The organism is Sphingobacterium phlebotomi (genome assembly GCF_008180195.1).
Lineage (GTDB): Bacteria > Bacteroidota > Bacteroidia > Sphingobacteriales > Sphingobacteriaceae > Sphingobacterium > Sphingobacterium phlebotomi.
The window spans coordinates 1-57671 of record NZ_VTAV01000007.1; the positions used below are offsets into that span (position 1 = coordinate 1).

Here is a 57671-nt window from a genome sequence, read left to right on the forward strand (position 1 = left end):
ATTAAATCTAACGTTTTTGATGAAAACACTCCTTAAGTTTTTAAAATATCGTGTCCACTTTTTGCTGACGATTTACAAAGGCACTTACGTATCCATTTGGCGGAATATTTAAGCATATTGGTCTTCATCATAATGACAAGTTTATGAAACGTGAATTGATTGTAAAATATATAGTCGGCGAGGCCGATCAGCGGGAGCGTTCAGAGGTTGAACGCTGGATAACCGAAGACAGGAACAACAGAGTTGAGTTCGAAAAGATGAAAAAAATATGGGACATAGGTGAGGGGGCTGAGCAGGTTCCTGATGTGGATATCGACAACGCATGGTCAAACTTTGTGCGGATGCGTGATGGCCGCACAAAGCATATCCGCTGGAATAGGTGGGCTGTGGCTGCTGCGATGCTGGTGTTCTGCGCATTGGGCTTTTGGGTGATGCAGGCCTCATTAGGAGATCAACAGACGCTGAAAACAGAAATGCAAGTACAACATGCGGTCTTGCCCGATGGAAGTACGGTACATCTCAATACACATGCAGAAATGAGTTATGAAAAAGGATGGTTGGGTAAATATAGGCATGTGCAGCTTCGTAAAGGTGAAGGTTTTTTTGATGTCAAAAAAGATCCGGAACACCCCTTTGTGATCCAAACGGGCAGAAGCAAAATTACGGTCTTGGGCACAAGCTTTCACGTCCGCCGGGAGGGTGTGTTTACGGAGGTCATTGTGGCAAGTGGTTCGGTAAAAGTAACACATGACGAACAGGAGATCGTCTTAAAGCCAAACCAAATGGTGCTATTGTCGGATACCTCTACCAAAGAAATGCGCGTAGATACGGTTCCAGATCAACTGTACCGTTATTATGTGCGTCAGGAATTTATTTTTGAGAATACCGACTTGAAACGTGTTTTTGAAGTCTTAGGGAAGGCTTATGGACAAAAGTTCGTAATCGATGATCCCCAGACGCGAAAACTACCTTATACCGCCACCTTTGAGCAGCAAAGCTTACAGGAGATATTGGAGGCTATTTTCAAAACCTTTGATTTGAAGATGGTAAAAAAGGATAATATATATCATATAAATTGATCATAATGTGCAGGCTAAATAATTTTATAAAAACGCTAAAAATAATACTATACATCATTCGTAGATCTAAACTCAAAGTATTGATTGTACCCGTTTTATGTATGTTTTTCCTATCTGTACAGGGGCAAAATCATCTTTCTAGACACATTGAGATGCCGAAATTTGAAGACGCGAAGCTGAGGGTGATCTTTGATGAATTAAAGAAACAGGAATCGGTGCTCTTCTCGTTCAATAGTAATTTGGTTGATTTAGATAAGCCGATTAATACGACTCCTTTTCGAGGACTGATGGTTGATTATTTGGAGGTATTGCTTGGTGAGAAATACACGTTCAAGGAAACCAATTCACATATTATCATTACCTATGCACCACAGCGATTGAATGTACATACGATCGATATCGATACCCTGAAAAATAACCGGGCGAAGATAACGGGATATGTGATGGATGTGCAAACAAATAAACCCATAGATTTTGTGACGGTATACGATCGGACGACATTCCAGGCAGCTTCCTTAACGCGTAAAAACGGTTATTTTGAATTGGATTTAAAGAACTTAGGGAATACGGTGACGGTTGCGCTGAGTAAGGAAAACTATCGGGATACCATGCTTGTTTTGTTGCTTCCTGTAAATGTAACGAATCCGGATCCAAACAGAAAGGTCGGCTACCACCAAACATTAGACTCGACCAAAACGATTGCTAACTCGGGATTCGGACGGTTTTTTACGAGTTCAAGACAGCGTATCCAAAGCATGAATGTTGGTGGTTTCTTTGTGTATAGCCCCTTTCAGATTTCGATGACCCCGGGATTGAGTACGCATGGTCTTTTCAATTCACAGGTGGTGAATAAGTTTTCGTTGAATATCATCGGTGGTTATACAGCAGGGGTAGACGGCACGGAGTGGGCAGGTGTTTTTAACGTGAACCAGTTTGATATGCGCGGATTGCAAGCAGCCGGGGTAACAAACGTAGTAGGAGGGGATGTGCGTGGCGTGCAGATGGCAGGGGCAGCAAATGTTGGTCTAAATACGGCCAAAGGGGTACAGATAGCTGGTGTATGGAACACAATAGATACGTTAATTGCTGGTGCGCAAATAGCCGGTGGGGCAAACCTGGCGACGGATGCCAAGCGAAGCTTGCAGATTGCCGGTGTGTTGAATAAATCAACAAACGAGGTGGGGAACCAAATCGCGGGCGGGATCAACATGGCAAAAAAAGTACATGGTGTACAACTTGGGGTTGTCAATATAGCGGATAGCAGTGACTATCCGATCGGCGTATTCAATTGGATTAAAAATGGTACAAGGCAGTTTTCATTGGGATTTGACGAAAGCCAGTTTGCTTCGCTAAATTTCAGGAGCGGAGGTAAGGTGTTATATGCTGTTTTAGGGGCAGGAATTTATGTCGACAATAAAGATTTGCAATATGGTTTTGAAACCGGCTTAGGAGGTTTTCTCGTGAAAAAGAAATCGTTTTCTTTATCTGCAGAGCTTGTCCATCGGATCCAGTTTGACAAAAACTGGAAATATAGTGAGGCAAACCGAAGTTCTTTACGGATTATTCCGGCAGTACATTTAACTAAATCGTTACAGCTATACGCAGCACCATCGCTGACCTATGCGGAAGCTATACACAAAGTGGATGGGGCGAACGGCGTATCCTGGAAGTTCTGGGGTGCAGATGCTTCGCGAAATACGTTACATGGTGGAGGAACTGTAGGCTTGTCGTATGTATTCTGAGTAAATTGTCTTGATAAGATAGGTATTTAAAGAAACATTGTTGCATTTGTAGTTTTTTATTTATTACATTTGCAGCAATCAAATACCATATCTATCAAACATGTCAGACCAAAAATGCTTTATCAGGTATACTTTCCTACTCTGGACGCTTTGCGTAGCTGCCATATCAGCGAATGCCCAACAAGCAGAAATAAAACTAAGGGGAACCGTTTATGAAATCCAACAGGATAACCTACGTCCACTTGGCGCGGCATCCGTGAAAGTGTTTCCGTACAGTTTACAGACACATGCCAATGAACAGGGAGAATTTCAGCTAGACGATATTCCAACGGGAGTTGTTAGGATTGTGGTTAGCCATGTAGGCATGGCCGATCTGGACACGACCATAACGCTGGTACGAGATCAGGAACTTCGTTTCATGATGCGTCCAAATTCGTACAGGCTTCGCGAAGTAAATGTTACTGGGCAAAGTGCATACATTAACGGTTCGTCCAGCACCCATATCGGCCGTAATGCCATCGATCATTTGCAGGCCAACAGTCTATCAGATGTCATGTCACTCGTACCGGGTGGCTTAGTTGTTAATCCCAATCTGAATGAACCCAAACAGATCAATATTAGAAACGTAGCTAATGCTACCTCCAATACGAACGCATTTGGTACCTCCATTGTGCTGAACGGTGCGCCCGTATCCAATAATGCAAACTTGCAGACCCTTACGCCGGTGCACGGTGCAGCATCGATGGCTGGAGGTACGCCGCCCGCGGGTGGTTTCGATACGCGTAATATTCCATTGTACAATATTGAATCGGTAGAGGTTATCCGAGGCATACCGAGCGTGAAGTATGGCGATATGACGTCGGGGGCGGTAATCGTCAATCAAAAGGCCGGCGTACATCCGCTAACGGTAGAAGGTAGCACAAATCCCAATCTATACGGCATCAACCTGTCCAAGGGATTTTCACTCAACGACAAGCAGGACGCCCTGAGTATCGGGGCGGATTATGTACGCAACACGCATGATCCGGTACAGTCTTATCTTTTCTACGAACGTACATCCCTAAATGCGCTTTACAGTTCAAGTTGGATAAAGAATAAGCTACGTACCCACTATGGCTTGGTGGTTTTCCAGGGGGGCGAAACAAGAAGGCAAAACCCAAATGACGAAACGCGTCAGCTTAGGTCGTCAGCAAAAGAGTTGGGCTGGGTGTTAAATAGTTCAGGTACATATCGACCGCAATCATCCTCCTGGTGGCGGGAGTTTTCCTATTCGGGTAGGATCGGTGTGACAGACAAGGATGGGTACAACCAGCAGCGTTACACCGCTGCCAACGCAGCCTATGGCATGTCAATACAGGACGGAGCTGTATTATCAAACACGGCGGGAGGCAGGCTTTTTGACGAAGAGGGAAGGGAAATTACGCGTATCCTGTCGGGCGACGAAAATCGATACGCACTTTATCTACCTAGCACTTATTTAGGTATGCACCGGATCGAGGGTAAAGAATTCAATGCTTTTTTCTCGGCAAACACCACATTTTTTCATCGGATTGGCGGTTCTCATCATACTTGGTTAGCAGGAGGGGATTTTAAGGCAGACCGGAACTCTGGCGCAGGAAGAATCTTTGCGGATAGTCTACCTCCATACCGAAACCTGGGCTATGTCAATTCCTCTTTCCGTAATTGGGCGTTTGATAATATTCCTGCCATATACCAACTTGGCGCCTTCGTCGAAGACAACGTGGTATACCGAATCGGAAAGCACAACGTTAACTTGATCGCAGGTCTTCGCTACGACCACTTTTCCGGTGTCGGTGACCGTCTCTCGCCCCGTATTAACTTTTCTGTCGACATTGTTCCCAATACAGCTGTACTTCGATTAGGATATGGCTCGCTGGCCAAAGCACCGAGTTTGTTATATGCGCACCCTGAACCAGCCTATTTTGACTATATAAACATCAATGAAATGGCCAGCGGACGTGAAGACGCTTTATTCATGACGACAACGAGCGTATTCGATACCAAGAATAACGATCTAAAAATAGCGACGAATACCAAAATGGAAGCTGGTGTGGATCTGCGGCTGGGGAAATCACAACTGCACGTCACGTTATTTCAGGAAAAGCTGCGAAATGCGTACGGCATTGGGCCTACAATCAATACATTTCGACCGGTAAAATACATTCAATATGAGCGTGTTCAAGCAGATGACCCCACGTTAAGGATTGCTTCGTCCAATCCTGTGTTGGCGTCCTTCAATCAACCACATAGTAATAACCAACTCGACAAATGGGGGCTGGAGTTTGACTTGAATTTGGGCAGGATAGATGCGATAAGGACCGCATTTCAACTGTATGGTGCCCACATCCGACAGAAATCATATTCTTCAGATTATTTTTTCTACGATGAGCAAAGCAGTGCTGGGGCGACCGAACGGACCCATATCGGTCTATACGAGCCGGGAATGACGACCGCCTATGAAAAATCCACGGTGACCACGCTAAAAGTTACCCATAATATTCCGAGTATTGGATTTGTCGTGACGCTCACGACCGACGCTATCTGGAACGAATCGGATTGGACGGTTTATGGGAACGATTCGATTCCTGTTAAGTACATCAGCAAACAAGATGGTCAGGTACACGATTTTGATTTCAAAAACAGAGAGGATGTGACGGAAAAAGAATTTCAGGAGATTCTCCGTCCGGTATCACGCCCCTACGAGATTGTAGAAAGCTTTCCTGCTATGTTCAATTTCAATATAAATATAAGCAAAGAGATCAAAGACTTTTTGAAAATATCGTTTTTTGCCAACAACATGTTCCGGTCTTACCCCGTCGCACAGTCCGACCGGATCGGTACGGTATACTATACACGAAATATGTCCAACCCTACACGGAATAGTCCCGGCCTTCCTTTCTTTTTTGGATTTAGGGTCGGTGCTAAATTTTAGAAAATTTAATAAGAGTATATATGAAATTAGAAAAATATATCGTCGGCAGTTTGTTCGTTAGTCTTTTGGCGTTCTGCGCCATCTTTCAGGGCTGCCAGAAAATAAATGATGCACGCGAAATAGAAGATATGCAGTATGCCTCATTAAACATAGAAGCTATTCCGGTTATTGAAGAGGTTACATCGACGGAAGGCCTGCGATTGGTTTTGCAAAATTATCCGGAGGGTATCCGTATAGAGCGTACCATGCAGGCTGGAGTCAACTATATCGACAACATTGTGCCTGGCGTGTACAGCATTACCATCAGTGGAACGGTAGAGAGTGAACAAGGGAATTTTTTCCTGAACGGAAGTGTAAACAATGTAATGATTCTTCGGGATAACGAGATTTTGCAGATCGAAGTCGACGGTGCCACCGTGGGTCCTTTCGCCTTCAGCGAGATCTTTTACTCGGGGACGGATCCTTTTTACTTTCGAGACCAGTTTTACGAAATTACCAACAATTCGGATGAAACAACTTATGCCGATGGGTTGTACTTTGCTCGGATCATGCCGATAGCGGCTACAACCAGTATGCCCATTTGGCCGGAAGAAGACGGTAACCGATACCTATACACCGATCGTGTGTGGCGTGTTCCGGGCAACGGGACACAGTATTCACTCCAACCGGGAGAATCCTTTATCATTGCACAGTTTGCTGCAAACCATCGCTTGCCACAGTACAGCCCAAATTCGCCCATTGACTGCTCAAAATGTGAATTTGAGTTTAATATGAATAATCCTAATTTTCCCGATCAGCCGGCAAGCGATATGCAACATATATTTTTTAATGGAAATGCCGCTATGGGTTCATCTCCACAATACCTGACCTCTGTATTTGGAAGCGCGTTGGTCATATTTCGTGTTCCAGAAGGAGAGACATATGACCCCGTTGGAAATCGGGATTTACAGACCCGCGATCTGTCCACGACCTCGCCCACCTTGTACGCCAAAATACCGCGTAGCTATGTCGTTGATGCGGTGGAAGCGGTACAAAATGAGGCGATGGGTACTGCAAAACGTATACCCACTGTATTGGATGCGGGGATTACCTATGTCGATGCCACCTACAACGCATTGGGTGTCCGGCGGAAAAAGGTAGGAAATAGAAATGACGGATCGCCTATTTTGATGGATACCAACAACAGTACAGATGATTTTGAGCGTAAGGTTGTTCCGCAGTTTAGGTACCACGGACAAGGCATCCCGGATTGGTCACCTGCAAATTAATCTCTGATTGAAATAGAATTAAGCGAAATGAAAATGCACAAAAATATCTCTTTATACTTATTGACATTACTTTCTGTAGGCTATGCCAACCAGTTGCTGGCGCAGCAGCAGACTGTAAATAATATATTCCAATGGGAAGTGGATCGGCAATTCGGCAATTGGCGTCATACGGGCAATGCCGCTGGGCTATTAGTCGACCAGCCGGCCCACCTCTCTGCGCTACAGGCAGGGTACAGTAGCGAGGTCGGCGACTTTAAGAGACCACAGGAAGCACGAAGAAGTTCGCAAGCTGATGTAAGTACACTTGGCAATATCTACCTTGGTGATCTATACATACAAGGGCACTTCGGTTACGCCAGACACGATCGCCGCAATGCAGAATACAATGCATCTATGATCGATCCGTTTCGCGGAATGCCCTATCTTGTCGCAGATACCAATGCCAGTAACTGGGTTAACGAGCATTACCGCCTTGGTTTCGAGTTGGCCTTCCCGGTCAAAGATAACAGGATGCAGTTTGGGTTGGCGATGGATTACCGTTCTTCCAGTGGGGCTAAGCAACGTGATGTTCGTGCGTTGAATAGGTTCTATGCTCTTCATGTCAGCCCGGGAGTAGTTTATCAGATTGCTCCACAGCACCGGATAGGAGCCAATCTATCTTATCGCAATCATAAGGAAGAAGCTACGAACAGGAGTGTAAACAATGAAATTGACCAAGGATATTTCTCGCTATATGGTCTCGGACATTCGGTTGCTCGACTGGGTTATGAAAATCTGACCACGAGTCGTCAGACAAACTATGAAGCGGATAGGATAGGGGCCGGATTACAATATGGATTTGAAGGGGCTTGGTCTGTTCTGCTCTCCGGAAACTATGAAGTTGGTGCCGAGGACGTGCATATTGGTTTTATGGATACTCGGCCGGAGGGAACACTTTTGCAGGATGATTGGACCTTAATACTGGCGCTACGCCGTTCGCGAAAACATTGGAAGCATATTATAGATGCGAAAGGCTATTGGTCAAATGCTAAGGGCTCGGAATATATCAACGAATTCGTTCCGGGTCTCGATAGTGACGGCTATAGCAATAGATATAGTAGCGTACGATCTACTTATGATCGATCCAGTATTGGTGCAAGCTATGAGCTGATTAAAATGGATGGCAAACAATACAGCTATCGCGCCAAGGGAAAACTAGCGTATGGAAAGGCAGAGGATCGATACCTGATACCAACCTCTACGTTTGCATTCGAAGAAATGCTGTACGGGGCAAGTTTTGAAAAAGCTTTTTCACTGGGAAGGACGGCGAGATCTCTTGTTTCCGTTGGTGTATCGATGGATTATAGACAAAGTCTAAACGCGGATTATTATTATGGTGGATCGCTCCCTAATTCCCTTCCGGTGACCGATCTAATGGTGCGGGAAACAAATTATTTCGCATCGGATTTCCTGACCATTGGCGTACCAATTGTTTATTCGTTCGAACTCTCCTCGGCACGGGAAAGTAGTCTGTTTATCAAAACGAATGGTTTCTATCAGCGTGCAGATCAAGCGTTTTTTGATCGCCGTAAGGGCTTAAGCGTCAGTTTGGGAGCTACCTTTTAGCGTCATAATTAAATTCAATTCAATAACTTTAACAACATACCTACTGCTAATGACTAAGATCAAATCTTTTCCGCTTATATTGTTGAGCTTCGTGATGCTCCTCTCTTGCAAAATGCAACGGCCCAGCTCCCAAAAATCCAGTGTTCAGCTTGCCGACGAATACAAACTTGCTGACTCCATTCTGCAGGTTGGCCTGGATAATGAGGCGCTTTTTACACTTCTCGGAGACATCAAACCCATGAGCAGTTTGGTTTCTTTTTCTTTCCCCATTGCAAATACCGATTCTACAAAGCTTTTGGAAGAAAATATACTGGAAACAGATTCTGCACAGGCGTATCTTGCAGAGATTGCTCGTATACAGCGCGTGGTCAGTTCCATAGACCTAGACGGGTTGGATGTGGTGTTTGTACCTTACGCTGCGGCTTATGGCAAGACCCGTTCGCTACAGGTCAGTGTCGTTCGTACGGCTTTGCTGGACAGTCTATTGTACGCGAAGCAGACATTCTTTGGACAGTTTGGAATAACACCGGGAGCCAGCCCAGTAATGGTTGTCACGGCAAACGAGTACGGAAAAAAATATGACCGTTTGCGCGGCTACGGCCATCTGTTCGGTTATCCGGATTATGCGGTAGACTTTTTCGTCAAGGCGTTCCATACCGCAGATACTGATGGTAAACATGTCGAACGGGATTTCTTCCGGATGCCCACATTTAAGTCGGAAGAGGGGAATTTTGTTTATGCCGTACCTAAAGGCCATCGTACCAACGAGGTGGATTCCTTGATTTACAAACGTGCTACAAATCTCTTAGAGGAATACAAGCGTTGGCGTCCCCGCTATCTCAGACCGGATAGTACGTTACGTTCCCAAGAACTGATCCGAGATTTTATAAAGAAGCAGAATTAACAGGTTCAGCCGAACATTTTTCTTAGGAATGTTGTTCTTTTAAATAAAAGATATACAGGATGAGCACAGTTATAAAAACAGATACGATGAAAAAAATCAGTTTGGCAACAGGCGTAATACTAACAGGTATATTGTTAATGGCCTGTAATGGACGATCAGGATCATCATCTACGGATACGACCGACTCCCTCTCACAGCCTACCGAAGATAATGGTGTTCCGCTGAATAATCTGGAAAGAAGTAGAGACACGGATACCATTGATCAGCAAATCGAAAATAATTCGGGTGTTCCTTTAGATAATTTGAATCGTGATAACAGCAATGATACGACGATTAATCGCCCGAATTTGGATTGAATAACTTCCTGCTAACAGGTCTGAAAGACCAGGATAGAATTGTCAAGACCAATAATAATGTTGGTCCGAATAACGCTGCCATGTCATCTCCAATGCAAAGGTGGGAGATGATCGCGCCTGACATCAAGAAGAAAAATCCGGCATAAGCCCATTCTTTGAGTAAGGGGAATTTTGGAAGTAGGACAGTGACTACACCAAGTAATTTCCAAATACCGACAATGGTGAGAAAATACACAGGATAACCTAATTCCAAACTGGTCTTTTGGACTTCTTCCTCCATGTTGACTAATTGCACGATAGCGGTGGACGTCATGCCTAGCGCTAGCCATATCGTCGCAATCCAATAGATTATTTTATTCCGTTTGTTCATAATGATGGTTGTTTTAAGATTTCCTGTAGACGATCGTGTGCCATACTTAAGCCTTGTGCAAATGGCATCTGGAGTAGTTGATCTCGGAATGCAACAGTTTTGAAAATAATTTGCATAGTCAGTTTGCTCGTATCATCGCTTAACGCCTCAAAATCAAGAAACTCTAACTGCACAGGGAAATCCGTGTTTTCCATTTTAAATGTCCGGGTGATTTTTTGATCGGGGATAAATTCCAAAATGACACCGCTGGCACTGAATACAACATTCCCGTCATAAGAAGTTTCGAATTGCCAGCTGCCATGTTTTGTGTTTTCCAATTTTATGACGTTAGTACCCATCCACTGTGCGACAATGTCCGGATCTTCATACGCTTTAAAGAGCAAGGCTAAAGGTAAATTGAATTCTCTGGTGATGAAGAGTTCCTGTTTACCCTCTTCGGCTTGTACTTGTGTTTTTAACTCCATGTTATTTAGTTTTATAGTTTTTCATTAGTGCCTCTAATTTGTTGAAACGATCGTCCCACATTTTGCGGAAAGGTTCAATAAAATCCGCTATTTCTTTCATCTTTGAACCGTTTAAATGATAGATGATTTCTCGACCGTTTTGTTGGGGCTGTAAAAGCTCACATTCTGTAAGAATTTGGATGTGTTTTGAAACTGTAGGTCTAGCGGAATCAAAATTTGACGCGATAGCACCCGCCGTCATAGATTGTGTTGCTACCAAGACAAGAATCGCTCTTCTCGTCGGGTCAGCAATCGCCTGGAATACATCTCGTCTTAAATTCATTATGAAGCTATTTGGCTACAAATATAATCGTAGTCATTTGACTACGCAAATTTTTTTAGAAAAATATAAACCGCAAACAAAACTTTATTTATCTTGCGTTTAGCTCGATTAGACAAATTAAGAAGGTATTAGCAATGCGTGTTTTTAATTCCGACAACAAATTTTGTGCGTTTCTGCGAGGTGTGAACGTAAAAGGCACGAATATGAAAATGGCAGAAGTTTGTTCTGTGTTCGTAGGAGCGGGGATGAAAGATGTTTCCTCGGTCTTAGCTTCGGGGAATATCCTGTTTTCCTCGGAAAAGAAAGTAGAGGAAATAAAAGAAATACTGGAAAAATCGATGTCAGAACATTTCTCCTACGAAGCGTTTCTATTCGTGAAAAGCCAGAAGGAAATAGAGACTATTTTTGCTGAAAATCCTTTTGAAACAGATCCGAGATATCATGTTTATAGTTTTGTTGGTGTAGATGGTATAGAGAAAATACTGCTGTTGGAATTTGAAAAATCAGGAAAAGCATCAGGAGAAGAAGCACAGCTTATCGGTCGTAATTTCTACTGGAGAGTTCCAAAAGGAAACACCCTCGATTCCGAATTTGGGAATATATTGGGAAGGAAGAACTTAAAAAATTCCTTCACTTCGCGTAACATCAACACTTTTGAGAAAGTGTTAAAGAAAATATAAACGAAGGGTATAACTAGGAACAGAATCACGTTTATTTGAGATTATGAACAAAGACTTAATACTTCGAGAAAAACTTGCACTCACACGCACGGTTTTGGCCAATCAATCGACATTGTTGGCATTCATACGGACATCAATGTATTTTTTGGTAGCAGGAATAAGCGTCAATAATTTAACGACCATTACACATGCCTACCTTATTGAAATTGTGTTTATTATTATTTCGGTAATTTTATTGTTCGTTGGAATTTTCAATTTTTTCTCTCAAAAGAAAAATATCATAAAAAGCGAAAAGCATATTGGTGATTATAAAATGGAATATCTAAACAAAGAATAAATAAAAATTCCAACTAGATATGAAACTCTCTTCAGAAGCAGAAAACACCTTGGCTCAAATCAATACTGAAACTAAACTGGGAGAACTACGAAAGATTGCGGGTAAGATTAAAAAAGACCACGAGCTGGCTTTGGAACTTTGGTCAACGGGGCAGTTTTTACCCCGACAGTTGGCAATTTTGATTATGGACAAAAAACAGCTTTCGCAAAAACTCATTGACAACTTAGATAACGACATTCAGCAACACAATGAAAATGAAAAACTTCAATTAATGGATTGGCTAATGGCAAACCAGCTTTCTAAAGACAAAAAGACTATTTCATTAATGGAAACTTGGGAAAACAGCCAATCTTCACTACAAAGGCGAGTTTTTTGGTATTATCAAGCTCGTTTACGTTGGGTTGGACAAACACCACCGCCAAACAGTAAAGAATTACTTTCTAAAATTGAAACACGCATTGAAAGAGAAGTGCCAGAGGTACAATGGGCAATGAATTTTACAGTGGCCCAAATCGGAATTTTTGAAGAAAAATACCGTTCGAGATGCGTAACACTTGGAGAATCAAATGTGCTTTCAAAGTATTGGGCTACTTCCCTTATATCGTTGTTCCCGTTGTCAAATACATTTTGATAGTGCAGGGCATAAATCAGTTCTATCAAGGCTACTTTGCTACCTGTCCATTTCAGCTTCTTTTGGGTTTTCGATTTATCTTTTTGGAATTTGTTATACAACTGGTCTTCGATGTAAACCTGTATCAAATCATTGGCTATTATCTTGGCGACCTTGTAATCATGTGAGGTGGAAAAGGACTGGTCAGACTGGAAATAATAAGTGTCCAACCATAGCTTAATATCGTGGTTGCCCCGTAAAAACATTTTCTCGTCAAGGAACGAGTTATTGCTACGGTAGTACTTGTAAAAATCGAGGTTGTTGTCAAAGAACCTCTTTAGCTTTTTCAGTTCTTTTTTGAGGTATTTCCTTATGGGCTTTGCTCTGTAGGGCTTCTTTGTCTCGATTTTATAAATGGCGTTGTAGTAAATGAGTTTTGCTAAAATAGCAGGTTTCTGATATTTGAAAAAACGGATTTCTTCATTCACATTCTTAAACCCTCTTTTCAAGACATATTCCTTTACTTCGGACAAGCATTGTACAATTACGTGTATAACAGCCTCTATTCGTTGTACAGAGCAATCAGCATCTATTCCAGTTTCGGTGATTGAGGTTTCCAGTTTAGAAAGTGTTTCATTGTAAAATTTATCCATCCAATTATTTTAATTGCTATTTTATTAGAAATGCCTAAATCTGTTGTGTTTAGGCATTATCGAATTCCTCGTTTATAATTTTAGAGAGATGACAGGGCTACCCATCATCTACACGCTATTTTTTTAATAAAGAATAGCTAAACACTGCCTTTCTGCAATTCAAAGATGGTGATTTCTGGAAGTATACCCACACGACCGGGATATCCAAGAAATCCAAAACCAGCATTAACATATAGCTGCTTGTTTCCCTCCGAATAAAGCCCTGCCCATTCTTTGTAAATGTATTGCACAGGACTCCATTGGAAGTGTTCGCTCCGCACACCAAACTGCATTCCATGTGTATGTCCGGCAAACATTGCATCAACATCCGTATCTAATACCTGTTCACGCCAATGCGATGGGTCGTGTGACAGGAGTAGTTTTACTGCTTCTTCCTCGGTTCCGAGCAATGCCTTTTGAATATTCCCTCTATTCGAAAAGTTCCTCGTACCCCAGTTTTCTACTCCCACGATGGAAATAGTTTCGTTATCCACTTTGACCTTGCGGTTCTCGTTGCGAAGCAAATCCCATCCCATGACCTTATGTGTGCCAACGAGGTTTTTGAGGTTTCGGTGCTTTTCGGGAGAATCCCCGTAACCGAAATGGTAATCGCCATAGTCATGGTTTCCGAGTACCGAGAATACCCCTAAATCGGCTTTCAACTTGGAAAACAAATCTTGATAGTCCCACATCTCCGAAGCAAGGTGATTGACCAAGTCGCCCGTAAAAAAAATCATATCCGGTTTTTCCCCCATCAATAACTCTATCCCACCTGATACCGCTTTTTTATTGTAAAACGAACCCGAATGCACATCCGAAATCTGTGCAATGGTCATACCATGAAAGGTTTGTGGAAGATTAGGCAGGTACAGCTTTTGCCGACGAATCCTATAATCGTATGCACCCGAAATTACACCCCACGATAGCCCAAAGAACGGCAACGAAGCCACGACCAATCCCGACTTGAGCAAAAATCGGAACGTGTGATTACATGCCTCTGCTTGTCTCCGATAAGTTGGGGAGAGGGAGTTTCTTTTTCTTTTTTTGGAAAGAGAAAACGGGAAATCCACACGCCTCCACGCCTAATGTCGTCAGTAACCAAGACCAGTCCATAGCTAAATTTACACATGGTCGTAATGATAAATGTAATCACAATACCGGAACGGTAAGCAAACGGAAAATCGGAGCGAAGCGCTGTGAATAACCCGATTAGGAGCATGATGCTATACCCCCACCACAGCCATCCAAACCATATTTTCTTCGCAAAGGGGATGCTCGACCCACGCAATGCGAAGAAAACATAAAAGTCCAAAGCGACAATAAGTATGGCATAGAAAAGAAGCATACGGTATATTTATTTGCCTAATTTTTGTTGAACCTGTGCAGGGTAGCGTTCGCCTACAATTTTAATTGTCGCCAATGCTGCATTTATTTTGCTCAACTCGTCATTGGTTAATGAAACATTTGTCGCACCAATGTTTTCTTGTAAGCGGTGTAATTTTGATGTTCCCGGAATTGGAACGATGAAAAGTTTTTGAGCCAATAACCAACCTAATGCAATTTGTGCAGGTGTAGCGTTTTTTTCTTTCGCAATGGAAACAACCAAATCAACTAATGCTTGGTTGGCTTCCCTATTTTCTTTGCTGAAACGTGGCGACATATTTCTTGCATCGGTTTTATCCAATTCCACATCTGCGTTTATTGTTCCTGTCAAAAATCCTTTGCCCAATGGACTAAAAGGCACAAAACCAATACCTAATTCTTCCAATGTCGGAATAATTTTATCTTCGGGCTCACGATAAAACATTGAGTATTCGCTTTGCAAAGCGGTTACAGGCAAAACGGCGTTTGCTTTGCGAATGGTTTCTGCATTTACTTCACACAAACCAAAATGTTTTACTTTTCCCTCTTTTATCAGGTCTTTTACAGCACCTGCAACGTCTTCAATAGGAACATTCGGGTCGAACCTGTGCTGATAAAACAAATCAATTACGTCTGTCCGCAACCTTTTCAAAGACGCTTCGGCAACGGCTTTTATGTTTTCGGGACTACTGTCTAATCCCAATCTCCCATCCCCGTCTTTGAAACCGAATTTTGTAGCAATCACAACTTCATTACGCAATGGTTCAAGTGCTTCGCCTACCAAGAGTTCGTTTTCTCCATAACCTTGCGCCGTGTCAAAGAAAGTGACTCCGTGTTCAACTGCCGAACGTATTAACTTTATGCTGTCTTCCTTTGTAGGTGCATTCGGAAAACTTAATCCCATACACCCAAAACCCAATACAGATACTTCCAATCCGCTGTTTCCTAATTTTCTTTTGTTCATCTTTTTTGATTTTAAAATTTGTTAGTACAAAATTGGCTCAATAAAAAATGAAACCATTTGCCATTTGGCAAAAAGTGATTTTAGCGGATATTCTTTCTTATTCTGCTTAAAGATGATTGCGTAATGCCCAAATAGGAAGCGATGTATGACAAAGGCACACGATTTACCAATGTTGGAAACTTCTCGATAAAGTCAAGGTAGCGTTCTGTTCCGTCCTGCGAAACCAATTCGCTTCTTCTTGCAATTTTTTCGCCGTGATGTTTAGTGATTATTTTTTGAATAATGCTATCCCAACCAATAATCGTTGCGGAAAGGTCTTTCCAATTTTGTTTTGAAAAAACAACCAATTTGCAATCGGTAATGGCAGACAGATATTCGGAAGGCGTAAAAACTTCATCAACTGTGTTTCCCGATAAAATCAAATGGTTTTCCTCAATAAAATAGCGTGTAATTTCTTCACCTTTGTTGTTGTAATAAAAAACACGAATAACACCGTCCGTAAGAAACCCAACCTGTCTAACTGTTTTTCCCGCTTCCCAATAATATTCGTCTTTTTTGAGTTCTATTTCTGTCGCCTTGCTTGTAATCAAGTCTATCTGCTGTTTGTTCAAATTACCGAACTGCAACAGGTAATTTATAAATTCTTCCATAGTACAAAATTATTAAATGGTTTGGTATGACGATTTGCCAAATGACAAAATCCGCGTGCTTTCATTTGTTGCAGGAATAAATGAGTGAGTGCCACCAAAGACGAAATGTTAAGTTGCAACATAGCTAATTCCGATTGCAAAAGTAATGTTGCAAACTCGCCACCGGAGCCGATTCCGGCATTATTGATAAGCATTTCTATTTCTAATCGGCGTTTTTGCGTTTCGTCAAAAATCTTTTGTATGGCATCTGCTTTAGATAGATCTGCCGAAATATATTCCACCGCAACTTGATGTTGCCTGGCTAGCTGTTCAGCCAATACCTTTAGTTTCGATTCGTTTCTTGCTACCAATACGAGGTTGTGCTTTCTTTCTGCTAAGCGGTTTGCAAGAGCTTCTCCGATTCCGCCCGAAGCTCCTGTTAGTAATGTTACTTTCATTTTTTGTTCTTTTAAGTTCACAATGCAAAGTTGAGATTGTCTGCAAACTTAAAAGTGTTCAAAAGTCTGATAGTTGTGTTCAGATGTCTGTTGTTGGGTTATTGGCCTTTGTCAAGTTCTAAAATTGCCCATAACGCCAACCCGATGTTAGGCACAGCTTTGCTTTTATGCTTTGTCAACATTAGCTTTCAGGAGATCATCGGTTTTAATAACTTGAATTTTAGAGCTCGTTGGCGTCATGTCAGCCCATAACCAATTGTAATATTGTATTACGGTAGGCGCATTCAAATGTGGCCGGTCTGCGGTCGTGTGTCCATCTTCTATTACCGTTATATGATAATCTTTGCTAACTGCTGATTTTATAGTTGAGTCAACGCAAAAATCTGTAGCGCAACCTGTGACAAATAGTTCTGTTACACTGCACTTTGTAAGGAGAGCTTGCAGGTCTGTATTGTAGAACGCATCATTTGCTGTTTTAGAAATAATTATATCGTTTGAATGTTTTGTTAACTCTGGTAATACTTCCCAGTCTTCGGTGTCAGGTAAGAAACTATTCTCTTTGGTTCCGTCATGTTGTATGAAAATAACTTTGTCATTATTGGTTCTGAAATAATTCGACAAAGTATTTATTCTGTCAATTACGCCCAATGTGTCATGGCGCAAAGTATATGGCCTAAAACTGCCGATTTGCATGTCTATTATTAACAATGCTTTCATATCAAGTTAGTTTGTTATGTGAAGACCGGTCTGCCATAAAGTTGTGCCTAACTTACGTATTAATTTAAGGTTGCCGTTTCTAAACGCTTGTAAGTATCTGTTTCTTAACGAATATCGTTATGTGTAAAACTACATAAATCCCAGATGAATACTGTAGAGATACTAACAATTTATTGGATGCCTTGTTGTAAACCACAATATGACATGCTTATTCAGATAGCAAGATAGCACAATAAATTTTTGTGGTCAACTTACCGTACACCAGAATACCTCGCATTCCACTGTTTATTATCATTTAGTGCAAATCGCATGATGTTACTCCTTGGAATTTAATTGTAAGAGGGTCGTTATACTTATTCCTGCAAACAATTAATTTTCAGGCTTTAACAATATTCCTTACCTTTATCCCTATTGGAACAAAGCCCAAACCAAGCCATGTTAACCGGCGCTGTCAAATGGTTCGATAATAACAAGGGATTCGGTGTTCTCGCATTACCGTTGGGAGAAGAGCTGTTTGTCCATATACGTGCATTCAAACCGCCTCCAAATGAAAGCATAAAATCTGGTCAGGTGATCGCCTGCGACAAAAAGCACGATCCGAAGCGAGACAGCTACTATGCACACAATTGCCACGTCCTAAGCCATTCGGATGACTGGAAAGCTGTCCTTTCCCTATTGGGAAAAGACGATACGGTGCAACTCGAAGGGAAACAACGGAAAGGACAGCAGCATAGCCTTATGGAATTGGCTGCCAACCAACTCCTGAAGGGAAAAGACGAGGATAGCATATTTAAGATGGTTACTTCCGATCTCGACCGGAGGTTAGCGTCGTCGCTTTTTATACCTTATGCCGAATTTCTTGAGAAGGTCTTTGTGCGGGCTTTAGCTAAGGAATCGTCGGACCGCTTGCTTTCACGAGTGTTCGGATACTTTGGAGAACGTATTACGCCTGATATCCTTTTCAGGGTATGGAAAGCATCCAAATTCCGATATATCGGTTATGATAAGCCGGGGGGCTATGAGATACCGGAAGAAGTGCTCAATGTGAATGCCACGGAGATCGGTTATGAAGAACTGGCGAGGATCAGGGAGCACAGTTTCGGATAGCTACCCAAAAATTATTTTTACTGAACCGACTTTCTCCCGTACTTTCCTCCATATCTGTTCTGTATTGAAATTATTGGAAGCGATTTGCTCAAATGCCCATTTCAAAAGCGGTGCTTCAAAGTCATGTGGAGCAATATATTTCTTTTTATCCTCACTAATCTTGTTGACATATCCCAATGGAGCAGTACCCATATACCGCCCCTCTTTTTTTGCCCTGCGCATTCCGTGAAAAACGTTCAATGCATATCTGTCGTTCTCAACTTCCGGTGAAGCAAGATAGAACGCAAGCATGATTTTGTTTTCGGGAATGGTAAGGTCTCCGTTCCTTTCTTTTTCAAGATTCGCAAAACTCTTTCGGGTTGAGAACATTCCGAAAGGCTTAATCGGAGAATGTTGGATAAGCGATAACATATTTGAGGTTTTGAAGGCTTTGGAAGACATGGACGAAAACCAAAAAGAACCGTTCCTAATATAGTGCGACAACGGGCATCATAGTTTATCCGAGGGGGATATATACGACCTAATAAGCGACTTTGAAAATGACTATATCGGCGAATACGAGGACGAAGGATTAGACTACTTTCTTTCATGAGTTGAGACGAAAAAAAGTAGCAGAGAAACCTAAGATTGTAATTAATAAACTTTGCTTTACTTACCGATAAAGACAGGCTTTAATTTTTTAAATTTGTAGTATTGAAGCAACCGTTGGTTGAAAAGTATGATATAGCAGACCTAGATGTTTCAGGATATGAATTTACATCAAGCCTTGAAAGAGGACGAAAAGAAATCAGAATTGAAATTTCCAGATACCAATCGGAGTTTTCTACTGATGGTTGGGGAAGACGAATTGAGAACCCTCTAAACGAAGCACAAAATGATACCACTTGTATTTGAACACACCAAACCCGGATTTGGACACATTCTAAAATACTTTTTATTTGAACTTTGCATCATAATTAAAATGAAAATATTATGAGCAAACAAAAAGTATGGTTTATTACAGGAGCATCCAAAGGAATGGGGCTTGAGGTGGCAAAGATTGTTTTAGCAAATGGTGGCAAAGTAATTGCAACTTCCAGAAATTTGGATGAGCAAATAGCAAACATCGGCGAAGCGTCAGAAACTTTTCTTCCATTGAAAGTGGATATTACCAGTGAAACTGAAGTGAAATTAGCTATCGAAAAGGGTATTGAAACATTTGGACAAATCGATGTGGTTCTAAATAATGCAGGTTATAACCTGCTGGGCAATATGGAGGAGCTGAGTGATGCTGAGTTCCGTCAAACAATGGATGTGAATGTGTTTGGGATGACTAACGTTATAAGGCACATATTGCCTCATCTTCGCAAAAATAAATCTGGGCATATCATGAATACCTCCTCAATGATGGGCTATATGAGTTATCCTGCTAATGGGAGCTATAGTGCATCAAAGTTTGCCGTCATCGGATTATCCGAAGCACTTGCACAGGAGGTGGCTCCTTTTGGTATACATGTTACCATTCTTGTCCCCGGAACATTCCGCACAAGTTTTATGAGCGATAGCAGTCTGGCAGTGGCAAAAAATAAAATCGACGACTATAACCTGAAACAACAGGTAGAACTTTTCAGAAGTTATGATGGTAAGCAACCGGGTAACCCTGCAAAATTAGCTGAGGTTCTATACGAAATCAGCAATCTTCCAGAACCACCATTACACTTGCCTTTGGGAACGGACAGTTATCAATCCATCGTTGAACAGCGAAAAAAGGAAGCGATTGAACTGGAAAAATGGAAAGAGTTATCTTTTTCCACTGATTTTAAATAAAACGAAGGATGAAAAAAGCTACTCCATATAAGATTAATTCTATTTCTGAACTGCATCGTTTGTTTAGTTTGAAAAAACCGGATCATCCATTGATAAGTGTTATCGATTTTAAATTGCTCAAATTTGGAGATAGCGAAATTTGGAAAAGCTTTTATTATGATTTCTATTGCGTTGCCTGTAAAAAAGGTTCTTCCAGGAAGTTCAAATACGGGCAACGCAATTATGATTTTGACGAAGGTATAATGGGCTTCACGAAACCAGGACAGATATTTTCAGTTACAAACGTCTCAGATGATCCTGTATCCGGTTTTATGTTAGTCTTTAAACCAGAGCTGATTCGCCATTATAGATTGGGTAAGGTAATCGGTAGCTACAATTTTTTTTCTTATTCCACGGCTGAGGCTTTACATCTTTCGGAAAAAGAGGATGAAATAATTATATCCCTCCTTCAGCAAATGCAGAATGAGTTAAGAAATAACATCGATCAATACAGTCAGGATCTTATTGTCTCACATATAGAGCTGCTTCTTAACTATGCGAAGCGTTTTCACAACAGACAGTTTCTCACACGAAATTCCGAGAACAATGATCTACTAACGGAAATAGAGGAATTATTGACCGATTATCTAGATAATAAATCAGCTGTCTCTGGACTGCCGACTGTTCAACACATATCGAATGAACTCAATATGTCGCCCGATTATCTAAGTGATATGTTGCGAAACCTCACTGGTCAAAATGCGCAAACATATATCCATGGGTTTGTCATTGATAAGGCCAAAGAATTACTTTCTACCACAAATTTTAGCGTCAGCGAAATAGCATACCAATTAGGTTTTGAATATTCGCAATCATTCAGCAAGTTATTTAAAAAGAAAACCAATAAAACAGCTTTGCAATATAGGGCATCATTTAATTGAGTAATAAGTATTTCTTACCGCCGCAAATGCATTTTAGTTTAGAATAAGAACCCCAAAAAAATAGTTGATTCCCTTTCAAATTAGAATGCCACTACAGGACATTTTCGTGGGTGCTTTTAGGAATTTACACTGATCAATTTTCGTTATTCAGAGATTTAATTTTAGCAAAAAAAGCATAATGAATAAAGGTAAAAAAATATCAAAAGGCCTTTTATGGACTTCCTATATCATAAAAAGCATATTGTTTGTAATGTTCTTGACGGGAGCACTCAACTATCTTTTACTATCGGAAAGGACTGTTAGTAGTATTGTTGAAATGGGCTATCCAAAAACTTCAATACCTTATTTGGGAATCGCTCTACTCTTTGCTAACATTTTATATTTAATTCCTAAAACAACATTTGTTGGAGCATTATTTCTTACGGCTTATCTAGGAGGTGCAGTCGCTACTCACGTAATCCACGACGACCCAATCTTAAATATCCTGTCACCTGTAATTTTTGGTGTTTTTGTTTGGTTCAGTATTTGGTTAGGAAATGAAAAATTCGAATTTAAAGCCTCGTTTATGAAGCAAAGCCGTTTGTTCAAAAAAACAATTTTATTTTAAACCATTCAGTTTAATTCATTATCTTTGCACCATTATGCCGCGACAAAAAGAATTCAATTACGAAGAAAAGCTGACCGTAGCCAAGGATATTTTCTGGAAAAACGGATATAATGCCACGTCAATGAATGATTTGGAAAACGCGATGAAAATCAACAGGAGCAGTATGTATCTTACCTACGGCAACAAACACGAATTGTTTATAAAAGCATTAAATCAATACATCCAAAACAAGAGCAAGCAATACAATGAAGCAGTAAAAAAAGGAAGCAATCCGTTGGAGGCAGTGAAAAATATTATCAATTCTGTTTTTGAATCTGCCATTACCGAAACCAACTGTCTTTTTACCAATTCGATTTATGAACTTGGTCTTGCAGATAAAGAAGTGGGTGAAATTCTAAAAAAAGAAACACTATCCGCAGTAGAGCAAATAGAAACCTTGTTGAATAAAGCGAAAGAAAATGGAAGCCTGAAAACCGATAAATCAACCCGGGCATTGGCACATTTTATTGTTTCGGGATTGGCTTCGATTTATTACAATCAGATATTATTTTCTGACAACAAATTAACCAAACAATCAGCCGAAATATTATTTCAATCTATCATCAAATAATTTTTTTGCCCTATATTAAAACGAACAGTTTAAAATAATAATAGACAATATGAAAAGAAGAAGAAAACAAATTAGAAACAGGTGGATTCCTAATTTCACATTAGGAATAATTAGTTTATTCATAATAAATAGTTGCAATCAGGCAGAATCAAATAAAATGGATAAAACCGATAATAGAACAGGACAAGAAATTTCTGAAACCTTTCAGGAATTGGGTTTCTTTGGTGAAATTAAGCAAGAGAAATGGAACGATTTTGTTCAGGCAGTTCAAAATAATGTAAGCCATTCAAGACAAGAATCAGGAAATTTAGCTTTTAGTCTGTATCAGTCAGCAGACGGTAAATATGAGGCATTTTGGTTTGAACGTTTTGAAAACAAACAGGCCCATAATTTTCACAAAGAACAGGACTATTTCAAAAATGCAATTAGTGCAATTCAACAATCTTTGGCGGGAGAAGCGAACTCCATTGAATTGAAAGAAGTGAATGAAATCCCTGCACAAGAAGCTGTAATCCCTCAAAATCCCGAATTAACACACAATGTAATCGTCCTGTTTGATGTCAAACCCGACAAGCGACAAAGTTTTATCAACGCGATGCAGGAAGTTACATTTCCATCAAGAAACGCAACGGGTAATTTAGAGTTTAATCTGTATCGATATGCCAGTGAACCCAATAAATTTGTGTTGATTGAAAGTTGGCAGGATGCCGATAATCACAAGGCTCATTTGGAGCAGGAATATTCAAAAAAGCTTAATCAATTACTGGAAGATGTCTTTGCATCAAATCCGATGGGCACCCGCTGGCTTGTGAAAGATATTTCGATTAACAAATAAAATCTGACGTATATATTTTTTTAAGTCATTTTAAAACGATTGGTTTAATTAATATTTAATAGTTCAATAATAAAAATAGAAAAATGAAGAAAATCAAATTAAATAATGGTGTTGAAATGCCATTGTTAGGTTTAGGTGTATTTCAGGTAAACGACCTTGAGGTATGCGAAAGAACGGTTGTAGAAGCCATTGAATCGGGTTATCGCCTTATAGACACGGCAGCTTTCTATCTGAACGAACCAGCGGTGGGTAATGCCATCAAAAAAAGTGGCGTGCCAAGAGAAGAACTGTTTATCACCACCAAACTTTGGGTGTCTGGTACAGGTTACGAAAAAACCAAGAAAGCCTTTGAAGATTCACTTCAGAAACTGCAATTGGAGTATTTGGATTTATATCTGATTCATCAGGCATTTGGCGATTATTATGGTTCGTGGCGTGCTATGGAAGACTTATACAAAGAAGGTAAAATAAGAGCCATCGGTGTCAGTAACTTTTTCCCTGACAGGATCATTGATTTGGTTGCACATAACGAAATTGTTCCCGCTGTAAACCAAATCGAGGTAAATCCTTTTTATCAAAGAGAAGCCGAACGCCAATTACTCAAGGAAAAGAATATACTGACGCAGTCGTGGGCTTCATTTGCAGAAGGTAAAAATGATATTTTCGGCAACGGATTGCTTTCGTCCATAGGCAAAAAATACAATAAGTCTGCCGCACAAGTTATTTTGAGATGGCTTATTCAGCGTGAAATTGCTGTTATTCCAAAATCAGTCCGAAAAGAAAGATTAATCGAGAATAACAACGTTTGGGATTTTGAGTTGGATGCAGATGATATGACAGCAATCAGTAGTTTAGATACAAATAAAAGCGTCTTTTTTGACCATCGAGATCCTGAAATGGCAGAATGGTTAACCAATATGACTTTTGAAAATCTCACTACAAGTGCTTCATAACAAAAGGCTATCTTGAAAAATCTATTTCAAGATAGCCTTATTTATGACAATAAATATCATTTAAGACCAAAGAACACAGTTATGAAATATAAACAATTGGAACATTAGGGCTTTCCCGTTTCTCAAACATAATCCAAGAAAGGAAAATAAAAAACAACTAACCACACAGAAAAAAAATTAGAAAGACAAACGAACCAAACGCACCACCCCAAACGTTTGACCTTTTCAGCACACAAACTTGGACTTTTCAACAAAACACACATTGCAAGCCCAAGCTACCTTTGTACTATCAATAATTAAAAAAATAAAATAATGGCAAAGACAGTTTTAGTAACGGGAACTGCGGCAGTGATTGGCAAAGCAACCGCAATTTATTTGGCACAAAACGGTTACAATGTTTATGGTGCCGCACGCAGGACAGAAAAAATGCAAGATCTCAAAACCTATGGTATTAAACCGATTAAATTGTACACTATCACTATCTAAACACAAATATTGCTCATAGCAATGAGTTCCTTTCATGATACGGTACGAACTCCTGTAAGATTTTTCTATGGAGATATGCCGGAATATATTAAAACTTCATTTTTATTTGCCCTACTTTTGTAGGGTTTTGGGATGTTTAGGTTTAGGTTGATTATTCTTTTCTACATTCAAATCATGCTGATAGGGGCTATCTTTCAACTGGTTCAATCGTCTTAAATCTTCCAAAAAAGAGTTCGAGTTCTGTACCAGTGGGTTCACTGATTGGGACAAATCTGAAAACAACAGATTTGTCCCATTTTTTTTGCCTTGTAACTTATTGTTATTCTGATAGATAAGAGCGATGGCGGAATTTAACCGAGCGGTTCGATGTTGTGTGCCGTCAAATTCCAAAAAATCGGGGAACATCGAACCAATTATAGCACGTTTTTCCTCAATATTGCCGTTTTCATAGCGTCTATCAATGTTTGCGACCTTTTTTAAGGCAGAAGCTACCAAATCTTTTATCTCTGTTCCAACCCCTGCCAAGTCATTCAATTTCGTTTCCAAATCCTCAATCTTTCCTTTGGTCAATTTTTTTACTTCTTGAAAATCGTCATCTGCCATTTCTCCATCGGCATTCTTTAAAAGTGCATTTTGATAGCGTTTGTTCAGCGTATTAATTTCGTCTATGATATTAGCACGTTGGGTATTTTGAATTTTGTTTTGGTTGTTGAAGTCTTTTATAAAGGCTTCGATAAAAACGTCAACCATCCCCTCCTTTGGGGAAAGATACCGTAGCTGTTTTATAAAAGCCTCATTAACGGGTTCAGCTTTGAAACGTGTTCCGCAGGATGAGGAACAATGGTAATGATTTTTATCAAATGCTGTTGTATAACTGGCTTTAATTCACTTCTGATAATGGCAAGATTTGATCATTTACAATAATTTCAGGATCTACTATTCGTTTTTTAGTCGTTAACTTGTTGTTTTCCAGCTCGCCACCTCTTATTTTATCAATCCATTGCATTAAATTGTATTTCTGATTTATTTTATCAATAAGAGAAAAGTCGTCCTCGAAAAAATCCTTTTCTTGAATTACTCCATTTCCTAAACAATATTTTATTATCTTCTTCATGATTACATTGATTTCGATATTTTCCTCACCTTCAAAATATTCGGTTGTCAGGAAGTTGTACTTTTCTTGAAACCATTCCCCGTAGGCTTTGGACTTTAGAACAATTCTATTGTCAAGACTGTCAAGACCATTTATAAACCAAGAAATCTCTTTAAGTGAGACTTGCCCAATCTGGAACATATCCCGAAGTGTATAATCTATCCTATCAGCTGACAAATAAGGTAGCGGGTATTCTAAAAGCTTGAATTTTTCTATATCTATAAATACTGTTCCATTAAGCTGATACTTCTCAAATACAGCGTTTAATTCATTATCTTTTAAAACGTCGACATATCTGCGTTCATGATAGTCTTCTCCCTCGACGTCGAGGACATAATCAATCAAGTGAGAAAATGCGGTATGCGAAATGTCATGAAGTAAACCAGCAATTTGTTCTTCAATACTTCCCCCCAGTTTTTTTATGATGAGCATTACCCCGATTGAATGCTCAAATCTTGTATGATTTATCTGTGGGTTAACCAAAAAGATAGAACCTCCTTGATGGATTTTCTTTAATCTCTGAAAGATGTTTGTCTGTATGATTTCTTCAATTACACCTGAAAATTCATGCTCTCCATATATTTTATCGATGTATTTCATTTCTTTCTGCTTGAACACAATTCGTTCGAAATATGCCATGCGTATTTTGAATGAATTGATATATTTTTTTATCTGAACAACAAATTTAGTCGTTTTTTTGCACAGGCATCAGATTTTTGACATATATTGCTAATAAGCTATCATCAATGCATTTGTTTCTTTGTGTTCACTAAAATGTAAAGCCTATTTGCAAAATGAAGATAAGGAAAGGCGCAGCGGAAGCATTTAGCAAAAGGGGTTGTTCCGCTTCCCGCAAAAAAGACTATTCCGACCTGGGGAGGATCTGTCTTTTTTGCCCGTCCGATTTTTCGGGCAAAATAATGGGAACGGCGTACCGCTCCCGTAAAAATTCAACTGGTCACAATCATTTTATCATGCCCGAAAAGCAAGTGTATCGCTTCTTTCAGCTTTGGACTGCATTCCTCCCTGTCTGCATATTCAATAAGGCAGTTTGTTAAAAAAATGGCATTGTAGCCATCAAATAACTGGTCGGAAAACACCCGCGTACTGCGGTGTAACATAACGTTGTGCCGCTTCAAAACCTGTTCGGTATTGCTGACTAAGGCAAACCAAAAATCGGCGGTTACAAGCGTTCCATCAGCCCAAATACTGCGTATATATTCTTCCTGCGCTCTGAAGCGCTCCGTCTCCTGCTGTACAAAGAGGGTCAGGTCTTTAAGGTTTTTGGGGAATAGTTTAGCAAGTAAATACCCTTTTTCTACGTTGTTCATTTCGTCCAATGCTTTCATGTTCTTATACTTTTTTAGTGTTAATCTTCTTCAATTTTATGACAGTTGTACTGCACCCTTTTCACCGCTTAGCGGTACTGCTTTTTTCCGTATCATGCCCGTATCATGTTTTGATTGTTGATAGGCGACCACCTTTGCAGGCGGTCGCCTGTGGGCTACGAATTGTAGAATACATGACCGTCCTCGCTCCAATAATCACCGCTAAACAGGTCACGGGCAAAAGCCTCATAATCGAAATACCTTTTTGCAAATTCGGGCAGGTCCATTTGCTCTATCTGTTCATAGGCAAAATCTTCCTCGTCCTTGTATTCGCCTATATAATCATCGTCAAAGCCGCTTATAAGGTCGTTTATATCTTCCTCGGATAGCTTACGGTGTCCATTGTCGCACCATATTAGGAATGCCTCTTTTCGGGTTTCGTCCATATCCTCCAAAGCCTCCAAAACCTCAAATACGTTGTCACTTATCCAACATTCGCCGATTAAGCTATTTGGGATATTTTCGTAATCTTGGAACATAAATTCGGGGTCTTCCTCGTTATCGTGCAGCTCCCTGCAAGCGGTATAAAATTCTTCCTTGTCCGCGTAGTCGGATAGCGTTAGCCACTTCCCGAAGATTGAACCGTCATTATATTTTGCGTATGTGCCGACATATACCCTTGCTTCCGATGTATTGATTTGATGTGTCATTTCTTTACTGTTTTGAACTGATTTTTTTGATTTATTCGGCAATGAGAGGAGGTGCTGTTGTTTTGTTTCAATACCATTTCCAATGCTTATTTTCCTCATGCCTGACATTTTTTTTATTCGTGTAAAGAGCCGGAGTATGCTATGTTTCGTTTCGGGAGCATAAAAGGTGAGTGTTTAGTAGGCACAAGGTTTTGGGAAAAAATACACCCAACGGGCTGGAGATTTTTTTCCAAACCTGTCTTGACCTTTTGCCTACGTTAAGAACACGGACATACCTTTGCTCCATGAAACGTGAACAATAGGCATACTGGCTTTTTGGGATAAAAGCATCCGTGGAAGTAATGAGGATAGCATTTGGGAAATGGTTCTAAACAGGCAGACTGTGCCAAGTAATTCAGCCAAAAGACACAACCCAACATCCACTTCATCAACGCAATAAGTTTGTCTGTGCGGATTAATCCGCGCGGTTTACAGGCAAAAATGTGTTGAAGATGGAGAAAGAAAAAACGAGCGATTTAACTCCCGAAAGAGTTGTACAAATCTTGAAAAAGAAAGGAACAAAGGTCGATTTAGAGGAAGCAAAAGCCATTTTGGAGTTTGTCAAAAAGATAGCACACATTGCAGTTAACCAGTATCTAAGAGGAAAACTTTAATCCAATGAACAAGGAAAGCTGTTGTGATGAGAAAGGCAGATTTATACATACGTGTATCGACAGACGAGCAAGCGGACAAGGGATATTCGCAACGTGACCAAGAAGACCGATTAAGAAAATATTGTGAGATAAAAGGCATTCAGATAAGGGATGTGTACATAGAAGACCACTCAGCGAAATCTTTCAAACGTCCAGAGTGGCAGAATTATTTATCCAACCTACGCAAGACAAAGAACAACAAATCGGGGTCAATAGTCCTATTCACTAAATGGGATAGGTTCAGTAGAAACGCAGGGGATGCCTATCAAATGATTAACCAGTTACGGACATACGGTGTTGAGCCTATGGCAATAGAACAACCTTTAGACCTTACCATTCCCGAAAACAAAATCATGCTTGCGTTCTATCTCGCATCGCCGGAAGTTGAGAACGACAGACGTGCATTAAATGTCTTTCACGGGATGCGCAGGGCGAAAAAAGAGGGGCGGTATATGGGTACTGCTCCATTAGGATATGTCAATAAGATTAGTGAGGACAAAAAGAAATTCATTGCACCCCATGATTTTGAAGCACCGCTTTTAAAATGGGCGTTTGAGCAAATCGTTTCCAATAACTTCAATACGGAACAGATATGGAAAATGGTTCGGGAGAAAGCCGATGGAAAAGGTCGGTTCAGCAAAAATAACTTTTGGGTAGCCGTCCGAAACCCCTTGTACTGTGGAAAAATATTCATTCCTCCCTACAAAGAGGAAAAGGGATATTTTGTCAAAGGACAGCATGAGCCATTAATCAGCGAAAAGACCTTTGCGGATGTACAGGATATTCTCGATGGGAGAAAGAGGGTTGTAAAGCCTAAAATCGTGGCTATGGACAATCTACCGCTTAGAGGGTTTATTAAATGCCCTAACCCTAATTGTAATAGGATGCTCACAGGAAGTGCCTCAAAGGGCAAGATGGGCAATTACTATTACTATTATCATTGCACTTCCTCCTGCGGAGTACGTTTCAAAGCCGAAACCGCCAATGAGGTTTTCTTAAAACAGTTACGGCATCTATCACCAAAAGAGGGCATGGTCGATGTTTTTATCGAAGCCTTTATAAAAGACTTCAATAACAAAACCAAAGCCCAAAACACGGAACGGGCAAATATCATAGGTGAGATTGATGCGTTGAACAAACGCTATCAAAACGCACTTTTAAAGAATGCCGATGGAGAAATGGCGGACGATGATTTTCAAGAAGTAAAGAAATTGACCAAAGGCAAAATCGAGAAATTGGAGAGACAATTAAATGATTTGGCAGTGGTAGGCAGTGAGATTAAAGATTTAGTAGCTTCTACCTTAAAAAAGGTTGCAAACATTGATAGACGCTATGAAAACGGCGATATTGAGGAAAAAAGGCTTATAGTGAGTTCGATGTTCCCCGAATTTTTGGAATTTGACGGAACACAACATCGAACTCCGAGGCTAAATTCTGCGATTGCTCTTATCTATCAGAATAACAACAAGTTACAAGGTAAAAAAAATGGGACAAGTCTTTCTTTTTTAGACTTGTCCCAAGAGGTGATCCCGCTGGGATTCGAACCCAGGACCCATACATTAAAAGTGTATTGCTCTACCAGCTGAGCTACGGAATCTAACTTCTTTTTGTTTGAAGTGTTGCAAAGGTAGAAAAAATGTCCATTTATGCCAAATACCTTTACGCTAATTTTTGATTCAACGCTTTAAAATGCTGTTTTTCAGTTTGAAAAAATATAAATAATCTACAGGCTGGCCTTGATCATACGGTCTACCCCGTTGAGGTCTTGCCGTAAAGCCACCTGTTTATACCCTTTCTTGCGCAACAGCTCAGATGTTTCACTGCCTAAATATTGGTTAATTTCAAAATAGAGGCTCCCTTGGAGTGATAAATGTTTTTTTCCCATTTCAGCGATAACATCATAGAAAAGGAGAGGTGCCTGCGCTTCGACAAAAAGTGCATTGTACGGTTCAAAAAGTAAAACGTTGCTGTGCATGTCTTTTTGTTCGTTAGGCGTAATATATGGCGGGTTGCTGACGATAACGTCATATTGTTGGTTTTTCTGCATAAAGCTGTCCCATTCCAGAATATCCGCTTGGATAAAGTTTACGGAAAGATTTAGATTCGCTGCATTTTTACGAGCAACTTCTATAGCCGCGCCTTGTAGATCGATTGCATCTACCTGGGCCGGAGGTAGATGTTTTTTAAGTGCTAACGCGATACAACCCGATCCTGTTCCAATGTCGAGTATGGAAAGCTGTTCACGATGTTGATGTTCCCTAACAATCCATTCGACTAGTTCCTCGGTTTCCGGACGGGGGATTAAGGTATGTTCATTGACCGAAAGGTGTAGACCGTAGAAATCCGCTTTCCCTAAGATATGTTGTATGGGGCGTCCTGTTCGTAGTTCCTCTAGTATACTCAAAAATTGTTGTAATGATGTTTCCGTAATTTCGTTTGTGCTGTTTAACATATAATGGGTGCTGTTTTTCCCCGTTACAAAAGCATACGCCATCAAAAAAAGCTGTTTAGTTTCCGATGGTGGATACAGCGTTGATAACGTATCTTGATAGGTATAGGCTACATCTTTGAAATGTTTCATCTATTAAAAATAAACTACAAACTTACAAAAGCTGATTACACTTTTGATATTCTTTGGTAAATACTAAGTTTGTAATATGGTACAAGACGAGAGATATATGCAACGTTGCCTGGATTTGGCGATTCTAGGAGCAGGTACGGTGAGCCCAAATCCAATGGTGGGCGCTGTTATTTTGCATGACGGACTTATCATCGGAGAGGGTTATACATCACCTTACGGTGGGCCTCATGCGGAAGTGAATGCGGTACAGGACGCCTATCAAAAATTGGGTGAGGCTGAAGCAAAAACTCGCTTTCACACATCCACGATGTATGTCAGTCTGGAACCTTGTTCCCATTTTGGGAAAACACCACCTTGTGCCGATATGTTGGTGGAATTGCAATTCGAGCGGGTGGTTATCGGTTGTCTTGATCCTTTTGCAAGAGTCAATGGACAAGGACTAAAAAAGCTGCAGGAAGCAGGTATAGATACTACCGTAGGTGTATTAGAGGAGGCTTGTATGTTTATTAATAGACGATTTTTTACACGCATTCAGCAGCAACGTCCCTATGTTATTTTGAAATGGGCACAAACCGACGATGGTTTTTTCTCGCCGGAAGATGCTACGCAGCAATGGATAAGTAATAAAGCAAGCAAGCAGCTTGTGCATAAGTGGAGAGGAGAGGAGGACGCAATATTGGTAGGCACCTCCACTGCTCTTATTGATAACCCTACGCTAACGACACGCTTATGGAGCGGAAAAAATCCAAAACGTATACTGATTGACAAAGAATTGAAAGTACCAGCAGACGCAGCAATTTTTAACGAAGAGGCCGAAACTATTGTCTTCAATGAGCAACAAACGGACTGGCAAAAAGACAGGAAATTAATTGCATTAGAACATTTCGATCTCTATCTTCCACAACAGCTATTGTATCAGCTTTATCTCATGGATGTACAGTCCTTGATTATAGAGGGCGGGGCAAAAACACTACAATCGTTCCTCAACGCAGGAATATGGGATGAGGCTCGTGTCTTTGTTTCCCTACATCGTTGGGGACAGGGTAAACCTGCACCAAAACTAACAGCAATGATAGACGCTACGCAAAAAGTAGGCGACGATGAATTGAGAATTTATTTTAATAGAAAAGTTTAATGCACTTTGGGTGTATCCAGGAGATCAGTTACACAGCCTAATACTTCTTGTTCGGTATGACCGTCTTCTAACATCGAAAATGTAAGATAGGCCGCATATATCTCGGCACTGAATACGACGTGTTTATCCGAAACTATCTTGTCGATTACGTCTTCGTTGACATCGATTCCAATATGATGCAATTCATTGTGTAGATTGGTTGAAATAGTGCTGTGTTCTTCTCCTGATGCAAAAGCGGCAATGATATGTAATATTAACTTGTCCAAAATTTCTGGGCTGATTTTGGTCGCCTTTTCACCATAACTATTTAAATCAATTCTTTTCTTGGCACTGTTGACAATTTTATCCCAAATAAGGTATTCCGTTTTTGTGTGCATAGCCATTTGAAGTTTATAATCTACTTTAAAGATAACAAAAAGAAAAATACACCCAAAAATAATGATTGTATTTTTTTGGATTTCAAATGGGAATTACATTATCATTTTGTATCTTTAGCGTATGATTGCAGAAGAATTATTACACTTCGTCTGGCAATTTAGGCTTTTTAACCAATTAGAACTTTATAGCACAGATGATGAACAAATCAAGATTTTTCAAGTTGGACAATGTAACGAAGATGCCGGTCCGGATTTTCTATTCAGTCAGATTTCCATTGATAGTAGGGAATGGAGAGGGCATGTAGAAATCCACGTGAATGGTGCCGATTGGTTTACACATGGACATCATACTGATGCGGCTTACAATAGTGTAGTGCTCCACGTTGTTTACCAAAATCCAGTTCCTGTATTTCGGGAAGATGGTACAACTATTCCATGTCTGGAGCTAGCTCCTCTTGTCAATAGCCGGGTGCTTGAGCATTATCGCGGTATTATGCAAAACCTTCACTGGATTCCCTGTGAAAAACATTTACCTAGGGTAGATCCTTTACGTAAGACTCAAGCGATGGAGCGTATGACTGTAGTCCGATTGGAGCAACGACACACACAAATACAAGAGCTATTGATCGAAACATTGGATGACTGGGAAAAGGTGTTGTTTTTGCTGCTTTGCCGCAGTTTTGGAATGAAAGTCAATGCCCAGCCATTCTCGCAATTAGGCAAATTGATTGATTTATCTCTTATAAGAAAGTATCGGGCTGACGCTTTCAAAGTAGAAGCGATGGTATTCGGTCAAGCTGGTTTTTTGGCGGATGTACCGAAAGAAGGTTATACGAAGAAATTGGCTGATGAATACCGCTATTTGAAAACTATCCACGGTTTAAAAGAGCTGAAAGTATTCGAATGGAAGTTTATGCGAATGCGGCCATATAATTTCCCAACATTTCGTTTGGCGCAGCTACTGGCACTGTATGGTCAAGCTCCTTATCTTTTTGAGGAGGTTATACGCTGTAAGGACATGGCGGATTTGGATCATGTATCGACAAATGCATCATTGACTTCTTTTTGGAAAACCCATTTTGTGCTGGGGAAAACAGCACCTGTACATACCACCAGACTATCGCAGCCTTTTATAGAGCATATTACCATTAATGCTTTTATACCGATCCTATTTTCTTACGGTAAATGTATGGGTATAGATGAATTGCAAGCGAGAGCGTTGGCGTGGTTAGGACAATTAAAATCAGAGCAAAACAAAATTACGCGAAAATTCAATGAATTAACGTTCTCAGCGGCATCTGCCGCCGATTCACAAGGATTGTTGCAGTTAAAACAGGATTATTGCGATCAAAAGAAATGTCTGCAGTGCAATATTGGGCTTTCCTTATTTAAAAGCTAAGCTACCCGCAATATCTCGGCGAGCTCCTTATGCCCTTTTTCTAGAGCGAGATCAGCGGCGGTCATGCCTATCTCTGTTTTTACAGAAACATCTGCTCCGTTTTCCAATAGGATAATGATCATATCAATATTGCCTTGTTGTGCAGCAATGTGTAAGGGGGTAATACGGGCATGTTGGGCTACGTTGACGTTTGCGCCGGCTTCAATTAACATTTTACTAATTTGGTCGTGCCCTCCGGTAAGTGCGGTATGCAATGGATATACATAGTACCCATTATCTGAGCATATATTTGGGTCTGCACCTTTTGCCAAGAGCGTTTGGACAACTTTTTCTTGTCCGAAATGTGTTGCAATGCCCAATGGGGTAAAGCCATGTGTGGAGACTTCATCGATCACTTCGGGCTTCTGTTTAAGCATGGCCTCTATCTGCTCTGCTAAACCAATAGCACAGGATTCGTGGATCGTAATAGCAGTTAAGTAGTTTAGTATTGTCTTGATTACTTGGTCTTTATGGTAATAACAGGCGAGCAGTAGGGGAGATATATCATGGCTTGTCTGCTCTCTTAATAATTCCGGTTGTGTCCGCAGCAATATCTCCAAGTCATGGTGATTCCCGGTCTCTATATATTCTTCTAACTTATTTAAGCTCATTGTATATCTTTTGAAGTCTACGAATTAAATAAAATTTTGTGAAAAATGGATGAAATGTGAATAAGATTTGATGTGTTCATAAAAATAAACGTGTAGCCATACTTCGACATTTACGGAGAAACTGCTTAAAATGCTGTGGCGTTGTTAATTTAAAATCTACTTTTGTATTAGCCCTCCCAAAGGGCATGTTTTTCATAGGTAGATGTAGGGCCGAATGTCACAGTTCGGCCCTTACTTTTTTCTCGAAAATCTTGATTGTTTTATCTTTAAAACCGCTGTCGATTACTGTCGTTTATACTTATCATGTAATCCTTTCCCTTCCTTGATGAGTGGTTTGATTTTTTCGATACGTGCTATCTTGGTTTTCTCTTGTTTGGCGCTGTTTATATATTCTATGTACTCTTTTTGTTTGCCGGGAGACAATTTTTCGAAAGCCTTTTGAAGAGAAGTATCGTTGGATAACGTTTCTTTAAGCAGACCGGATGGTTGTTTTCGTGCGCTTTTTTCTGGTTTTATTTCTTTTCCGTCGATCACGGTCTGAATGGCTTCTTGTAGATAGCTTTTTATTTTAATAGGATCGATTTCATCTGCTGATTGAAACCGCCACTGTCTTAAAGCCTTGGTTTTGCCTTCCGATGCCGTAATGAGTACATTGTCCCTATCCTCCAAAAAGACCCCATTATAAAACCATATAGCGAAATGGTTTTTGAATCCGCCATACGATACCACATTTTTACCTTGATATGTATATACATCACTGCCCCACTTAAATTCCCGATCAAGAGGTAATTCGTGTAAGACCTGTTGGACTTTTTCGATAGCATCTTCCCATTGGGCATGATGGCGCTTCCAATCCGGCACAGACTTGTGCTGTAGTCGTTCTATATTGAATCGGACGAGTTTTTCAAGGAGCGCATGCGGTATTTTTTGATCTAAAGGGATTTGAATAGCTCCTTTGGAGGTTTTATATGCGGTCAGCTCTTCCTTAAAATGATCAATAGCTTCCGAGCCTGGATAAAGACCGAGATGGTGTTTATATAAAGCAAAATGAATCAAGTTGCCCTTGTAGCGAAAAGTAGGCATCTGATAACCAATAGTTTCGGTGGCTTCGGGTGCCGTACGGGCAATCGTGGCTCTTACTTCCTGTAGCAAAGCTTGTTTTTTGCCTTCAAATTGGGCAATGTATTGGTCAATGTTCGTTATTGCTGCCATAAACTAATTATTTATTTCTTACCAACAATGTATTACCTGTAGGGTCTTTTATCCAACGCATAGATGAATCTATTTCCGCCACCTCATTGCATATAGTAACATCATTTACACGCAGATAATTGGTAGCACTTTCCACGTCACCGGTACACATCTCCAACCATATTTTTGAATCCGTTATTCCTTCTACACAGTCCAGCCACAAGATGTTTTGTCCGAACTCCAATCGGTGTGTAGCCAATACGGTAGGGTGCGTTATAGATACTTCCTCCACATCAAATAATAGGATGTCTCTATAAAATGCCACTGTTTCATCGTATTTTTCTGGCGGAATCTTCATCGCAATATTCACACCTCCTTTAAATCTAATTTCCATAACAAATGGTGCTTTGGTCTCTTCAACTAATCAAAAATAAAATAGTAGTCGTTGAAGTTACTTGTCGTAGGACAAGTTTTCGAAAAATACTATTTTCCCACTAATTCTTTTCGAATGCGACTAAGAGATGTATCGGTGATACCTAAAAAGGTGGCGATATGTTTTAATGGTGCTTGTTGAAAGATAAACGGTTTATCCGCCAGTAGTTGTTTATAACGGTCTATTGCTGACAAACTGATGATGTCTATCGCCCTTTTTTTTGTAATAAGCAATTGATAGGCCATCCAGGCACGTCCCCATTCTGCTAGTGCCGGAATAGTTTCAAACAAGCCCTGGAATTGTTCGAGTTTTATTTTCCAAAGTGTGCAATCCGTTATGCATACAATATTCTCTTGTGTAGGGATATGGTGGAATATGGAAGCTACTTCGATAACGACTTCATCAGGGCAAAAGAAGTTGGTACTGATATCATTACCTTCGTAATCATGGACGAAAGAACGAGCAATACCTTCCTCCAGTATATAATAGCAATCACTAATTTGTCCCTCGTGTAATAACAGATCACCCTTCTTGAAAAAGACTTTCTCATGCTGATCTATAATTCGTTCAATGTCAGCATATGACATGGACGGATATTGGTAAACGAGACGAAGTTTATCTGGATACATGGCAGATTTTTGTTTTAAAAATAGAACTTTTTTAAAACAAAACGTATACCATTTAAAAATCAAATTTTACTCTGACCCGTATTCCATGCTTTGGTACATCGGGCTGATCGAGATAATTTAGCCTTTTTACGTAATCTACCCGAATAAATTTAAAGATATTGGTCAAGCCTACACTAGCTTCAACATACGGTTTATTGTCAAATCCGTATGTAATCGGTTCCTGATCTTCATTCTTTTGAAAATCGAATACGTTGTTGGTATAAGCGGGATTGTTTTCGTCACGTAAACCACCATAAATAGCTTTCACGCTGAACACCTCGCGCCATTTTAGTTTTTTTATCAACGGAATTTTGTTCAATAGAAATCCATTCATGTAATATTGTATGTTTGCGGAAACAGAATGATCGCTTACAAATTCAAGGAAATTCATAAGGTTATAAGACCGCAATTGATAGGCATATGTTTGGTTCGCCCGATGGATATTCAAAAAGGGAAAAGGGATATGGTCTCCGAGGATGTAATTCCCTTCTACGTTGACGTCGGCATAGCCTAATTGTGAAAAATAAAAGCGTTTATCTGCACCCAAAGTGAAATTGTGATAATTGTATTCTCCTCCTAAAACATCTTTAAGACCGGCAACGTAATTAAGGTAAAAGATGGGGTATTTATTAAATATTGGCGTGCGGTACAATTTACCTTGATAAAATTCCTCGTGAGGTGCGTAGCGCAAACCTACCGAAAGTTCGGTTGTATTCAGCTCATTAAACACAGTATTGTTGCCGTAGTCGTCCAACATCTGATAGGTTAATATACCAGCAGGCTGTTGTCGCCATTTGGATAAGCCGATGACGTAGGAGAAATTGCTTTCAAATTCGCGCTTGTATTCCACGCGGTAAATATCGTTGTAGAGATAACGCTCGTTTTCGCCTCGTTTAAACGATAACAAAAAATTGTCTTCTTGAACAAAATCTAGATTTTGGCCTGGAATTTTAGTGTCTCGCATAATGGACGCTCGTAGGTAATGTTGTGGAAATGTATATACCGACTTATTATTGAGGGCATACGTCCCACTCAAGAAATATTTCCATTTTTCATCCTTAAACCCATAAGCGGTATAAGCCTCAGCATAAAACCGCTTACTTAATCTATCCGTGGTTCGTCCACCTAAACGCAACCTAAATCCTTCTACGGGGTTAAAACTATAAAAGGTATTGACGGGGCCGATCTCAATGGGTCCAGCTTGTTTATAGCCAGAGAGAATTAAAGCGCTTATATCCATAAAGCGTTGAAAGGAGGGGATGAGCTGCAAGGTGTCGATGTTGCGATATATATTTTGCTCATTAGGCTTCAATGCAATCGGACGATGAGTGGCCCAATATGTTTCGTCTGACGTCGTGTCGCTCTCTTGAACAACTTTTACGACAGAAGGGCCCGCATAAATGCTATCGGGTTGGGCAATGCCTGTTTTGAAGTCATCGAAAGTCACGGTGCGATTACCCTTAATGCCTGTACCCTTGTCTGTTAACGAGAAATCTAAACCTAATGAACTTGTTCTTAAGTAATAGCGGTTATTGCTATCCTGTTCAAAGTCTAGTTTGACATCTAGATCGCGGACAAAATTAAGATTGATGTCGTCTGACACACTAAGATCAGCACGTTTGACGGCGTACTTCCCATCTAGGGTAATATATAATTTTCCTTGAAAAAGTAGATCCGCTTTATTACGTGGAAAGAAGCTTAATTCTACCAAATAAGGGGTTTCTGTTTTGATAGTATCGGTAATGTAAAATCTATAAAATGTTGGAGACGAACCGGCAATCGGGCTTAAAAACTGATTTGTAACCAATTCGATATTGCTTTCATAGATGTCAATATCTTGGTAGAGTTTATTAAAGTATGCACTTAGCCCGTCGTTGTCCACAAATTTCGGATCGAATTGCGCACGTTGTTCTGCTAGAATAAGTTGTTTCGTCGTATTTGGCTTTTTACGCGTATACACTTGTGACAATCTTTCTTCTATAAAAGCAGGGAGTGTATAGCCTCTCGTGCTGCTCCCCGTTTCTACATCTTCTTTTTCAAACAGAAATTGGTAATTTTTGAAAACTTTTCTGTTTTTGAATTTTTCAGATAAATTGCTTAGTCCTAAGGAAACTTTCTCATACTGACGATACTCGGCATATTCATAAGATGCAATCCGGTTTTCATCTTTATGAGCAATAACCTTACGGATCAATTCGACAGCTGGATTGTTTTTGTTAGAATATTTAGCTCGTCTTGGAGCTGTAACCGCAACTGTTTCAATCGTATGTTCCTCTGGAACTAAATAAATCGTTAATTCCTGATAGGTTTCACTACTGATGCTCACATCCTGAGATTCGTAGCCTACGAAGGAAATGCGGATTTTCGAGAAATTAGGGTTAACTTTTAATATAAAATTTCCATCATCATCTGTGGATGCCGCCGTGGTGGATCCTACAGCTGCAACAGTGGCGTAACCAATAGGTTCTTTATTGGTGACGTCCATTACTTTCCCTTTCAAATGGAGGGATTGTCCAAATGATAAAATGGAAAAGAAGAAGAATACCATAAGCATTCCTAGTCTTAATCCGTATGCGAATAGCTTGTTGCTAGTTAATGTTGTGCGATAACTTGACATAGTGTACCTCTTTATAAATCCTTTTATTTGACTTTTATACTAAGTGAGTCAGTTTTTGAGGAAGTCGAACAAAAGTAATAATACTTTAACTGTTTTTGAAGGGAGAAATCTATCGCGAAGAGAATGTGACGTTTTCTTGATAAAATAGAGGTGTATCGTTTAATTTTTAATCAAAAAGGATCTTCTACGGTAAAGCTTATAAGGTGTCGGGTTTTAGGATGAACAAATTGGATGTAACCCGCATGAAGGTGTAGTCTATCGGCTCGTTGTCCGTATAAATCATCGCCCAGTATGGGTGTATGGAGTCCTTGATGATGTGCGGCATGTACGCGAAGCTGGTGCGTACGTCCAGTCAATGGAAAAAAGTGGATACGTGTGTGGCCATTTTCATGCGCAAGCACGTTGAATTTAGTTTTTGCAGGTTTGCCATACTCATAACATACCACTTGCCGGGGGCGGTCATCTAAATCGACACGAAGGGGCAAATCGATAAGTCCGGTTTGTTTTGTCAATACCCCATCCAGTATAGCTGTATATCGTTTTGTAACAGTATGTTGTATGAATTGTTTTTGAATAAACTGATGTGCTTCTTTATGTTTGGCCAATACTAAAATACCGGAAGTAGACATGTCTAATCGATGAATAATAACTGGTCCGGAAACCTCTGGGTATTGTGCTAATATTCTGGTATAGACAGAATCGGTTATATGGATGCCGGGAACGGAAAGAAACTCCGAAGGCTTATTAATGACGATAATATCATGGTCTTCATAAATGATATCGAAGGTACGCCCAAGTGCAGGATTTGTGCGCATGGGGTTGGGGTCCACGTGTAGCCCCTGTAGCATGTGTGATAATATAGGTTCGCATTTGCTTTTACAGGCGGGATAGAAGTTTTTGTGCTTCCGAACCTCGGATGCGGGTGAAACTCCCCACCAAAATTCCGCCATACAAACGGGCTTCAGTTGATGCTGGTATGCATATTGGAGTAATTTTGGAGCTGCGCATTCGCCTGCACCTGCCGGTGGTATGGGCTGTTTGCTTTCTGCAAAGATGGCTAACACGCTTTTTGTTTCTCCTCGGGCATTCAAAAATTGATATTGCTCGAATAGGCGTTGTTGGAGCTTAGCGGATTTTATTTTGCGAAGGCTCTTTAAGTCTTCGATCTCTTGCTGTCTATTGCGAATCAATGCCTCGACGGATTGGAGCTGACCTTTCCATTTGGTTTTAAGAACTGCATATTCGTGTTGGTCGCGATAGCTTTGTTTGATAAGATCTGTTTCCAACAACTGATAGTCCGTCTCTGATGAAGTGATCTTGTATTCTTCTCTTATTTTTTTTCGCTTTGCTTTTTCGACTTTCATGTGGAGGCGATAAGTCTTTAGCTCTTCGTCAGCCTGTTGTTGCATTACTTTAAGCTGCTGAAGGAGCATAGGGAGATAAGCTGAATCTTCCAGGTTTTCAATTTGCCGATTTAGTGCGTTGATTTGTTCTTCTTCCTGCAAGAAAAAACTTTCTTTTGTCAGCATATCAAAAATGGGAGGGACAAAATAAGTATGTTGATTTGTGCCAGCAAGTTTTCCAGAACAGGCTGCCAGATAGCCTAATTGACCATTTTCTCTTTCCACCACCAGGATGCCGAACATCTTGCCGATAGCAGAACCCTCCATTTGCTGTAAACCAAAGTTGTGGACGAAGTCTTGTTGCTCTTCGAGATATTCCTGCAATTCGGCAACAGCTATTTTACTTAGTTCATCGGGATCATAACAAAATGGAAAAGTAAATGATTTGGGTTTAGGTAGTGCGGCGATATCTGATCGAAAGAGATGAAAAAAGAGGGGATTGTTGGCAACCATGCGGACGATAAACTTTGTACGACAAAAATAGGAAAGTTATCAACAAAAACTCGTAAATTGTGTTAATTTCAATAACACATAATTTTTACTTTAAATTTTTGTAATATGAAAACGGATATGGAAGAAACAACTGTTCTTGAAAGAGCTTTAGCAAGCTCGTCTGACATAGGTATTAAAGAAAAGGACACGCAAGCTGTTGCCACTATTTTAAATAAACTATTGGCTGATGAACATGTGTTGTATGTCAAAATCCGGAATGCACATTGGAATGTGGAAGGACCTGATTTCCATGCACAACATTTGTTTTTCGAAGGTTTATATGGCGAATTGGCGGAAACCATCGATGACATAGCAGAACGTGTCCGTTCGATTGGCCATTACGCCGTGGGTACGATGAAAGAATTCCTGAAATTAACGCAATTGACGGAAATGAGATATCAAAAAAACGATAGCCAAGGTTTCATCAAAGAACTGTTGTCGGATTATGAAGCTATTATAATACATATTCGAGAGCAGTTGGAGACTGTGGGGGAGAAACACAAAGATGCCGGAACAGAAGATTTTTTGGTTGGCATCATGGAAGCACATGAAAAAACGGCATGGATGCTACGTGCGCATTTGCGTTAGTGTAATGCCACATTAATCCTTTTTATAAATGAAGCGATTTTTTTTGACTGTCCAGAAAGGGACGACATCTAGTAATTTGGCGGCGTTTATCTTGCGGATTGGCTTCGGTGTTTTGATGATCCCCCACCACGGCTATGCGAAGCTGGTTGAATTTAACGAACGGAAAGATGGATTTATGGATCTGTTAGGACTTGGTGGCACCGTATCGTTGAGCTTGGCGATATTCGCGGAGTTTTTCTGTTCCATATTTGTAATCATGGGCTTGTTCACCCGCTTGGCGACCATCCCTTTATTGATCACGATGTTAGTTGTGCTCTCTATACACAATTGGGAATTATTTGGACAATATGAACTAGCCACCGCTTTTTTTATCGGTTATCTGTCCATTTTAACATTGGGGCCGGGCAAATTCAGTTTGGACTATTTGGTTTTTAAGCGTAGAAGGTAAAACGTATCTAAAAAGCCAATATTTGAGGCTTTTTAGATACTCCCCCTATATTATTCTGTTTTGCGTTTTGGGAATTTCCGAAATGGTTTTTTCCGATTGGTATTTTTCTTTTTTGTTCCTTTACGTGGTTCGTACGAAGGGCCTTCTGCAAAACCGGAAGGTAATGGCATTTTCGGTATTTCCTTTTCAATTAATCGTTCGATACGGGCAAACCGGTTTTGATCTTTTTCGTTGATGAATGTGATAGCGGTACCCGTGGTCGCCGCTCTTGCTGTACGCCCGATTCGGTGTACGTAATCTTCCGGATCGGGAGGTACGTCGTAATTCACAACCAAGCTAATCCCAACGATATCAATACCCCGAGAAATAACGTCTGTACCCACCAACACCCTTATTCTTCTTGCCTTAAATCGTTGCATGATATCTTCACGTTGCGCCTGTTCCAGATCCGAATGAAAACCTTCTGCAACAATTCCTTTTTTTATCAGTTCTTTCGTTAGCCTTTTTACGATATCTTTTTTAGAAGCAAAAATAATGATGCTCTCATAAGCCGGGTTATCTAGTATCTGTTTGATCAGCTCCATTTTATGCTCATCATACACTAAATATGCTTGTTGATCGATTCCCTCGGAGGGTTTGGAAATAGCTACATTGATTTCGGATGGCTGATGGAGGATTTTCTTTGCTAACGTTCGGATTTTTGGAGGCATTGTCGCAGAAAATAATAGACTTTGTCTCTTCTTCGGTAATGCACTAATAATACGCATGATATCATCATGAAATCCCATATCCAGCATGCGGTCTGCTTCATCTAACACCAAGTGTTCCAAGTGGCTAAAATCTACCTTTCCAGACCCCATGTGGGCGATAAGTCTGCCTGGAGTTGCAACAATAATGTTTACACCCTCTTGGATAGCTCTTCTTTGTTGCTCGTAACCCATTCCGTCTCCGCCACCATATACACATATAGAGGTAGCTCCGGTAAAATACCCAAACCCCATTATTTGTTGGTCGATTTGTGCGGCAAGCTCTCGGGTAGGAACGAGGATAAGGCTACTAATTTGTTCTCGAGGATTCTCAGCAATTCTGTTCAATATGGGTAAGAGATAAGAAGCTGTTTTGCCTGTACCTGTTTGTGCACAAGCGATGATGTCTTTCCCGTCCAAAATAATCGGGATTGTTTTTTCTTGGATGGGTGTAGCTTCTTCAAACCCCATGCTATCAAGTCCCTCCTCTAGTGTGGGAGAGAAATTAAATTCAGTAAATTTCAATATCTTAATTATTCATTTTTGATAAAATTAGCGTAATAATTTGGTTCATACAAATTTTAAATTGTATCATTATTGAATGATGATGCGCTCCGCCATGGAGCATATGATTCGCTATTGGTTTACTAAATCATTTTGTTTTCATTAACGATAGTCGCTGTTTTTGCTTTTTATGTTAAAAAAATAAGACATTTTTTGGGAAAATGATAATTTGTTTGTATGTTTATACAGTTGTTTATTACCAAGTGAACAATCCTATGTTATAAGCAAGATATTTCGATCCGTTTTTTCTAGCGGACATAAGTTTGTTTCATTTTGTTGTTTAGTAATCGAGTGATCGCTCAGAAGCCCCGCGGAAATCGCGGGGTGGATGGGCGTTTATTGTAGTTCAAGTTTTTCGCCTGTTTTACAGGATTTATAAATGGCATCGATTATTTTTAAATCTTTTAAACCTTCTTTACCGTCAACAGGTATAATAGGTTCTTTATTCTCCAAGATAATAGAAGCCATTTCCTCCATTTGTAAAGTTTGATGGGTAATGTGCTGCTGGGTAAGTTTACCCTGATGCGTTCGACCTTCTATAGGGCCATAACCGGTAGAGGGGCGCATCTCGGCAAAACCTTTTTCACCATTCAAGAAAAATCGATCCAAATGATTCATATTATAGGTAGATAAGCAGGAAGCTACGGCGCCATTTGGAAAACCGAGTTGAAATAATATCGTTTCATCTACGCCTTCCTTAAATTTAACGGGATCTGTCTTCGTTTCTTGTGCTGTTACCCATATGGGTTCTTCTCCAACCATATAACGCGCCCCATTGATCGCATAAATACCTATATCCATCAAAGAGCCACCACCAGCTAAGACTTTATCCAGTCTCCATTGAGTAGGATCACCTATCCGGAAACCACATTGTCCTTGAAAAAAAAGAATTTTCCCAAAATCGCCATTTTGCCGCATTCGGACGACTTCGAGCGTCTTTGGTTCAAAATGCATACGATATCCCACTAATAACTTGACCTTAGCTTGCTCACATGCCCGAACCATTTCTTCTCCCTCTTTAGCATTCAAGCCCATTGGTTTTTCGCAGATTACATGTTTCCCTGCTTTTGCGGCCCTTATGACTTGATCGTGATGTAAAGCATTTGGGGTGATTACGTATACGGCATCAATATCCGGGTTATCCTTAAGATTATCAAAATTCTCGTAGTTGTAGCAGTTTTTCTCTGGAATTTGATATTTAGATTGCCATGCTTTGATCTTCGCAGGTGTACCGCTGATCACACCGACCAATTTCGCTTTCTTGCACGCCTTCATAGCCTCTGCAACGCGGGTTCCATACCCGCCCAGGCCCATAATCGCAACGCGTAAAACTGGACCATTATAGGGTTCGTTATTAAAACTAGATAAGTCAAATTGCCAGGTTGACGGCAGTAATGGTAATGCCATGACCGAATAAGTAATTTTCTGAAGAAAGTCTCTTCGTGTATTCATAGGTCCAAGTTTAGTGTTTTATTGTCTTTATATTGAACAATAAAAAAAAGAAAAAGTTTCTTTAAGATGGCTTTTATATAAATATGGACAAATCGAAACCTTTTTGCGATTCAATACGTTCATTTTAAAAATAAGTAGGATTATGGTGTTACCGATTATATTTGCGAAAAAAGAAACGCGTCACCCCAAATGAAGATAAATGGGATAATAAAAAGTGTGCGTTCAATACCTCGTATATGGAAATGGATAGGAGGTTTTATACTATTAGCCCTTATTATATTATTGACGGTGGGAGGGGATTATGTACGTAACTGGAAGCCTAAGATTAAAGCAAAACTGCAAGGGGCTGTGGAACAGTCGAGCAAGGGCATGTATGCATTGACATACGAGGACATAGAACTGCATATCCTGACGGGGACCGTTCGAATAAAAAACGCCGAGCTGATTTCTGACTCCGTCGTTTACCGTGAACAGGTTGCATTAAAGACTGCGCCTGATAACCGTTTCCATATCAAATTAGAATCCTTAGAAGTAACAGGCGTGAGTCTTTGGTCAGCTCTAGTGCGTAAAAGGTTATTTATCAGAAATGTTATATTAAGCGGAGCTGATTTGCAAGTGTTGAACGAAACCCATGCTTATAACGACACGATAAAAAACGATAGTGCCACTTCTCTATATGACCGTATTAAAGATACGTTCAAGTCGGTGCAGGTAGGCGAAGTTCGTTTAGATCGCTTTAATGTCTTGTATTCAACAACAGAAAGTGGTAACACGGAAGAGATAAAAGTGGACAGTACGCAGTTTCGGTTTTATGATATTCTGGTCGATGATAAATCGGAGCAAGATTCAACACGCTTGTATTATTTCAAAGCTGTAGAGATAGATATTCCTAAATTCGATTACGAGATTCCGAACAGCCCTTACAAGGTAGGTTTTGATCGACTTATGATGGACAGCAGGAAGGATGAGCTGGTATTAACCAAAATTGTCCTATCCCCTAAAATTAACAAAGTAGATTATTTCCGGAACGATAAAGAGAATAAAGCCTTAATTTTCTTGAACTTTGATACACTGCGATTGGAAAAGACTCGGCTTCGAGAGCTGTTTGACCAGCATCGGATTTCTTCTACATACGTACATGTGGTGGGAGGCTCCGCATCTTTCCATAAAGATAAACGTTTTCAAAAGGATAATGTCAATAAGATCGGAGAGGCTCCGCATCAAAAGATAATGGCCGTCAATCAACTACTATACTTTGATACGGTTTTTGTGGAAAATGTAGATCTTTCCTATCATGAGATGAGCGGAAAATATCTTCGTGAAGGCGTACTTACTTTTCAGCAGGTGCATGGCAACGTCACTAACGTTACCAACGATACTACAGCACAACTGAAAAATGATAAGTTTATGCGAGCAGATCTGCAGGCAAACCTGATGGGTTCAGGAACATTGCATGCTGTATTTGGTTTCGATATGCTGAGCAAAGACGGTAGTCACTCCTATGCCGGGACGCTGGGAAAGATGGAGGTACCGGCTTTCAACCGTATAATTACACCGTTGCTTAACTTAGAGTTTGTTTCTGGGAATATACGCCGCATACGCTTTGATATGCAGGGAAATGACTACCGAAATTGGGGTAAACTCTATTTTGATTACGATCAACTTAAAGTGAATCTCTTGTATCCTCCAGACGAAGAAAGCAATAAAAGAAATAAGCGCGGCATTCTTACTTTTTTAATCAATCAACTTCTGATCAATGATAGTAATCCGGATGCAAATGAAGTATACCATATTGGAGAGATAGATTATAAACGGGTGCCGGAATACTCTCACTTCAAGACCATCTGGAAAAGTCTTCAGGAAGGTTTGCAACAAACGGTAGGTTTGAGCGAAAGCAGTAAACGGAAATTGAAGGAAAGGGAGTAGTTGTCCAGTTAAACAATTATAAAGAATTGCTTATTTTTGTGGTATGTTAAACCTACCTATTGTTATTGTTGGAGCGGGGCCTGCGGGATTAATAGCTGCGCAACAGTTAGCGACAAAAGGGTTTAAGGTGCATATCTACGAACAGAATAAAGCCGCCGCCCGTAAGTTTTTAGTGGCTGGACACGGCGGGTTTAACCTCACCCATAGTGAAGATGTCGATACGTTTATTCAGAATTACAATAAGATCGAAATACAACGTATTGTCAAATATTTCGATAATAAAGATACTGTGAAATGGCTTCATAAACTGGGAATCCCTACGTTTATCGGCAGTTCGGGTAAAATCTTTCCTGCCAAAGGAATAAAGCCCATACAGGTATTGCAAGCTATACTCACGAAATTAACAGATGTCGGTGTGAGAATTCACTACGGTTATCGCTTGGTGGATTTTGATGAAGGGTCCGCTACATTCATCTATCAGGGAAAACTCACGCAAATCCTTTATCAAAAACTAATTTTGGCCTTAGGAGGAGGATCCTGGTCTAGAACAGGGTCAGATGCAAAATGGGTGGATCTGCTTAGGGCAAAAGGCATTCAAATTAACACACTTCAATCTGCTAACTCGGGTGTCAATACAAAAGATGAATTTTCCGCACTTGCTGGCCAAGTATTAAAAAATATTCAATTAAAATTTGCAGGGCATAAAAAAACAGGAGAAATAGTATTTACATCTTATGGTATAGAGGGTGCTCCTGTCTATTATCTAAATCGCTTTCTTCGTCAGGGGTCTTTTCCCACGCCGCTGTTTTTAGATTTAAAACCTACGTATACTGTGAGCTCGATTGAAAAGGAGTTGCAAAATAAAGGAAATGTGGCTTCCATTCTTAAAGATAAATTGAAACTCTCGCAAACCGCTATACAATTGCTGAAATTTTTAGATCGCGAAACGTATATCAGTCCTCCCAAATTAGCATTTGCTCTCAAAGACTTTCCGATTGAGGTTACTTCTTTCAGACCTATTGATGAGGTTATTTCTACAGCAGGTGGCGTTTCTTTTGCCGACTTGTCTAATTCTTTGGCGTTAATAAAGTATCCGGATGTTTTTTGTATTGGTGAAATGCTGGATTGGGAAGCACCCACCGGCGGTTATCTATTGCAGGCATGCTTTAGTTCTGGCGTGTGGGTTGCAGATCATATAAAATAAAAAATATATACACGCCAAAACCGACCATTCCAATAAAGGTGTCTCGGATAAAAGTTTAACGGTCACAAAGTTATGTCATATTTTCAGAATTTGGAACTATTTACATTTTATTAGGTTATCTATTTAAATGAAGGGGCAACCATAGAATGAATAAATATAGAAGCCATACTGTTAAAAGAAAATCCTTACGGATAGCTCAAATTGCACCGTTGTACGAATCACTTCCTCCAAAATTATATGGCGGAACGGAAAGGATTGTACATTATTTAACAGAGGAATTAGTTCACCAAGGACACAATGTTACATTATTTGCCTCGGGAGATTCTATTACACAAGGTAGACTGATCGCTTGTGTTAACGAAGGTTTACGGTTAAAACGAAACTGTATTGACCCACTAGCTTATCATATTATCCAAATGCAAGAGTTAAGCACGCACGTTAATGAATTTGATATTTTGCATTTTCATACGGACTATCTTCATTTTCCACTTAGTAATATGTTAAAAATTCCGTCTGTTACAACCCTGCATGGCCGATTAGATATTCCTGAATTACGAGATGTTTATAATGTCTTTCCTTACCAGAATTTAATATCAATTTCCGAAAACCAACGCTTACCACTTCCTCAAGGAAACTTTATTAAAACAGTATATCATGGTCTTCCTGAAAATCTCCATCATCAAGGAGATGGAAAGGGTGGATATTTAGCCTTTCTAGGGCGAATTTCTCCGGAGAAAGGCGTTGAAAGAGCAATTAAAATTGCACTTGCAACCAATACAAAGTTAAAGATTGCCGCAAAAATTGATAAGGCTGATTTTGCCTACTATGAGAAGAACGTAAAATTTTTACTGGACGACCCACTAATAGAGTATATCGGAGAAATAAACGAACAACAGAAAACAGAGTTTTTAGGTAACGCAAAGGCTTTGTTGTTTCCTATTGATTGGCCGGAACCTTTTGGATTGGTTATGATCGAAGCTATGGCATGTGGTACGCCAGTGATCGCATTTCGCAACGGGTCTGTACCGGAAATCATGGAAAATAATATCACAGGTTTTATTGTAAATTCCGTGATGGAAGCTATCGATGCTGTAAGTCGGTTAGAATATTTATCAAGAGCAGAAATACGTCGTGTCTTCGAAAGACGTTTCACGGTTGCTCGCATGGCTGAAAACTATATTGATATGTATCATTCCTTAGTTAACGATACATTCAAAAACGTCCCTCGAAGTAGTATGCCAATATTAAATAAACCAGCATGAAAGAAGAAATTGTCCAAGAAGAAGCATATCATATCTCATCTGACGCCGTTAATTCAGATGAGGTAAATATGGTGTTAAACTATTCGAATACATTTGCAGTTTTTGACCGATCAGGGAACATTCATCCTCATGGAAAAATGGTGCAGGGGATATACCACAAGGGTACCCGTTTTATTAATACGTTGGTGTTAAATGTTAATGGTGAAAAACCACTTTTATTGAGTGGTTCTATCAAGGAGGGGAACTCCATTTATTCGGCAGACCTTACAAACCCGATGTTAAAAAAATGTAATATACAGGAAAATGCTGTTCATATTGAAAGACACCAATTTGTGAGGGAAGGGGCCTTTTATGAGGAAATCAAGATATTGCAATATGAGCCTGAATGCTGCTCGTTCAACTTGACTCTGGATGTTGATGGTGATTTTAAAGATATTTTTGAAATCCGGGGAATAAAAAGAAAAGTAGAAACAAATAATGCATATCCTGTTTATCATAATGAATACTTTGAAACCACTTATTTAGGATTGGATGGTATTGAACGTTCTTTTGAAGTTCATTTTCAATCGGATGTCGAGTATACATTAGAAAGAAATCGAGCCGTCTTTTTTATTAACTTAATTCCCAAAAAAGTAGTAACAATTCATTATTGTATTCATTTTCTGACGGGAAAGGAGAAAAAAAAAGCCGTTTCCTATGCCGAAGCCAGCGAGCTAAACCAGCTAGAGCTAAATCAAAGCAAAACCCTCTTTGCAGATATTAAAACATCTAATGCACAATTTAATCATTGGGTGTATCGATCGGAGAAGGACTTTATATCGCTTCTTTCTCAGACCGATTATGGAAAATACCCGTACGCAGGTGTTCCCTGGTATAATACACCCTTTGGAAGAGATGGGATTATTGCAGCTATGGAAATCTTATGGATTAATCCAGAAATCACAAAAGAGGTATTAATATTTTTAGCAACAAACCAAGCTGTTGATTTAATTCCTGAGAAAGATGCCGAACCTGGAAAAATACTCCATGAAGCTCGCAATGGAGAAATGGCAAATACGGGTGAAGTTCCTTTTAAACAATATTACGGAACGATAGATGCTACTCCACTATTTATTATACTGGCCGGAATGTATTATGACCGTACAGGTGATCTGAATTTAATCAAACAAATCTGGCCAAATATTATGGCTGCGCTTGATTGGATTGATAAATATGGAGACATTGATGGTGATGGTTTTGTAGAATACATACATAAATCTGAAAATGGACTCACGAATCAAGGTTGGAAAGATTCCTTTGATTCCATCATGCATGAAAATAATCAGCTTGCTGATCCACCCATTGCGTTATGTGAGGTTCAAAGTTATGTATACGGTGCAAAAAATCATGCCGGGAAATTAGCCTTAGAACTCGGTAATCAAAACCTATCTATGAAATGGTTTAATGAAGCATCAGCATTAAAAAAGAGCTTTAGCGAGCATTTTTGGGATGAAGAACTATCCAGTTTTGTTTTGGCGCTCGATGGCCATAAAAAACCTTGTAGAGTAAAGTCTTCTAACGCTGGACACTGTTTATTTACAGGAATTGCCGACAAAGATAAAGCTGTTATACTTGCAGATACCCTACTTGATTCGGACATGTTCAGTGGGTGGGGAGTTAGGACCCTATCATCATCGTCAGGAAGATATAATCCTATGTCCTATCATAATGGCTCTATCTGGCCCCACGATAATGCATTAATAGCTTATGGACTATCAAAATATGGTTTGCAAAAGCATGTTTTGAAAATTATGGGATCTATATTTGATGCCTCCTTATTTATAGAATTACAAAGGGTACCTGAACTATATTGCGGTTTTGAAAAACGGCAAGGTATAGGACCTACCGCTTATCCAGTCGCCTGTTCACCACAGGCTTGGGCAGTAGGAACCGTATTTATGCTATTACAATCCTGTTTAAGGATCGATATAAACGCGATAAACAAAACCATAACCTTTGATCGAATTACACTTCCAGATTATCTTAATGAAATTCATCTCACTGATTTAAAATTGGGGAATGAAAAATGTAGCCTCATTATTAACCGTTCGAAATATGGTAATATAAGTTTTAATATTGTTCATAAACCAGATGATTGGGAAATTGTTACAAATTAATTGTTTTTTGCCCAGCTATACTTTACTTATTTTGCGGTATTATTGCCCAAATAACATTGGCTGCATCGTCGGTGACAAGCATATAGTCTGGAGTAAATACAACTGCTACGGGACGTCCGTAGACCTCGGCTTTTTCCTCATTGGCAACAAAGCCGGTTAGGAAATCCTTTGGTTTGCCCGTAGGTTTTCCGCCCTTGAATGGAACGAAAACTACTTTATACCCAACAAGATGCGAGCGGTTCCAGGAGCCATGTTGGCCGATATACGCCCCCGGCTGGAAAGCTGACGTCTTACTAAACGCTAACCCTAGCGACGCTGTATGAGAGCCAAGAGCATAGTCGGGGGTAATAGATTTTGCCGTTAACGAATCTGGAGCTATACCCAGGCTTTCGGGATGTTGAGTATCCCATCGGGGGTCAACATGTTTGCCCCAATAAGTATATGGCCATCCATACCAACCGCCGGACTTTACAGCTGTAATATAGTCGGGGACGATCTCATCGCCGAGTTCATCCCGTTCATTTACAGCAGTCCACAATTGGCTCGTGGTTGGTTCCCAGTCCATACCCACCGGGTTCCGAAGACCTGCTGCATATATCTGTTTGCCCGAACCATCAGGATTAATCTCCAGAATCAATGCCCTGCCGACCTCTTTGTCCATACCATTTTCTCCGACGTTGCTGCCTGAACCGACGGATATATATATCTTCGATTTATCTTTATTTGTACTCAGATTACGTGTCCAGTGATTATTATAACCTCCGGCAGGTAGGGCAAGAATCTTCTCAGGGTTGTTTGTGACCTTCCCTGTAGAAGGATCATATGGAAAGCGTATCAAGGCATCAGTGTTTGCAACGTAAAAAAAATTGCCAACTATTAATATTCCATAGGGCTGCGACAAACCGCTTAAAACGATGTCTTTCTTTTCGGCTACGCCGTCGTTATCTTCGTCCCGGAAACGTAGTATCTCATTAGGACTTTTATCGCGGAAAAGATTGCGTGAGTTTACCTTTTCAGGATCTTCTTCTTCTTTTTCTGTCCGCGACTGGGCAACAAAAATGTCGCCATTTTCTGCCACGTATATATTTCGTGGGCTATTGAGGTCGCTAGCGAATTCCACTACCCTATATCCCGATGGCGCGACCGGTGTATTGCCATCTTTCCAACCAGTCACTTTCGCAAATTTGTTCTGCGGAGGCTTGTTAAAGGGTGCTTTTAAATTGATGTCAGAACCGTATTCGCTGGCACTAGAGTTGGTATCGCTATTATTGGTTAATGTATCTTCGCCGCTTGTGGATCCATTGTTGGATCCACCGCAGGATATGATAAACATCACGAGGGGTAAAAGTAATGTTAGTTGTTTTATATAGGGAATATTCTTCTGTTTCATATGACTTCTATTTGCTGTATGGATAAACTTATAACAATCTTTTTTGAGGATAGTTCGTCTTAAATTTGTTTTTTACAGCAGTTTCTCTTTGTACTGTCATAAAACAACATGAACATAGTGCTCAATTTCCAGAGCACCAAAAAGTGTACTAATTTTAATTGTTTATATTGCAAATTTATGTAACTGTGGATTGAAAAAATATAGTATGGATAAACAGACAAACTTCGAAGTCATCATTATAGGTGGCAGTTACGCCGGTCTCTCCGCCGCGATGTCTTTGGGGCGTTCTTTACGTTCAGTATTGGTTATTGACAGTGGACTGCCCTGTAACCGGCAGACTCCACATTCACAAAACTTCCTGACTCACGATGGGCATACACCCGGTCAAATTATGGCGGAAGCTAGGGGTCGACTTATTAAATACAATACCATAAAGTTTCACAATGATCTGGCGGTCAGCAGTGAGAACACTGACCACGGTTTTACAGTTACTACCCGTACTGGGGAAGTCTTTAGTGCTCAAAAGCTCATATTTGCTACAGGTATAAAAGATATCATGCCCGATATTCCAGGTTTTTCAGACTGCTGGGGCATATCTGTCATTCACTGTCCGTATTGTCATGGGTACGAATACCGTAAGGAAAAAACCGCTATTCTGGCCAACGGAGCGAAAGCTTACCATCTAGCGTCTTTGATTAACAACCTGACAGACAATCTTACACTTCTCACGAACGGCCGGGCAGAATTTGATTTTCCAGCTGCGGAAAAGCTGAAAGCGAACAGTATAGGGATTACCGAGAAAGAGGTTGCTGAGATCATGCATGAAGATGGTTATGTAAAAGAGATTGTTTTTACCGATGGCAGTCGGGAGGCTTTTACAGCGGTATATGCTGCTTTGCCTTTTGAGCAACATTCTGATATTCCTGCAGCTTTGGGGTGTGCATTCACTGAACACGGTTATATTCAAGTTGATACAATGCAAAAAACCACGGTTGACGGTGTTTTTGCTTGTGGCGACAACGCTGTTATGATGCGCTCGGTGGCCAATGCGGTTGCTTTGGGAAATGTCACGGGGGCCATCGTCAATAAGGAGCTGGTGGACGAGCGTTTCTAATGAGCGATCATCTTCCCATTATCACCTCGATATACAATTCCTCTACTTTCTTACGGGCCCATGGCGTTTTCCGTAAAAACGTTAATGACGATTTTAAACTGGGGTTGTCAACAAAACAGTTGATCCGTATCTGTTGGCCCAATGCTTTCCAACTCCCATAATGATCTAGCAACTCTTCTATAATCGTATCCAATCGCTTGCCATGTAAAGGGTTATTTGCTTGCTTTTCCATGTAGTAAAATTACAAAAAATATCCTACAGAGAATCTTGATTCTTCATCATGTAGCATCTCAAAAACTGATATTATGTAAATTTTTGACCTCCGCCATCACAAAGGTGCTGTGCGTACTCCCAATACTTTCAACTGTGCCCAATTTATTGAATACAAATTCCTGATAATGCTTCATGTCCTTGGCGAATACTTTTAAGATAAAATCATAATCCCCGGAAATGTTATAGCATTCTATCACTTCGTCGATTTTTAGAATATCCGCTACAAAACGATGTCCAATCTTGCGGTCATGCTGTTTTAGCTTGATATTACAAAATACGATAAAACCTTGGCTGAATTTTTCGGGGTTAAGTAAAGCAATATACTTTTTGATGTACCCTTCATTCTCCAGTCTTCTCACCCTTTGCAATACTGGCGTTGGCGAAAGGTTCACCTGCCTAGCCAACTCCTTAATCGTGTAATTAGAATTGTTTCCTAATATTTTTAATAGCAACAAATCCGTCTTGTCAAGTTCTTCCATAGCATAAAACTCTTTTGTCGTAGCGAAATTAGTTAACAAAAAGCTAATTATGCTAAAATAATCTATAAAAAAAGTGATATCATCTAATTATCTAAAAATTTATGGTTATTAATGTACAGAAACTAACTTTGTCTAGCGTATAAAGAGATCGTAAAAGATCATGACACAGTAATATATTTTATGAAATTTTTAGTTACCGGAGGCACAGGATTTATTGGAGCACGTGTAGTGGTCAACCTATGGGAGCGTAAAATACCGGTAGTAGTTGCCGATTTGAGTCTAAATATAGAATGGACTAAGCAAATAGCTCTTCTAAAATATCAAAATGATACCGCCAAGCTTATCGAGCTTCAGGAACAAATAGACCAGACTACCTTCATCAATCTTGATGTGTCGAACAGAGAACAGGTCAACGATGTGTTTCTTAGATTTCCTGACATTACCCACGTGATTCACCTAGCCTATCTTATGAGCGCCGAAGTAGAAACAGATCACCACCGTGGAGCTTCTGTCAATATTCTAGGGATGGTCAACATGTTTGATATGGTGGTCGACCATAAATTATCACGTCTGGTGTTTGCTAGTAGCGAAACCATCTATGGAGCTAACCACAGTGCATACGGTGATGAAAATTATGCCGTGAAAGAAGAGGACTTCTGTTCCCTTGATGACCATTTTTATACCTATGGTGTAATGAAAATGCTCAATGAATTTACGGCTCAGAAGTACATCAAAACAAAAGGGGTTAGCATAGCCGCTATGCGACCACCGATAGTATATGGTGATGGGCGGATGAGAGGATCGGTTCTGTGGGCTTGTGAGTTTGCAACAAACCCTGCACTCGGTAAAAAGGTTAATTTGCCATTTTCGAAAGATTCTCACGATTGCTGGATCTATGTGGATGATGTGGCCGAGCAGTTTGTCCGGCTTTCCCTAAAACCAAAACTCAACCACTTTGCATATAACAATGGGGGGCATTCGGTAACAGCCGAAGAGCTGATGGAGACGGTTGAACGCATTTTACCCGATGCGCAATATGAATTTGACGAAAGCGTCTCGCGTACCGCATTGGTGGACCGTTGTGACAGTTCTCGTTTGGAACAGGAGATTGGGTTTGTCCCCCGGTCACTGGCGGATGGAGTGCGGGCTCAAATCGAGGAAGCCCGTAGCAGGCAGCTGCAGGTCAATTATTAAAAAAGTTCTATTTTTATTGATATTTTAAGTACTAATATATATGTCAAGATTTCGCAATACAGTAGTAGGTAGTTATCCCCGTCCGGAAAAATTGGCGGATACCATGAAACGACCTGTAATGAACAGGGAAGAAGTGGATGATTACATCAAATGGGCGGCACAAGACCAATCCAGCCTGGGTTTGGATACGATTACCGACGGCGAAGGATACCGCGAGAATATGTATTATTTCTATCAAAAACGTATTGATGGTATTACCTTTGAGGATATGCCTAAGGTTTCATTCGGCACTGCTGGTTTTGGGATTGAGTGCCCCAGAGTGATCGGTGAGCTCAAGAATCCGCGCTTTGATACTGCCCGCAACTGGAAAATCGCCCGAGACGCGGCTCCGGCCGATGTAGCGGTGAAGTTGACTGTAACGGGGCCTCATGTGTTGTATCGCTTCAGCGTTAATGAACGCAAAGATCTTTATCCCGACGCGCAGGCCTTATGCCGTGCCTGGGCCAATATTTTGAGAGATGAAATAGCTGAAGCCATAGCACTTGGATGCGAGCATGTGCAGTTTGATGAACCGATGTGGACAGAGTCTCCGGAGGAAAGCCTTTGGGCAGCCGAGATCCTTGCCGAGCTGATTGAATCGTTGCCTAAGAAAGTGCGTGTGGGACTTCATGTTTGTGGTGGCAACCCAAGACGAAAGAGGGTGTACTTTACCAAATACACCGATTTGGTTGAGGCGTTTAAAAGGGTTCCTATTGATGAAGTCATGCTTGAACATTGTACGCTCAGTTACAATATGCTGGAACTGTTTGAGGTGTGGGATTTTAAAGGAGATCTGGCCATAGGTGTAATAGATCAGCGTAGTGACGAGCTGGAATCTATAGAAGAAATACGCCAACGCTTAAAGCCGGCTTTGGAGTATTTTCCAGCTGATCGCCTGATATTGACCAGTGAATGTGGATTTGGACACGTACCTATTGATATTACCCATGCTAAGTTGAAGCGCCTTGTTGAGGCTTCTCAGGTTTTGTGACCTAAACGGCTTGTAAATGCTGTTTTATTTGAATGCTTTGGGGTCTGGATGCAAATATTGGTACGATAAGTCTTGTTCAGATAAGGTAGACATTATTTTTCTGCCGTGTTCTTGTATGTTTTGTGGTTCGCTTAAGCCTTTTTGGTAGTTGATTATTTCCTGTTTTGTAGGATGTGCTGG

Annotated in this window: 57 protein-coding genes, 1 tRNA gene and 3 pseudogenes (1 of these 61 running past the window's edge); 31 read left to right on the forward strand and 30 right to left on the reverse strand. The window is 40.3% G+C overall.

From position 1 onward, the window contains the following. Positions 1-143 precede the first annotated feature (143 nt). The 7 genes from FXV77_RS11410 (at position 144) to FXV77_RS11440 (ending at position 9907) form a co-directional block, all read left to right on the forward strand. Positions 144-1079, forward strand: coding sequence for a FecR family protein (locus tag FXV77_RS11410; protein ID WP_148919365.1), 936 nt, complete (start codon positions 144-146; stop codon positions 1077-1079). Positions 1080-1231: 152 nt separating this feature from the next. Next, positions 1232-2821, forward strand: a complete 1590-nt coding sequence (locus tag FXV77_RS11415; RefSeq protein WP_148919366.1) for a carboxypeptidase-like regulatory domain-containing protein — start codon at positions 1232-1234, stop codon at positions 2819-2821. Between the two features lie 100 nt (positions 2822-2921). Continuing rightward, a complete protein-coding gene (locus FXV77_RS11420; protein ID WP_148919367.1) occupies positions 2922-5774 on the forward strand; it encodes a TonB-dependent receptor in 2853 nt (950 codons plus the stop codon). 20 nt (positions 5775-5794) lie between these two features. Further along, on the forward strand, positions 5795-7042 hold the full coding sequence (locus tag FXV77_RS11425) for a DUF4876 domain-containing protein (RefSeq protein WP_148919368.1): 1248 nt from the start codon (positions 5795-5797) through the stop codon (positions 7040-7042). A gap of 27 nt (positions 7043-7069) precedes the next feature. Further along, positions 7070-8647 carry a DUF6850 family outer membrane beta-barrel protein gene (locus FXV77_RS11430; protein ID WP_148919369.1) on the forward strand — a complete coding sequence of 526 codons (1578 nt, stop codon included), beginning with the start codon at positions 7070-7072 and terminating at the stop codon, positions 8645-8647. A gap of 49 nt (positions 8648-8696) precedes the next feature. After that, positions 8697-9551, forward strand: a complete 855-nt coding sequence (locus tag FXV77_RS11435) for a hypothetical protein (protein ID WP_148919370.1) — start codon at positions 8697-8699, stop codon at positions 9549-9551. Between the two features lie 86 nt (positions 9552-9637). Further along, a complete protein-coding gene (locus tag FXV77_RS11440) occupies positions 9638-9907 on the forward strand; it encodes a hypothetical protein (RefSeq protein ID WP_148919371.1) in 270 nt (89 codons plus the stop codon). On the opposite strand, the gene FXV77_RS11445 is transcribed toward FXV77_RS11440, so the two are convergent. From FXV77_RS11445 to FXV77_RS11455, 3 genes are read right to left on the reverse strand one after another with little or no spacing between them, the layout of a single operon-like run. After that, positions 9885-10277, reverse strand: coding sequence for a DoxX family protein (locus tag FXV77_RS11445; protein ID WP_148919372.1), 393 nt, complete (start codon positions 10275-10277; stop codon positions 9885-9887). The genes FXV77_RS11440 and FXV77_RS11445 overlap by 23 nt on opposite strands. Continuing rightward, a complete protein-coding gene (locus tag FXV77_RS11450; protein WP_148919373.1) occupies positions 10274-10741 on the reverse strand; it encodes an SRPBCC family protein in 468 nt (155 codons plus the stop codon). The genes FXV77_RS11445 and FXV77_RS11450 overlap by 4 nt, the downstream gene beginning before the upstream one ends. A gap of 1 nt (position 10742) precedes the next feature. Next, positions 10743-11063: a metalloregulator ArsR/SmtB family transcription factor gene (locus tag FXV77_RS11455; RefSeq protein WP_148919374.1), complete on the reverse strand. Its 321-nt coding sequence runs from the start codon at positions 11061-11063 to the stop codon at positions 10743-10745. Positions 11064-11197: 134 nt separating this feature from the next. Between FXV77_RS11455 and FXV77_RS11460 the strand changes: the two genes are divergently transcribed. Genes FXV77_RS11460 through FXV77_RS22435 form a run of 3 tightly spaced genes read left to right on the forward strand, consistent with a single transcriptional unit; the run spans position 11198 to position 12711 of the window. Next, positions 11198-11743: a DUF1697 domain-containing protein gene (locus FXV77_RS11460; RefSeq protein WP_148919375.1), complete on the forward strand. Its 546-nt coding sequence runs from the start codon at positions 11198-11200 to the stop codon at positions 11741-11743. A 43-nt stretch (positions 11744-11786) separates the two neighbouring features. Beyond that, entirely contained in the window at positions 11787-12080 is a 294-nt protein-coding gene (locus FXV77_RS11465; protein WP_148919376.1) for a DUF202 domain-containing protein, read from the forward strand. A gap of 19 nt (positions 12081-12099) precedes the next feature. After that, positions 12100-12711, forward strand: coding sequence for a DNA alkylation repair protein (locus FXV77_RS22435; protein ID WP_148919377.1), 612 nt, complete (start codon positions 12100-12102; stop codon positions 12709-12711). On the opposite strand, the pseudogene FXV77_RS11475 reads toward FXV77_RS22435, so the two are convergent. The 7 genes and pseudogenes from FXV77_RS11475 to FXV77_RS11500 form a co-directional block, all read right to left on the reverse strand. Further along, positions 12693-13343, reverse strand: a pseudogene (locus FXV77_RS11475) (RteC domain-containing protein); the annotation flags it as partial. The gene FXV77_RS22435 and the pseudogene FXV77_RS11475 overlap by 19 nt on opposite strands. A gap of 137 nt (positions 13344-13480) precedes the next feature. After that, positions 13481-14353: a metallophosphoesterase gene (locus FXV77_RS11480; RefSeq protein WP_246162437.1), complete on the reverse strand. Its 873-nt coding sequence runs from the start codon at positions 14351-14353 to the stop codon at positions 13481-13483. After that, entirely contained in the window at positions 14293-14727 is a 435-nt protein-coding gene (locus FXV77_RS22440) for a hypothetical protein (RefSeq protein ID WP_246162439.1), read from the reverse strand. Before FXV77_RS22440 ends, FXV77_RS11480 begins: the two co-directional genes overlap by 61 nt. 9 nt (positions 14728-14736) lie before the next feature. Next, positions 14737-15708 carry an aldo/keto reductase gene (locus FXV77_RS11485; protein ID WP_148919379.1) on the reverse strand — a complete coding sequence of 324 codons (972 nt, stop codon included), beginning with the start codon at positions 15706-15708 and terminating at the stop codon, positions 14737-14739. An 80-nt stretch (positions 15709-15788) separates the two neighbouring features. Next, the gene (locus FXV77_RS11490) at positions 15789-16358 is read right to left on the reverse strand and encodes a Crp/Fnr family transcriptional regulator (RefSeq protein ID WP_079718344.1); all 570 of its coding nucleotides are present in this window, start codon (positions 16356-16358) and stop codon (positions 15789-15791) included. Next, on the reverse strand, positions 16343-16795 hold the full coding sequence (locus FXV77_RS11495; protein ID WP_148919380.1) for an SDR family NAD(P)-dependent oxidoreductase: 453 nt from the start codon (positions 16793-16795) through the stop codon (positions 16343-16345). Before FXV77_RS11495 ends, FXV77_RS11490 begins: the two co-directional genes overlap by 16 nt. A 165-nt stretch (positions 16796-16960) precedes the next feature. Next, positions 16961-17512 (reverse strand): cysteine hydrolase family protein, encoded by a 552-nt coding sequence (locus tag FXV77_RS11500; RefSeq protein ID WP_148919381.1) that lies wholly within the window; start codon positions 17510-17512, stop codon positions 16961-16963. Between the two features lie 435 nt (positions 17513-17947). Between FXV77_RS11500 and FXV77_RS11505 the strand changes: the two genes are divergently transcribed. Beyond that, entirely contained in the window at positions 17948-18619 is a 672-nt protein-coding gene (locus FXV77_RS11505; RefSeq protein ID WP_246162452.1) for a cold-shock protein, read from the forward strand. On the opposite strand, the pseudogene FXV77_RS11510 reads toward FXV77_RS11505, so the two are convergent. Next, a pseudogene (locus FXV77_RS11510) lies at positions 18609-18937 on the reverse strand (recombinase family protein); the annotation flags it as partial. The gene FXV77_RS11505 and the pseudogene FXV77_RS11510 overlap by 11 nt on opposite strands. Positions 18938-19591: 654 nt before the next feature. Between FXV77_RS11510 and FXV77_RS11520 the strand changes: the two are divergent. From FXV77_RS11520 to FXV77_RS11550, 7 genes are all read left to right on the forward strand, one after another. Then, complete coding sequence (locus tag FXV77_RS11520; RefSeq protein WP_148919383.1) at positions 19592-20425, forward strand: SDR family NAD(P)-dependent oxidoreductase; 834 nt, start codon at positions 19592-19594, stop codon at positions 20423-20425. Between the two features lie 8 nt (positions 20426-20433). Then, the gene (locus FXV77_RS11525) at positions 20434-21345 is read left to right on the forward strand and encodes a helix-turn-helix domain-containing protein (RefSeq protein ID WP_148919384.1); all 912 of its coding nucleotides are present in this window, start codon (positions 20434-20436) and stop codon (positions 21343-21345) included. A gap of 178 nt (positions 21346-21523) precedes the next feature. Continuing rightward, positions 21524-21952: a DoxX family protein gene (locus tag FXV77_RS11530; RefSeq protein ID WP_148919385.1), complete on the forward strand. Its 429-nt coding sequence runs from the start codon at positions 21524-21526 to the stop codon at positions 21950-21952. Between the two features lie 34 nt (positions 21953-21986). Continuing rightward, positions 21987-22562 (forward strand): TetR/AcrR family transcriptional regulator, encoded by a 576-nt coding sequence (locus FXV77_RS11535; RefSeq protein WP_148919386.1) that lies wholly within the window; start codon positions 21987-21989, stop codon positions 22560-22562. Positions 22563-22611: 49 nt separating this feature from the next. Further along, positions 22612-23397 (forward strand): putative quinol monooxygenase, encoded by a 786-nt coding sequence (locus FXV77_RS11540; protein WP_148919387.1) that lies wholly within the window; start codon positions 22612-22614, stop codon positions 23395-23397. A gap of 83 nt (positions 23398-23480) precedes the next feature. Further along, on the forward strand, positions 23481-24350 hold the full coding sequence (locus FXV77_RS11545; RefSeq protein WP_148919388.1) for an aldo/keto reductase: 870 nt from the start codon (positions 23481-23483) through the stop codon (positions 24348-24350). A 312-nt stretch (positions 24351-24662) separates the two neighbouring features. Further along, positions 24663-24836: an SDR family NAD(P)-dependent oxidoreductase gene (locus tag FXV77_RS11550; RefSeq protein ID WP_246162440.1), complete on the forward strand. Its 174-nt coding sequence runs from the start codon at positions 24663-24665 to the stop codon at positions 24834-24836. Positions 24837-24947: 111 nt separating this feature from the next. Here FXV77_RS11550 and FXV77_RS11555 read toward each other — a convergent pair whose 3' ends face one another. The 4 genes from FXV77_RS11555 to FXV77_RS11570 form a co-directional block, all read right to left on the reverse strand. Next, entirely contained in the window at positions 24948-25586 is a 639-nt protein-coding gene (locus FXV77_RS11555) for a zinc dependent phospholipase C family protein (protein ID WP_222867776.1), read from the reverse strand. Between the two features lie 130 nt (positions 25587-25716). After that, positions 25717-26589, reverse strand: coding sequence for an HD domain-containing protein (locus FXV77_RS11560; protein WP_148919516.1), 873 nt, complete (start codon positions 26587-26589; stop codon positions 25717-25719). A gap of 350 nt (positions 26590-26939) precedes the next feature. Continuing rightward, entirely contained in the window at positions 26940-27338 is a 399-nt protein-coding gene (locus FXV77_RS11565) for a hypothetical protein (RefSeq protein WP_148919389.1), read from the reverse strand. A gap of 155 nt (positions 27339-27493) precedes the next feature. Further along, entirely contained in the window at positions 27494-28126 is a 633-nt protein-coding gene (locus FXV77_RS11570; RefSeq protein ID WP_246162441.1) for an antirestriction protein ArdA, read from the reverse strand. A 392-nt stretch (positions 28127-28518) separates the two neighbouring features. On the opposite strand from FXV77_RS11570, the gene FXV77_RS22130 reads away from it, so the two are divergent. Together FXV77_RS22130 and FXV77_RS22445 are read left to right on the forward strand one after the other, a co-directional pair. After that, positions 28519-28680: a hypothetical protein gene (locus FXV77_RS22130; RefSeq protein WP_187444103.1), complete on the forward strand. Its 162-nt coding sequence runs from the start codon at positions 28519-28521 to the stop codon at positions 28678-28680. Positions 28681-28706: 26 nt separating this feature from the next. Further along, positions 28707-29504, forward strand: a pseudogene (locus FXV77_RS22445) (recombinase family protein); the annotation flags it as partial. A 739-nt stretch (positions 29505-30243) separates the two neighbouring features. Here the strand turns inward: FXV77_RS22445 and FXV77_RS11580 are convergent. Next, positions 30244-30316 (reverse strand) — tRNA-Lys (locus FXV77_RS11580). Positions 30317-30442: 126 nt separating this feature from the next. Further along, the gene (prmC, locus tag FXV77_RS11585) at positions 30443-31300 is read right to left on the reverse strand and encodes a peptide chain release factor N(5)-glutamine methyltransferase (RefSeq protein WP_148919390.1); all 858 of its coding nucleotides are present in this window, start codon (positions 31298-31300) and stop codon (positions 30443-30445) included. A 76-nt stretch (positions 31301-31376) separates the two neighbouring features. Here prmC and ribD point away from each other — a divergent pair, with 76 nt between their 5' ends. After that, positions 31377-32435 (forward strand): bifunctional diaminohydroxyphosphoribosylaminopyrimidine deaminase/5-amino-6-(5-phosphoribosylamino)uracil reductase RibD, encoded by a 1059-nt coding sequence (gene ribD, locus FXV77_RS11590; protein WP_148919391.1) that lies wholly within the window; start codon positions 31377-31379, stop codon positions 32433-32435. Here ribD and FXV77_RS11595 read toward each other — a convergent pair. Continuing rightward, a complete protein-coding gene (locus tag FXV77_RS11595; protein WP_148919392.1) occupies positions 32432-32812 on the reverse strand; it encodes a hypothetical protein in 381 nt (126 codons plus the stop codon). The genes ribD and FXV77_RS11595 overlap by 4 nt on opposite strands. Positions 32813-32933: 121 nt before the next feature. On the opposite strand from FXV77_RS11595, the gene FXV77_RS11600 reads away from it, so the two are divergent. After that, positions 32934-34211 carry a DUF2851 family protein gene (locus FXV77_RS11600; protein ID WP_148919393.1) on the forward strand — a complete coding sequence of 426 codons (1278 nt, stop codon included), beginning with the start codon at positions 32934-32936 and terminating at the stop codon, positions 34209-34211. Here the strand turns inward: FXV77_RS11600 and FXV77_RS11605 are convergent. From FXV77_RS11605 to FXV77_RS11635, 6 genes are all read right to left on the reverse strand, one after another. Further along, positions 34208-34861, reverse strand: coding sequence for an ankyrin repeat domain-containing protein (locus FXV77_RS11605; protein ID WP_148919394.1), 654 nt, complete (start codon positions 34859-34861; stop codon positions 34208-34210). The genes FXV77_RS11600 and FXV77_RS11605 overlap by 4 nt on opposite strands. Before the next feature lie 282 nt (positions 34862-35143). After that, positions 35144-36073 (reverse strand): DUF1801 domain-containing protein, encoded by a 930-nt coding sequence (locus FXV77_RS22345; RefSeq protein WP_222867777.1) that lies wholly within the window; start codon positions 36071-36073, stop codon positions 35144-35146. Between the two features lie 7 nt (positions 36074-36080). Beyond that, a complete protein-coding gene (locus FXV77_RS11620) occupies positions 36081-36446 on the reverse strand; it encodes a VOC family protein (protein ID WP_148919395.1) in 366 nt (121 codons plus the stop codon). A gap of 89 nt (positions 36447-36535) precedes the next feature. Then, positions 36536-37114: a Crp/Fnr family transcriptional regulator gene (locus tag FXV77_RS11625; protein WP_148919396.1), complete on the reverse strand. Its 579-nt coding sequence runs from the start codon at positions 37112-37114 to the stop codon at positions 36536-36538. A gap of 52 nt (positions 37115-37166) precedes the next feature. Next, on the reverse strand, positions 37167-39770 hold the full coding sequence (locus tag FXV77_RS11630) for a DUF5686 and carboxypeptidase-like regulatory domain-containing protein (RefSeq protein WP_246162443.1): 2604 nt from the start codon (positions 39768-39770) through the stop codon (positions 37167-37169). Positions 39771-39940: 170 nt separating this feature from the next. Continuing rightward, complete coding sequence (locus tag FXV77_RS11635) at positions 39941-41626, reverse strand: RluA family pseudouridine synthase (protein WP_148919397.1); 1686 nt, start codon at positions 41624-41626, stop codon at positions 39941-39943. A 105-nt stretch (positions 41627-41731) separates the two neighbouring features. Between FXV77_RS11635 and FXV77_RS11640 the strand changes: the two genes are divergently transcribed. Further along, a complete protein-coding gene (locus tag FXV77_RS11640; protein WP_246162444.1) occupies positions 41732-42253 on the forward strand; it encodes a Dps family protein in 522 nt (173 codons plus the stop codon). Between the two features lie 28 nt (positions 42254-42281). Next, positions 42282-42701, forward strand: coding sequence for a DoxX family protein (locus tag FXV77_RS11645; protein ID WP_148919398.1), 420 nt, complete (start codon positions 42282-42284; stop codon positions 42699-42701). A gap of 50 nt (positions 42702-42751) precedes the next feature. Here FXV77_RS11645 and FXV77_RS11650 read toward each other — a convergent pair whose 3' ends face one another. Together FXV77_RS11650 and FXV77_RS11655 are read right to left on the reverse strand one after the other, a co-directional pair. Then, positions 42752-43972, reverse strand: coding sequence for a DEAD/DEAH box helicase (locus FXV77_RS11650; protein ID WP_148919399.1), 1221 nt, complete (start codon positions 43970-43972; stop codon positions 42752-42754). Positions 43973-44347: 375 nt separating this feature from the next. After that, entirely contained in the window at positions 44348-45463 is a 1116-nt protein-coding gene (locus FXV77_RS11655) for a Gfo/Idh/MocA family protein (RefSeq protein WP_148919400.1), read from the reverse strand. Positions 45464-45679: 216 nt separating this feature from the next. On the opposite strand from FXV77_RS11655, the gene FXV77_RS11660 reads away from it, so the two are divergent. From FXV77_RS11660 to FXV77_RS11675, 4 genes are all read left to right on the forward strand, one after another. After that, on the forward strand, positions 45680-47389 hold the full coding sequence (locus tag FXV77_RS11660) for a hypothetical protein (protein WP_148919401.1): 1710 nt from the start codon (positions 45680-45682) through the stop codon (positions 47387-47389). Between the two features lie 43 nt (positions 47390-47432). Then, entirely contained in the window at positions 47433-48593 is a 1161-nt protein-coding gene (locus tag FXV77_RS11665) for a BaiN/RdsA family NAD(P)/FAD-dependent oxidoreductase (protein WP_148919402.1), read from the forward strand. 146 nt (positions 48594-48739) lie between these two features. Next, positions 48740-49855 carry a glycosyltransferase family 4 protein gene (locus FXV77_RS11670; RefSeq protein WP_148919403.1) on the forward strand — a complete coding sequence of 372 codons (1116 nt, stop codon included), beginning with the start codon at positions 48740-48742 and terminating at the stop codon, positions 49853-49855. Beyond that, the gene (locus FXV77_RS11675; RefSeq protein ID WP_148919404.1) at positions 49852-52011 is read left to right on the forward strand and encodes an amylo-alpha-1,6-glucosidase; all 2160 of its coding nucleotides are present in this window, start codon (positions 49852-49854) and stop codon (positions 52009-52011) included. Before FXV77_RS11670 ends, FXV77_RS11675 begins: the two co-directional genes overlap by 4 nt. A 22-nt stretch (positions 52012-52033) precedes the next feature. On the opposite strand, the gene FXV77_RS11680 is transcribed toward FXV77_RS11675, so the two are convergent. Further along, the gene (locus FXV77_RS11680; RefSeq protein WP_246162445.1) at positions 52034-53401 is read right to left on the reverse strand and encodes a PQQ-dependent sugar dehydrogenase; all 1368 of its coding nucleotides are present in this window, start codon (positions 53399-53401) and stop codon (positions 52034-52036) included. A 205-nt stretch (positions 53402-53606) separates the two neighbouring features. On the opposite strand from FXV77_RS11680, the gene FXV77_RS11685 reads away from it, so the two are divergent. Then, on the forward strand, positions 53607-54515 hold the full coding sequence (locus tag FXV77_RS11685) for an NAD(P)/FAD-dependent oxidoreductase (protein ID WP_148919405.1): 909 nt from the start codon (positions 53607-53609) through the stop codon (positions 54513-54515). Positions 54516-54522: 7 nt separating this feature from the next. On the opposite strand, the gene FXV77_RS11690 is transcribed toward FXV77_RS11685, so the two are convergent. Beyond that, complete coding sequence (locus FXV77_RS11690) at positions 54523-54747, reverse strand: VF530 family protein (protein WP_148919406.1); 225 nt, start codon at positions 54745-54747, stop codon at positions 54523-54525. A gap of 58 nt (positions 54748-54805) precedes the next feature. Next, the gene (locus FXV77_RS11695) at positions 54806-55267 is read right to left on the reverse strand and encodes an Lrp/AsnC family transcriptional regulator (protein ID WP_148919407.1); all 462 of its coding nucleotides are present in this window, start codon (positions 55265-55267) and stop codon (positions 54806-54808) included. A 180-nt stretch (positions 55268-55447) separates the two neighbouring features. Here FXV77_RS11695 and FXV77_RS11700 point away from each other — a divergent pair, with 180 nt between their 5' ends. Together FXV77_RS11700 and FXV77_RS11705 are read left to right on the forward strand one after the other, a co-directional pair. Further along, positions 55448-56461: an NAD-dependent epimerase/dehydratase family protein gene (locus tag FXV77_RS11700; protein ID WP_148919408.1), complete on the forward strand. Its 1014-nt coding sequence runs from the start codon at positions 55448-55450 to the stop codon at positions 56459-56461. 40 nt (positions 56462-56501) lie between these two features. Continuing rightward, the gene (locus FXV77_RS11705; RefSeq protein WP_148919409.1) at positions 56502-57491 is read left to right on the forward strand and encodes a cobalamin-independent methionine synthase II family protein; all 990 of its coding nucleotides are present in this window, start codon (positions 56502-56504) and stop codon (positions 57489-57491) included. A 24-nt stretch (positions 57492-57515) separates the two neighbouring features. Here FXV77_RS11705 and FXV77_RS11710 read toward each other — a convergent pair whose 3' ends face one another. Further along, positions 57516-57671, reverse strand: partial view of an NAD(P)-binding domain-containing protein gene (locus FXV77_RS11710; protein WP_148919410.1) — the final stretch only. 615 nt of this gene lie beyond the right edge of the window; the window shows 156 of its 771 coding nt (coding positions 616-771); its start codon lies beyond the right edge, outside the window; its stop codon occupies positions 57516-57518.

Excerpts from the sequence above, each read along its gene's own strand:
- FXV77_RS11410 (WP_148919365.1), top strand. The coding sequence starts at position 144 with ATGAAACGTGAATTGATTGTAAAATATATAGTCGGCGAGGCCGATCAG.
- FXV77_RS11415 (WP_148919366.1), top strand. The coding sequence starts at position 1,232 with ATGCCGAAATTTGAAGACGCGAAGCTGAGGGTGATCTTTGATGAATTA.
- FXV77_RS11420 (WP_148919367.1), top strand. The coding sequence starts at position 2,922 with ATGTCAGACCAAAAATGCTTTATCAGGTATACTTTCCTACTCTGGACG.
- FXV77_RS11425 (WP_148919368.1), top strand. The coding sequence starts at position 5,795 with ATGAAATTAGAAAAATATATCGTCGGCAGTTTGTTCGTTAGTCTTTTG.
- FXV77_RS11430 (WP_148919369.1), top strand. The coding sequence starts at position 7,070 with ATGAAAATGCACAAAAATATCTCTTTATACTTATTGACATTACTTTCT.
- FXV77_RS11435 (WP_148919370.1), top strand. The coding sequence starts at position 8,697 with ATGACTAAGATCAAATCTTTTCCGCTTATATTGTTGAGCTTCGTGATG.
- FXV77_RS11440 (WP_148919371.1), top strand. The coding sequence starts at position 9,638 with ATGAAAAAAATCAGTTTGGCAACAGGCGTAATACTAACAGGTATATTG.
- FXV77_RS11445 (WP_148919372.1), bottom strand. The coding sequence starts at position 10,277 with ATGAACAAACGGAATAAAATAATCTATTGGATTGCGACGATATGGCTA.
- FXV77_RS11450 (WP_148919373.1), bottom strand. The coding sequence starts at position 10,741 with ATGGAGTTAAAAACACAAGTACAAGCCGAAGAGGGTAAACAGGAACTC.
- FXV77_RS11455 (WP_148919374.1), bottom strand. The coding sequence starts at position 11,063 with ATGAATTTAAGACGAGATGTATTCCAGGCGATTGCTGACCCGACGAGA.
- FXV77_RS11460 (WP_148919375.1), top strand. The coding sequence starts at position 11,198 with ATGCGTGTTTTTAATTCCGACAACAAATTTTGTGCGTTTCTGCGAGGT.
- FXV77_RS11465 (WP_148919376.1), top strand. The coding sequence starts at position 11,787 with ATGAACAAAGACTTAATACTTCGAGAAAAACTTGCACTCACACGCACG.
- FXV77_RS22435 (WP_148919377.1), top strand. The coding sequence starts at position 12,100 with ATGAAACTCTCTTCAGAAGCAGAAAACACCTTGGCTCAAATCAATACT.
- FXV77_RS22440 (WP_246162439.1), bottom strand. The coding sequence starts at position 14,727 with ATGCTTCTTTTCTATGCCATACTTATTGTCGCTTTGGACTTTTATGTT.
- FXV77_RS11485 (WP_148919379.1), bottom strand. The coding sequence starts at position 15,708 with ATGAACAAAAGAAAATTAGGAAACAGCGGATTGGAAGTATCTGTATTG.
- FXV77_RS11490 (WP_079718344.1), bottom strand. The coding sequence starts at position 16,358 with ATGGAAGAATTTATAAATTACCTGTTGCAGTTCGGTAATTTGAACAAA.
- FXV77_RS11495 (WP_148919380.1), bottom strand. The coding sequence starts at position 16,795 with ATGAAAGTAACATTACTAACAGGAGCTTCGGGCGGAATCGGAGAAGCT.
- FXV77_RS11500 (WP_148919381.1), bottom strand. The coding sequence starts at position 17,512 with ATGAAAGCATTGTTAATAATAGACATGCAAATCGGCAGTTTTAGGCCA.
- FXV77_RS11505 (WP_246162452.1), top strand. The coding sequence starts at position 17,948 with ATGTTAACCGGCGCTGTCAAATGGTTCGATAATAACAAGGGATTCGGT.
- FXV77_RS11520 (WP_148919383.1), top strand. The coding sequence starts at position 19,592 with ATGAGCAAACAAAAAGTATGGTTTATTACAGGAGCATCCAAAGGAATG.
- FXV77_RS11525 (WP_148919384.1), top strand. The coding sequence starts at position 20,434 with ATGAAAAAAGCTACTCCATATAAGATTAATTCTATTTCTGAACTGCAT.
- FXV77_RS11530 (WP_148919385.1), top strand. The coding sequence starts at position 21,524 with ATGAATAAAGGTAAAAAAATATCAAAAGGCCTTTTATGGACTTCCTAT.
- FXV77_RS11535 (WP_148919386.1), top strand. The coding sequence starts at position 21,987 with ATGCCGCGACAAAAAGAATTCAATTACGAAGAAAAGCTGACCGTAGCC.
- FXV77_RS11540 (WP_148919387.1), top strand. The coding sequence starts at position 22,612 with ATGAAAAGAAGAAGAAAACAAATTAGAAACAGGTGGATTCCTAATTTC.
- FXV77_RS11545 (WP_148919388.1), top strand. The coding sequence starts at position 23,481 with ATGAAGAAAATCAAATTAAATAATGGTGTTGAAATGCCATTGTTAGGT.
- FXV77_RS11550 (WP_246162440.1), top strand. The coding sequence starts at position 24,663 with ATGGCAAAGACAGTTTTAGTAACGGGAACTGCGGCAGTGATTGGCAAA.
- FXV77_RS11555 (WP_222867776.1), bottom strand. The coding sequence starts at position 25,586 with ATGGTTGACGTTTTTATCGAAGCCTTTATAAAAGACTTCAACAACCAA.
- FXV77_RS11560 (WP_148919516.1), bottom strand. The coding sequence starts at position 26,589 with ATGAAATACATCGATAAAATATATGGAGAGCATGAATTTTCAGGTGTA.
- FXV77_RS11565 (WP_148919389.1), bottom strand. The coding sequence starts at position 27,338 with ATGAAAGCATTGGACGAAATGAACAACGTAGAAAAAGGGTATTTACTT.
- FXV77_RS11570 (WP_246162441.1), bottom strand. The coding sequence starts at position 28,126 with ATGAGGAAAATAAGCATTGGAAATGGTATTGAAACAAAACAACAGCAC.
- FXV77_RS22130 (WP_187444103.1), top strand. The coding sequence starts at position 28,519 with ATGGAGAAAGAAAAAACGAGCGATTTAACTCCCGAAAGAGTTGTACAA.
- prmC (WP_148919390.1), bottom strand. The coding sequence starts at position 31,300 with ATGAAACATTTCAAAGATGTAGCCTATACCTATCAAGATACGTTATCA.
- ribD (WP_148919391.1), top strand. The coding sequence starts at position 31,377 with ATGGTACAAGACGAGAGATATATGCAACGTTGCCTGGATTTGGCGATT.
- FXV77_RS11595 (WP_148919392.1), bottom strand. The coding sequence starts at position 32,812 with ATGCACACAAAAACGGAATACCTTATTTGGGATAAAATTGTCAACAGT.
- FXV77_RS11600 (WP_148919393.1), top strand. The coding sequence starts at position 32,934 with ATGATTGCAGAAGAATTATTACACTTCGTCTGGCAATTTAGGCTTTTT.
- FXV77_RS11605 (WP_148919394.1), bottom strand. The coding sequence starts at position 34,861 with ATGAGCTTAAATAAGTTAGAAGAATATATAGAGACCGGGAATCACCAT.
- FXV77_RS22345 (WP_222867777.1), bottom strand. The coding sequence starts at position 36,073 with ATGGCAGCAATAACGAACATTGACCAATACATTGCCCAATTTGAAGGC.
- FXV77_RS11620 (WP_148919395.1), bottom strand. The coding sequence starts at position 36,446 with ATGGAAATTAGATTTAAAGGAGGTGTGAATATTGCGATGAAGATTCCG.
- FXV77_RS11625 (WP_148919396.1), bottom strand. The coding sequence starts at position 37,114 with ATGTATCCAGATAAACTTCGTCTCGTTTACCAATATCCGTCCATGTCA.
- FXV77_RS11630 (WP_246162443.1), bottom strand. The coding sequence starts at position 39,770 with ATGTCAAGTTATCGCACAACATTAACTAGCAACAAGCTATTCGCATAC.
- FXV77_RS11635 (WP_148919397.1), bottom strand. The coding sequence starts at position 41,626 with ATGGTTGCCAACAATCCCCTCTTTTTTCATCTCTTTCGATCAGATATC.
- FXV77_RS11640 (WP_246162444.1), top strand. The coding sequence starts at position 41,732 with ATGAAAACGGATATGGAAGAAACAACTGTTCTTGAAAGAGCTTTAGCA.
- FXV77_RS11645 (WP_148919398.1), top strand. The coding sequence starts at position 42,282 with ATGAAGCGATTTTTTTTGACTGTCCAGAAAGGGACGACATCTAGTAAT.
- FXV77_RS11655 (WP_148919400.1), bottom strand. The coding sequence starts at position 45,463 with ATGAATACACGAAGAGACTTTCTTCAGAAAATTACTTATTCGGTCATG.
- FXV77_RS11665 (WP_148919402.1), top strand. The coding sequence starts at position 47,433 with ATGTTAAACCTACCTATTGTTATTGTTGGAGCGGGGCCTGCGGGATTA.
- FXV77_RS11670 (WP_148919403.1), top strand. The coding sequence starts at position 48,740 with ATGAATAAATATAGAAGCCATACTGTTAAAAGAAAATCCTTACGGATA.
- FXV77_RS11675 (WP_148919404.1), top strand. The coding sequence starts at position 49,852 with ATGAAAGAAGAAATTGTCCAAGAAGAAGCATATCATATCTCATCTGAC.
- FXV77_RS11680 (WP_246162445.1), bottom strand. The coding sequence starts at position 53,401 with ATGAAACAGAAGAATATTCCCTATATAAAACAACTAACATTACTTTTA.
- FXV77_RS11685 (WP_148919405.1), top strand. The coding sequence starts at position 53,607 with ATGGATAAACAGACAAACTTCGAAGTCATCATTATAGGTGGCAGTTAC.
- FXV77_RS11690 (WP_148919406.1), bottom strand. The coding sequence starts at position 54,747 with ATGGAAAAGCAAGCAAATAACCCTTTACATGGCAAGCGATTGGATACG.
- FXV77_RS11695 (WP_148919407.1), bottom strand. The coding sequence starts at position 55,267 with ATGGAAGAACTTGACAAGACGGATTTGTTGCTATTAAAAATATTAGGA.
- FXV77_RS11700 (WP_148919408.1), top strand. The coding sequence starts at position 55,448 with ATGAAATTTTTAGTTACCGGAGGCACAGGATTTATTGGAGCACGTGTA.
- FXV77_RS11705 (WP_148919409.1), top strand. The coding sequence starts at position 56,502 with ATGTCAAGATTTCGCAATACAGTAGTAGGTAGTTATCCCCGTCCGGAA.